The sequence below is a fragment of the Clostridioides sp. ES-S-0006-03 genome (assembly GCF_020662275.1).
Taxonomy (GTDB): domain Bacteria; phylum Bacillota; class Clostridia; order Peptostreptococcales; family Peptostreptococcaceae; genus Clostridioides.
Map to the genome: position 1 here is coordinate 115,344 of NZ_JADGMM010000005.1, position 57,671 is coordinate 173,014.

The 57,671-nt window shown below is 28.5% G+C and carries 60 protein-coding genes (2 of these 60 cut by a window edge); 55 read left to right on the forward strand and 5 right to left on the reverse strand.

Features of this window, described 5'->3' with window-relative positions; all coding sequences use genetic code 11:
• Nucleotides 1–45: the 5' portion of a tyrosine-type recombinase/integrase gene (locus IR151_RS08500; RefSeq protein WP_227434090.1), read on the reverse strand. 522 nt of this gene lie to the left of the window's left edge; 45 of the gene's 567 nt are visible here — the first part of the coding sequence; it begins with the start codon at nucleotides 43–45; the stop codon falls past the left edge of the window.
• A 268-nt stretch (nucleotides 46–313) separates the two neighbouring features.
• Complete coding sequence (locus IR151_RS08505) at nucleotides 314–1,573, reverse strand: sporulation integral membrane protein YlbJ (RefSeq protein WP_227434091.1); 1,260 nt, start codon at nucleotides 1,571–1,573, stop codon at nucleotides 314–316.
• Nucleotides 1,574–1,697: 124 nt separating this feature from the next.
• On the opposite strand from IR151_RS08505, the gene IR151_RS08510 reads away from it, so the two are divergent.
• The 5 genes from IR151_RS08510 to IR151_RS08530 all read left to right on the forward strand — a co-directional run bounded on the left by IR151_RS08510 (nucleotide 1,698) and on the right by IR151_RS08530 (nucleotide 7,244).
• Nucleotides 1,698–2,411: a FadR/GntR family transcriptional regulator gene (locus tag IR151_RS08510; protein ID WP_227434092.1), complete on the forward strand. Its 714-nt coding sequence runs from the start codon at nucleotides 1,698–1,700 to the stop codon at nucleotides 2,409–2,411.
• Nucleotides 2,412–2,528: 117 nt separating this feature from the next.
• A complete protein-coding gene (gene larA / locus IR151_RS08515; protein WP_227434093.1) occupies nucleotides 2,529–3,803 on the forward strand; it encodes a nickel-dependent lactate racemase in 1,275 nt (424 codons plus the stop codon).
• A gap of 16 nt (nucleotides 3,804–3,819) precedes the next feature.
• Nucleotides 3,820–4,608: an electron transfer flavoprotein subunit beta/FixA family protein gene (locus IR151_RS08520; protein ID WP_227434094.1), complete on the forward strand. Its 789-nt coding sequence runs from the start codon at nucleotides 3,820–3,822 to the stop codon at nucleotides 4,606–4,608.
• Nucleotides 4,609–4,621: 13 nt separating this feature from the next.
• On the forward strand, nucleotides 4,622–5,842 hold the full coding sequence (locus IR151_RS08525; RefSeq protein ID WP_227434095.1) for an FAD-binding protein: 1,221 nt from the start codon (nucleotides 4,622–4,624) through the stop codon (nucleotides 5,840–5,842).
• A gap of 10 nt (nucleotides 5,843–5,852) precedes the next feature.
• Nucleotides 5,853–7,244, forward strand: coding sequence for an FAD-binding oxidoreductase (locus IR151_RS08530; protein WP_227434096.1), 1,392 nt, complete (start codon nucleotides 5,853–5,855; stop codon nucleotides 7,242–7,244).
• 304 nt (nucleotides 7,245–7,548) lie between these two features.
• On the opposite strand, the gene IR151_RS08535 is transcribed toward IR151_RS08530, so the two are convergent.
• A complete protein-coding gene (locus IR151_RS08535; RefSeq protein WP_227434097.1) occupies nucleotides 7,549–8,829 on the reverse strand; it encodes a nucleotidyltransferase in 1,281 nt (426 codons plus the stop codon).
• Between the two features lie 454 nt (nucleotides 8,830–9,283).
• On the opposite strand from IR151_RS08535, the gene IR151_RS08540 reads away from it, so the two are divergent.
• From IR151_RS08540 to IR151_RS08720, 37 genes are all read left to right on the forward strand, one after another.
• Entirely contained in the window at nucleotides 9,284–10,480 is a 1,197-nt protein-coding gene (locus IR151_RS08540) for an acetate/propionate family kinase (RefSeq protein WP_227434098.1), read from the forward strand.
• A gap of 92 nt (nucleotides 10,481–10,572) precedes the next feature.
• The gene (locus IR151_RS08545; RefSeq protein WP_227434099.1) at nucleotides 10,573–11,097 is read left to right on the forward strand and encodes a YceD family protein; all 525 of its coding nucleotides are present in this window, start codon (nucleotides 10,573–10,575) and stop codon (nucleotides 11,095–11,097) included.
• Nucleotides 11,098–11,121: 24 nt separating this feature from the next.
• Nucleotides 11,122–11,298 (forward strand): 50S ribosomal protein L32, encoded by a 177-nt coding sequence (gene rpmF, locus IR151_RS08550; protein WP_003419113.1) that lies wholly within the window; start codon nucleotides 11,122–11,124, stop codon nucleotides 11,296–11,298.
• A gap of 200 nt (nucleotides 11,299–11,498) precedes the next feature.
• The gene (gene fapR, locus IR151_RS08555; RefSeq protein ID WP_227434100.1) at nucleotides 11,499–12,056 is read left to right on the forward strand and encodes a transcription factor FapR; all 558 of its coding nucleotides are present in this window, start codon (nucleotides 11,499–11,501) and stop codon (nucleotides 12,054–12,056) included.
• Between the two features lie 10 nt (nucleotides 12,057–12,066).
• Complete coding sequence (gene plsX / locus IR151_RS08560; RefSeq protein WP_227434101.1) at nucleotides 12,067–13,089, forward strand: phosphate acyltransferase PlsX; 1,023 nt, start codon at nucleotides 12,067–12,069, stop codon at nucleotides 13,087–13,089.
• 25 nt (nucleotides 13,090–13,114) lie between these two features.
• On the forward strand, nucleotides 13,115–14,101 hold the full coding sequence (locus IR151_RS08565; protein WP_227434102.1) for a beta-ketoacyl-ACP synthase III: 987 nt from the start codon (nucleotides 13,115–13,117) through the stop codon (nucleotides 14,099–14,101).
• Nucleotides 14,102–14,207: 106 nt separating this feature from the next.
• Nucleotides 14,208–15,137, forward strand: coding sequence for an enoyl-[acyl-carrier-protein] reductase FabK (gene fabK, locus IR151_RS08570; protein WP_227434103.1), 930 nt, complete (start codon nucleotides 14,208–14,210; stop codon nucleotides 15,135–15,137).
• Between the two features lie 15 nt (nucleotides 15,138–15,152).
• A complete protein-coding gene (gene fabD, locus IR151_RS08575) occupies nucleotides 15,153–16,103 on the forward strand; it encodes an ACP S-malonyltransferase (RefSeq protein WP_227434104.1) in 951 nt (316 codons plus the stop codon).
• The gene (gene fabG, locus IR151_RS08580) at nucleotides 16,103–16,852 is read left to right on the forward strand and encodes a 3-oxoacyl-[acyl-carrier-protein] reductase (protein WP_227434105.1); all 750 of its coding nucleotides are present in this window, start codon (nucleotides 16,103–16,105) and stop codon (nucleotides 16,850–16,852) included. Before fabD ends, fabG begins: the two co-directional genes overlap by 1 nt.
• A 76-nt stretch (nucleotides 16,853–16,928) precedes the next feature.
• On the forward strand, nucleotides 16,929–17,153 hold the full coding sequence (gene acpP, locus IR151_RS08585) for an acyl carrier protein (protein WP_227434106.1): 225 nt from the start codon (nucleotides 16,929–16,931) through the stop codon (nucleotides 17,151–17,153).
• A gap of 28 nt (nucleotides 17,154–17,181) precedes the next feature.
• The gene (gene fabF, locus IR151_RS08590) at nucleotides 17,182–18,420 is read left to right on the forward strand and encodes a beta-ketoacyl-ACP synthase II (protein WP_227434107.1); all 1,239 of its coding nucleotides are present in this window, start codon (nucleotides 17,182–17,184) and stop codon (nucleotides 18,418–18,420) included.
• A 243-nt stretch (nucleotides 18,421–18,663) separates the two neighbouring features.
• Nucleotides 18,664–20,382: a tetratricopeptide repeat-containing diguanylate cyclase gene (locus tag IR151_RS08595; protein WP_227434108.1), complete on the forward strand. Its 1,719-nt coding sequence runs from the start codon at nucleotides 18,664–18,666 to the stop codon at nucleotides 20,380–20,382.
• 30 nt (nucleotides 20,383–20,412) lie between these two features.
• The gene (locus tag IR151_RS08600) at nucleotides 20,413–22,413 is read left to right on the forward strand and encodes a sigma 54-interacting transcriptional regulator (protein WP_227434109.1); all 2,001 of its coding nucleotides are present in this window, start codon (nucleotides 20,413–20,415) and stop codon (nucleotides 22,411–22,413) included.
• 359 nt (nucleotides 22,414–22,772) lie between these two features.
• Nucleotides 22,773–23,018 carry a TIGR03905 family TSCPD domain-containing protein gene (locus IR151_RS08605; protein ID WP_227434110.1) on the forward strand — a complete coding sequence of 82 codons (246 nt, stop codon included), beginning with the start codon at nucleotides 22,773–22,775 and terminating at the stop codon, nucleotides 23,016–23,018.
• A gap of 35 nt (nucleotides 23,019–23,053) precedes the next feature.
• The gene (locus IR151_RS08610) at nucleotides 23,054–23,779 is read left to right on the forward strand and encodes a gamma-glutamyl-gamma-aminobutyrate hydrolase family protein (RefSeq protein ID WP_227434111.1); all 726 of its coding nucleotides are present in this window, start codon (nucleotides 23,054–23,056) and stop codon (nucleotides 23,777–23,779) included.
• Between the two features lie 21 nt (nucleotides 23,780–23,800).
• Nucleotides 23,801–25,114, forward strand: a complete 1,314-nt coding sequence (locus IR151_RS08615; RefSeq protein WP_227434112.1) for an APC family permease — start codon at nucleotides 23,801–23,803, stop codon at nucleotides 25,112–25,114.
• A gap of 207 nt (nucleotides 25,115–25,321) precedes the next feature.
• Entirely contained in the window at nucleotides 25,322–25,861 is a 540-nt protein-coding gene (locus IR151_RS08620; RefSeq protein WP_227434113.1) for a GNAT family N-acetyltransferase, read from the forward strand.
• A gap of 89 nt (nucleotides 25,862–25,950) precedes the next feature.
• Nucleotides 25,951–27,936, forward strand: a complete 1,986-nt coding sequence (locus IR151_RS08625) for a fructose-1,6-bisphosphatase (RefSeq protein ID WP_227434114.1) — start codon at nucleotides 25,951–25,953, stop codon at nucleotides 27,934–27,936.
• Between the two features lie 199 nt (nucleotides 27,937–28,135).
• On the forward strand, nucleotides 28,136–29,104 hold the full coding sequence (gene spoIIIAA / locus IR151_RS08630) for a stage III sporulation protein AA (protein ID WP_227434115.1): 969 nt from the start codon (nucleotides 28,136–28,138) through the stop codon (nucleotides 29,102–29,104).
• Nucleotides 29,094–29,615 carry a stage III sporulation protein AB gene (locus IR151_RS08635; RefSeq protein ID WP_227434116.1) on the forward strand — a complete coding sequence of 174 codons (522 nt, stop codon included), beginning with the start codon at nucleotides 29,094–29,096 and terminating at the stop codon, nucleotides 29,613–29,615. Before spoIIIAA ends, IR151_RS08635 begins: the two co-directional genes overlap by 11 nt.
• Before the next feature lie 16 nt (nucleotides 29,616–29,631).
• Nucleotides 29,632–29,829, forward strand: a complete 198-nt coding sequence (gene spoIIIAC, locus IR151_RS08640; protein ID WP_009888937.1) for a stage III sporulation protein AC — start codon at nucleotides 29,632–29,634, stop codon at nucleotides 29,827–29,829.
• A 24-nt stretch (nucleotides 29,830–29,853) separates the two neighbouring features.
• Nucleotides 29,854–30,231 (forward strand): stage III sporulation protein AD, encoded by a 378-nt coding sequence (spoIIIAD, locus tag IR151_RS08645; RefSeq protein WP_227434329.1) that lies wholly within the window; start codon nucleotides 29,854–29,856, stop codon nucleotides 30,229–30,231.
• Between the two features lie 100 nt (nucleotides 30,232–30,331).
• Nucleotides 30,332–31,537 (forward strand): stage III sporulation protein AE, encoded by a 1,206-nt coding sequence (spoIIIAE, locus tag IR151_RS08650; RefSeq protein WP_227434117.1) that lies wholly within the window; start codon nucleotides 30,332–30,334, stop codon nucleotides 31,535–31,537.
• Nucleotides 31,538–31,596: 59 nt separating this feature from the next.
• Nucleotides 31,597–32,208 carry a stage III sporulation protein AF gene (locus tag IR151_RS08655; protein WP_227434118.1) on the forward strand — a complete coding sequence of 204 codons (612 nt, stop codon included), beginning with the start codon at nucleotides 31,597–31,599 and terminating at the stop codon, nucleotides 32,206–32,208.
• 11 nt (nucleotides 32,209–32,219) lie between these two features.
• Nucleotides 32,220–32,774, forward strand: coding sequence for a stage III sporulation protein AG (locus IR151_RS08660; RefSeq protein ID WP_227434119.1), 555 nt, complete (start codon nucleotides 32,220–32,222; stop codon nucleotides 32,772–32,774).
• Nucleotides 32,775–32,800: 26 nt separating this feature from the next.
• Nucleotides 32,801–33,490: a SpoIIIAH-like family protein gene (locus tag IR151_RS08665; RefSeq protein WP_227434120.1), complete on the forward strand. Its 690-nt coding sequence runs from the start codon at nucleotides 32,801–32,803 to the stop codon at nucleotides 33,488–33,490.
• Nucleotides 33,491–33,599: 109 nt separating this feature from the next.
• Nucleotides 33,600–33,962 carry an Asp23/Gls24 family envelope stress response protein gene (locus IR151_RS08670; protein WP_227434121.1) on the forward strand — a complete coding sequence of 121 codons (363 nt, stop codon included), beginning with the start codon at nucleotides 33,600–33,602 and terminating at the stop codon, nucleotides 33,960–33,962.
• A gap of 84 nt (nucleotides 33,963–34,046) precedes the next feature.
• Nucleotides 34,047–34,553, forward strand: a complete 507-nt coding sequence (gene nusB, locus IR151_RS08675) for a transcription antitermination factor NusB (RefSeq protein WP_227434122.1) — start codon at nucleotides 34,047–34,049, stop codon at nucleotides 34,551–34,553.
• The gene (locus tag IR151_RS08680; protein WP_227434123.1) at nucleotides 34,537–35,649 is read left to right on the forward strand and encodes an O-sialoglycoprotein endopeptidase; all 1,113 of its coding nucleotides are present in this window, start codon (nucleotides 34,537–34,539) and stop codon (nucleotides 35,647–35,649) included. Before nusB ends, IR151_RS08680 begins: the two co-directional genes overlap by 17 nt.
• Nucleotides 35,646–36,851, forward strand: a complete 1,206-nt coding sequence (gene xseA, locus IR151_RS08685; RefSeq protein ID WP_227434124.1) for an exodeoxyribonuclease VII large subunit — start codon at nucleotides 35,646–35,648, stop codon at nucleotides 36,849–36,851. The genes IR151_RS08680 and xseA overlap by 4 nt, the downstream gene beginning before the upstream one ends.
• Nucleotide 36,852: 1 nt before the next feature.
• Entirely contained in the window at nucleotides 36,853–37,068 is a 216-nt protein-coding gene (gene xseB / locus IR151_RS08690) for an exodeoxyribonuclease VII small subunit (RefSeq protein WP_227434125.1), read from the forward strand.
• 2 nt (nucleotides 37,069–37,070) lie between these two features.
• On the forward strand, nucleotides 37,071–37,958 hold the full coding sequence (locus tag IR151_RS08695; RefSeq protein ID WP_227434126.1) for a polyprenyl synthetase family protein: 888 nt from the start codon (nucleotides 37,071–37,073) through the stop codon (nucleotides 37,956–37,958).
• A 29-nt stretch (nucleotides 37,959–37,987) separates the two neighbouring features.
• On the forward strand, nucleotides 37,988–38,425 hold the full coding sequence (locus tag IR151_RS08700; RefSeq protein WP_227434127.1) for a divergent PAP2 family protein: 438 nt from the start codon (nucleotides 37,988–37,990) through the stop codon (nucleotides 38,423–38,425).
• Nucleotides 38,426–38,459: 34 nt separating this feature from the next.
• Nucleotides 38,460–40,319 carry a 1-deoxy-D-xylulose-5-phosphate synthase gene (gene dxs, locus IR151_RS08705; RefSeq protein WP_227434128.1) on the forward strand — a complete coding sequence of 620 codons (1,860 nt, stop codon included), beginning with the start codon at nucleotides 38,460–38,462 and terminating at the stop codon, nucleotides 40,317–40,319.
• 119 nt (nucleotides 40,320–40,438) lie between these two features.
• Entirely contained in the window at nucleotides 40,439–41,251 is an 813-nt protein-coding gene (locus tag IR151_RS08710) for a TlyA family RNA methyltransferase (protein ID WP_227434129.1), read from the forward strand.
• Nucleotides 41,252–41,270: 19 nt separating this feature from the next.
• On the forward strand, nucleotides 41,271–42,950 hold the full coding sequence (gene recN, locus IR151_RS08715) for a DNA repair protein RecN (RefSeq protein WP_227434130.1): 1,680 nt from the start codon (nucleotides 41,271–41,273) through the stop codon (nucleotides 42,948–42,950).
• Between the two features lie 214 nt (nucleotides 42,951–43,164).
• Nucleotides 43,165–44,031 carry a hypothetical protein gene (locus tag IR151_RS08720; RefSeq protein WP_227434131.1) on the forward strand — a complete coding sequence of 289 codons (867 nt, stop codon included), beginning with the start codon at nucleotides 43,165–43,167 and terminating at the stop codon, nucleotides 44,029–44,031.
• A 79-nt stretch (nucleotides 44,032–44,110) separates the two neighbouring features.
• Here IR151_RS08720 and IR151_RS08725 read toward each other — a convergent pair whose 3' ends face one another.
• A complete protein-coding gene (locus IR151_RS08725) occupies nucleotides 44,111–44,590 on the reverse strand; it encodes a GNAT family N-acetyltransferase (protein WP_227434132.1) in 480 nt (159 codons plus the stop codon).
• A 72-nt stretch (nucleotides 44,591–44,662) separates the two neighbouring features.
• Nucleotides 44,663–45,103 (reverse strand): GNAT family N-acetyltransferase, encoded by a 441-nt coding sequence (locus IR151_RS08730; protein ID WP_227434133.1) that lies wholly within the window; start codon nucleotides 45,101–45,103, stop codon nucleotides 44,663–44,665.
• Nucleotides 45,104–45,263: 160 nt separating this feature from the next.
• Between IR151_RS08730 and IR151_RS08735 the strand changes: the two genes are divergently transcribed.
• The 13 genes from IR151_RS08735 to IR151_RS08795 all read left to right on the forward strand — a co-directional run.
• Nucleotides 45,264–46,325 carry a SpoIVB peptidase S55 domain-containing protein gene (locus IR151_RS08735; RefSeq protein ID WP_227434134.1) on the forward strand — a complete coding sequence of 354 codons (1,062 nt, stop codon included), beginning with the start codon at nucleotides 45,264–45,266 and terminating at the stop codon, nucleotides 46,323–46,325.
• A 141-nt stretch (nucleotides 46,326–46,466) separates the two neighbouring features.
• Nucleotides 46,467–47,291, forward strand: a complete 825-nt coding sequence (spo0A, locus tag IR151_RS08740; protein WP_003424711.1) for a sporulation transcription factor Spo0A — start codon at nucleotides 46,467–46,469, stop codon at nucleotides 47,289–47,291.
• A gap of 408 nt (nucleotides 47,292–47,699) precedes the next feature.
• Nucleotides 47,700–48,821, forward strand: a complete 1,122-nt coding sequence (steA, locus tag IR151_RS08745) for a putative cytokinetic ring protein SteA (protein WP_227434135.1) — start codon at nucleotides 47,700–47,702, stop codon at nucleotides 48,819–48,821.
• Between the two features lie 17 nt (nucleotides 48,822–48,838).
• Entirely contained in the window at nucleotides 48,839–49,714 is an 876-nt protein-coding gene (locus IR151_RS08750) for a copper transporter (RefSeq protein ID WP_227434136.1), read from the forward strand.
• 23 nt (nucleotides 49,715–49,737) lie between these two features.
• On the forward strand, nucleotides 49,738–50,430 hold the full coding sequence (locus IR151_RS08755) for a glycosyltransferase family 2 protein (protein ID WP_227434137.1): 693 nt from the start codon (nucleotides 49,738–49,740) through the stop codon (nucleotides 50,428–50,430).
• Nucleotides 50,431–50,437: 7 nt separating this feature from the next.
• Nucleotides 50,438–51,262, forward strand: coding sequence for a glycosyl transferase (locus IR151_RS08760; RefSeq protein ID WP_227434138.1), 825 nt, complete (start codon nucleotides 50,438–50,440; stop codon nucleotides 51,260–51,262).
• Nucleotides 51,263–51,266: 4 nt separating this feature from the next.
• The gene (locus IR151_RS08765; protein WP_227434139.1) at nucleotides 51,267–52,334 is read left to right on the forward strand and encodes a DUF3866 family protein; all 1,068 of its coding nucleotides are present in this window, start codon (nucleotides 51,267–51,269) and stop codon (nucleotides 52,332–52,334) included.
• A gap of 1 nt (nucleotide 52,335) precedes the next feature.
• On the forward strand, nucleotides 52,336–52,872 hold the full coding sequence (locus IR151_RS08770; RefSeq protein ID WP_227434140.1) for an NUDIX hydrolase: 537 nt from the start codon (nucleotides 52,336–52,338) through the stop codon (nucleotides 52,870–52,872).
• Nucleotides 52,873–52,940: 68 nt separating this feature from the next.
• A complete protein-coding gene (locus IR151_RS08775) occupies nucleotides 52,941–53,546 on the forward strand; it encodes a stage II sporulation protein M (protein WP_227434141.1) in 606 nt (201 codons plus the stop codon).
• Between the two features lie 11 nt (nucleotides 53,547–53,557).
• Complete coding sequence (locus IR151_RS08780; RefSeq protein WP_227434142.1) at nucleotides 53,558–54,472, forward strand: tyrosine-type recombinase/integrase; 915 nt, start codon at nucleotides 53,558–53,560, stop codon at nucleotides 54,470–54,472.
• Nucleotides 54,473–54,513: 41 nt separating this feature from the next.
• Nucleotides 54,514–55,686, forward strand: coding sequence for a phosphopentomutase (locus IR151_RS08785; RefSeq protein ID WP_227434143.1), 1,173 nt, complete (start codon nucleotides 54,514–54,516; stop codon nucleotides 55,684–55,686).
• Nucleotides 55,687–55,754: 68 nt separating this feature from the next.
• Nucleotides 55,755–56,567 (forward strand): purine-nucleoside phosphorylase, encoded by an 813-nt coding sequence (locus IR151_RS08790; RefSeq protein WP_227434144.1) that lies wholly within the window; start codon nucleotides 55,755–55,757, stop codon nucleotides 56,565–56,567.
• Between the two features lie 178 nt (nucleotides 56,568–56,745).
• Nucleotides 56,746–57,671 carry the 5' portion of a pyrimidine-nucleoside phosphorylase gene (locus IR151_RS08795; protein ID WP_227434145.1) on the forward strand. The gene runs 400 nt beyond the window's last position, so the window shows 926 of its 1,326 coding nt (coding positions 1–926); it begins with the start codon at nucleotides 56,746–56,748; its stop codon lies off the right edge, out of view.

A 57,671-nucleotide genomic window follows, 5' to 3' on the forward strand; every position in this document is an offset into this window, starting at 1 on the left:
CATTATCTTTTTATATTCGTCTATTTCTATAGGTCTTGTTGCCATTTTCAACCACTCCTCTTAGTTTGATTTGATAAGTTTAGGTCGGTATTTATTATATAATATAAATGAAATATTATATATTGGAAAAATATACCAATTACTTTATATAAGTGTGCTATATGTGATTAAGGAGAATTTTTGAAAAATATTGTTATAAAAAATTATCAAAATTGTGATGAAATAACTATGCTGATAAAGTAATTAAAAAGGTTATTAAGATTATGACAAATATAATTAGAAAATGGAAGCATTTAGTTAATTTTTATACATTTTATTTTTTTCGAAATAAGTTTTTTATAAAAAAAGTATTTTTATATCTAATTAATTTTCCACTTGTAGATAAATTTCTCATGTGTTTTTTAGCAACAAATAAAGCTGAAATTAAGTAGATTATTATTACAATTTGAAGAATAGTGTCATAATAGCTAAGATAATAGAACCAAATTAAGTTATTATATATAACATTATATGTATCAGCAAAGCTAGAAACTAATACAGTAGAGTTTGCAATAGGATAAAGTATAAAAATAAATAAACCTGCTAAAAGTCCATGTGCAAACTTACTTAATATGTATAATTTTAAGTCTATATCTGTTTTTGATAAAAATGTACAACATTGAGCTAGTATGGACAATCCGCTAAATCCTATCAGAAAACTAGCCAAAGATGCTCTTAGGATTTCTGGGGCACTTGTTATACTAGATACCTTATTACAACCAATTGTGATTTCAAATAGACCGCTTACAAATGCTTGACAGAGCTCCTTATTGACACCTAAAAGTGAAAGTGGTAAATATATAACTGATGCTATTAAAGAGATTACATTAAATAGTGATAGTATTTTAAATACTACCGAAAAAACAATTACAAATCCACCAACTGTAAGTAATGTATTTACTCCATTAAAGACAGCATTTCCAAATAGAACAAAAAAACCATTACCACTAGAACTTCTAATATTAATTATGTTTTTTATGTTTGTTTTTAAATCTAATTTTGTCTTTGGAAGATTTTCATTTCCATAATTTCTGAAAAAAAGACCAACCAATATAGTTCCCAAGTAATGGCATAAAATCATCAAGTAACCTAAATTTGAATTTTGAAACATACCTGTACCAACTGAGCCTATTATAAATAAAGGTCCTGATGTAGAACAAAAAGATACCAGTCTTTGGGCTTCATGCTTAGAAATCTGTTTATTGCTTCTAAATTCAGAAGCTAGACTTGCTCCCACTGGATAACCAGATACTGCTGATATTGCAAAAGCTAAAGCACTTTTTCCTGATACATTAAACACAAGTCTAGTTATGGGATTAATAATAAACCCTATAATATCTACTATTTTTAAATCAACAATTAGGTTTGCACCAATTATAAAAGGGAGTAGCGATGGGACTAGAACATTAGACCATATGGAAAAACCCTCTCTTGCAGATTTTATAGCTTCATTTGGGTATAAGATAATGCCTAAAACTAGAACCCCAACTATGATAGCTGGAGCGAAAAAACCAATAATTTTATTTTTTTTCATAATATCACCTGTAAATTTGAGTTATAAGATATTATATTAAAAGTAACAAAAATATATGAATGTAATGGCTTAAGATATATAATAGATATATATTATAACAACGACTACTACATGGGAGGAAAAAATGTTTAATAGTATAGCTAGTAAAAAAGTTTATGAACAAGTAATTGAGCAAATTCAATATAAAATATTAAATGGAGAGTTAAAAAAGGGTGATAAACTACTATCTGAAAGAGAATTATCTGAACAAATGAATGTAAGTAGAACCTCTATTAGAGAAGCTATCAGGGTTTTAGAAACTATGGGTGTGATAGAAAGTAAACAAGGTGAGGGTAATTTTATATGCACAAATATAGAAAAAACTTTAATAGAACCTTTATCTATGATTTTTAAACTGAATAATGGTACACTTGAAGACATACTAGAGCTTAGAATAATTTTAGAAATTGAGATTGCAAAACTTGCTTCAAAGAGAATAACTTCTTCTGAATCTATAGAATTAAAAAGTATAATAGATGAAATGAGAATAGAAACCAATAAAAAAGATAATAATCAAATTTTGGTTTTATTAGATCAAAAATTTCACAGCAAATTGGCTACAATAAGTAAAAATTATTTAATTCAAAGTCTTTTTATAACAGCCTCAAAATTGTTTGATGGATTTATAGAGGATGCAAGAGAGAAGATAATTGCAGAACCTTTAAATGAAACTATCTTGCTTAAGCAACATGAAGCTATATATAAGGCAGTTATAGAAAACAATACTGAACTTGCACATGAAAAAGCGAAAGAGCATATGAGATTTATAAGTAAAAACTACAGAAAAAATGAAAATTAAAAATTTGTTATAAAATAAATTATTCTTGCAAATAGAAGATAATGGTACTATTATATAAATGTAAAACTGGTATGACCACATACCAATTTTATAGTTTATTATAATGGGAGATTAAAGATGGTAAAGTTAAAAGTACCTTATTCAAAGCAAGGAATGATTTTAGAAATACCTAACAAACGTTTTCTTGGTGTCTTGGAATCAAAATCGGATAATTATGTAGAACATAAGACACAAGAAGAAATAGTTGAAGAATCTATGAATAATCCAATAGGCTCTTTATCATTGGAAGAGTTAGTTAAAGGAAAAAAGAATGTAGTCATAATTACAAGTGACCATACAAGACCTGTTCCAAGTAAAGTAACTATGCCAATTCTTTTAAGAAGAATTAGGAAAGCTAATCCTAAAATTGATGTGAAGATTATAGTAGCAACTGGTTTTCATAGGCCAAGTACAAGAGAAGAATTAGTTTATAAGATGGGAGAAGAAATTGTAGATAATGAAGAAATAATCATGCATATATCTACTGATGATGAAGCTATGTGCAAGGTCGGTGTATTACCTTCAGGTGGGGATTTATATATAAATAAACTTGCATATGATGCAGAACTTTTAATCGCAGAAGGTTTTATAGAACCACACTTTTTTGCAGGTTTCTCAGGAGGAAGAAAAAGTGTACTTCCAGGAATAGCCTCTGCAAAGACTATAATGTATAACCATTGTAGTGATTTTATAGATAGTGACAATTCGAGAACTGGAAAATTAAAAAATAATCCTATTCATGAAGATATGGTATATGCAGCTAAGGTTGCTAAACTAGCATTTATATTGAATGTTGTAATAGATAAAGAGAAAAAAGTAATAGCATCATTTGCTGGTGATGTCGAAAAAGCACATACCCGAGGTTGTGAATTTGTAACAGAACTCTCAAAAGTAAATTCCATAAAGTCAGATATTGTAGTGAGTACAAATGGTGGATACCCATTAGACCAAAATATTTATCAATCAGTTAAGGGGATGACAGCAGCAGAGGCTACCTGTAAAGAAGGTGGAGTAATAATAATGATTGCAGCATGTAATGATGGTCATGGAGGTCAATCCTTTTATGAAAATGTAGCAAATGCAGATTCTCCAAAACAACTTTTAGAAAAAATTAGAAGTGTTGACAGATGTGATACAATTCCAGACCAATGGGAATTTCAAATATTAGCAAGAATACTATCTAAGTATACTGTAATAATGGTAACAGATAAGTGTAGTCCTGAAATGATAAATAAAATGCATATGAAACATGCATTTAATTTTAAGGATGCTTTAGAGATGGCTACTAATATAGTCGGTGAAGATAGTAAAGTTACAGTTATACCTGATGGAGTATCAGTGATAGTTAAATAAAAAAGGGGTGTAGTTTATGGAAATTTTGACATGTATTAAACAAGTACCTGGAACAACCACAGTAGAGGTTGATGAATCCACAGGTGTATTGAAAAGAGATGGAGTAGATTCAAAAATGAATCCTTATGATTTATATGCTTTAGAAACAGCACTTAGAATAAAAAACGACATAAAAGCTAATTTAAAAGTACTTACTATGGGTCCTCCGCAAGCAAAGAAGGTAATAGAAGAGAGTTTTATGATGGGGGCAGATGAAGGAGCTTTAATAAGCGATAGAAGATTTGGAGGGGCAGATGTCTTGGCAACTTCTTACACTATATCGCAAGGTATTAAAAAAATGGGTAGAGTAGACTTAATAATTTGTGGAAAACAAACTACTGATGGTGATACAGCGCAGGTTGGACCTGAAGTAGCCGAGTTTTTAGATATACCTCATGTAACTAATGTTACAAAATTAATTGAAATCAAAGAGAAAAGCATAGTTGTTGAAATAGATATGCCAAATGATTTACAAGTATGTGAAATTGAGTATCCTTGTTTGATAACAGTAGAAAAAGATATTTTTCAACCAAGATTGCCTTCATTTAAGTTAAAGTTAGAAACTAAAGAAAGAAAAATACCTGTGTACAGTTTAGATGATTTTGAAGATAAGGACGAAGATAATTATGGATTAAATGGTTCCCCTACTCAAGTTGTAAGAATATTTCCTCCTAAGCCAAATACAGATAAAAATATTATGAGAGGAAATCCAGAAGAGTTAAGTTCTGTGCTTATAAATAAATTAGAGGAATTAAAATTAGTCTAAGGGGGAAGAAGAAATGTCAAAAATAGTTGTAAATCAAGATAAAATAACTGATTTAAAAAGAGTACTAGAAATTTGTCCTTTTGGTGCTATAGAAGAAAAATCAGGTAAGGTAGAAATAAGTGCTGGCTGTAAGATGTGCAAATTGTGTGTCAAAAGTGGACCCAAAGGTGCATTTGAATTTATAGAAAGTAATAAAGCAAAAATAAATAAGGATGAATGGAAGGGAGTGGCAGTATATGTAGAACATCATAATGGAAATATACATCCTGTAACATATGAACTTATAGGAAAAGCTCGCAAAATGGCATCAAAAATAAAGCAACCTGTATATTGTGTATTTGTAGGAAAAGATATAAAAGATAAATGTAAGAATCTTATCTCCTATGGTATTGATGAAGTATTTGTATACGATGAAGATGAATTTAAAGAATTTAGGATAGAACCATATGCAAAGGCAATAGAAAACTTTATAAATAAAATAAAACCAACAATAATGTTGGTTGGTGGAACTACATTAGGTAGGTCATTAGCTCCAAGGCTTGCTGCTAGATTTAAAACAGGGCTTACAGCAGATTGTACAATACTTGATGTGCAATCAAACACTGATTTAGACCAGATAAGACCAGCATTTGGTGGAAATATAATGGCTCACATAAATACACCCAATAATAGACCTCAATTTGCCACTGTAAGATATAAAATATTTTCAGCTCCAGAAAAGGTAGAAAATGCTACAGGAAAAATAACTTTATGTGAAATAGAAAAAAAAGAATTAAAATCTAAGATTAAAGTACTGAGTGTAAAAGAAAAAAATAAAGAAGTTGGTCTTGAAGAAGCAGAAGTAATAGTAGTTGCAAGTAGAGCAATAAAGAAACAGGAAGATATGGATATGATATATAAATTAGCTGACAAGTTAAATGCTCAAGTAGCAGGAACAAGACCGATTATAGAAGCGGGTTGGATAGATGCTAAAAAACAAATAGGTCTTAGTGGTAGAACTGTCAAGCCTAAATTAATAATAACTTGTGGTGTATCTGGAGCTGTTCAATTTGTTGCAGGAATGCAAGGAGCTGATTATATAGTAGCTATAAATAAAGATGATAAGGCACCTATACTTGATGTAGCACACTTAGCTTTAATAGGAGATATTTATGATATTATTCCTAAATTGATAAAAAAAATAGAAAATAAAAAAAATGATAAGCAAATATATGTGGCATCAGCAGCTGAATAGGGGGATAGAGATGTATAAATCAATTGATAAAAAAGATATAGATTTTTTAATAGATATTTGTGGAGATGAAAATGTAGTAGTTGGAAGTGATATAAATGAAGATTTTTCACATGATGAACTTGGAGGAATAGAAAAATATCCTGAGGTTTTAGTAAATGTGATTGAAACCGAGCAAGTATCTAAAATAATGAAATATGCATATGAAAACAATATACCAGTTACGCCAAGAGGACAAGGAACTGGTCTTGTAGGAGCTGCTGTTGCCATAAATGGTGGAATAATGATTAATCTATGTAAAATGAATAAAATACTTGAGGTTGATTATGAAAATCTAACATTGACAGTAGAACCAGGAGTTTTGCTTATGACAATAGGTCAATATGTTCAAGAGAGAGACTTATTTTATCCACCTGACCCAGGTGAGAAGAGTGCTACAATAGCAGGTAATATAAATACTAATGCAGGTGGAATGAGAGCAGTAAAATATGGTGTTACAAGAGATTATGTTAGAGGTCTTGAAGTAGTATTACCAAATGGAGAAGTTATAAATATAGGGGGAAAAGTAGTTAAAAATAGTTCTGGATATAGTATAAAAGATTTATTAATAGGTTCAGAAGGAACTTTAGGAATAGTTACAAAAGCGATATTAAAATTGCTTCCTTTACCAAAGAAAAGTGTAAGTTTACTTATACCTTTTCCTAATTTATCAATGGCAATAGAGACTGTTCCTAAAATAATAAAATCGAAATCAATACCAACAGCCATAGAATTTATGGAGAGAGATGTAATATTGGCTGCGGAAGAATTTTTAGGTAAAAAGTTTCCAGATAATACATCAGATGCTTATCTTCTACTTACGTTTGATGGAAATAGTATTGAAGAAATTGAAAAAGAATATGAAAAAGTTGCTAATCTGTGTTTAGAAAATGGAGCATTAGATGTATTTATATCAGATACGCAAGAAAGAAATGATTCCATATGGTCAGCCAGAGGTGCTTTCTTAGAAGCTATAAAGGCATCTACAACAGAAATGGATGAATGTGATGTCGTTGTACCAAGAGACAAGGTAGCAGAGTTTATAAGATATACTCATGAGCTTCAAGATGAGTTAAAAATAAGAATAAAAAGTTTTGGTCATGCAGGTGATGGAAATCTACACATATATATATTAAAAGATAGTATGGATGAACATACCTGGAAAGTAAGATTAAAAGAAGCTTTTGAGTGTATGTATAAAAAATCTAGAGAACTTAATGGTCAAGTCTCAGGTGAACATGGTATAGGATATGCAAAAAAAGAGTATTTACATGAATCAAAATCAGATGCCTATATGATGTTAATTAAAAATATAAAAATAGCTTTTGACCCTAAAAATATTTTAAATCCAGGAAAAATATATTAAATATATAAATGTTATTTTTAAACATAAAAGTTATAAAAAACAGGTTTAAATTTAATAACTTAAATTTACTTTTTAATGTTAATAGTATTTGTAAATATTAATATTATTTATAAAGATTTTAGGATGGCAATGTTTATTTAACTTTAGAAATATGAAATATTATTTAAGTTAAGTTGGTGTTACCATCCTAAAAATATGAATACACATGTGAAGCGTATTTTATCTATAAAAAATATTTGTAATTATAAATACATCTTATTAATTTAATGAGGTTATTTAAAATTGATAAGGTTATTTAAAAAACTTATTTTACATATATTGGACGAGTGTAAAAGTCCATAGGACCTTTTACTAAACCTTGATTATTTCTATAATATACTGAGTTGTATATATTTGTAGATTTTATATCATAACTTATAAGTGTTTTAAAAATAGCATCATCTAATGAAAATGATATATTTGAAAATTTATTTATTATGTCTATGTTAGATTTATTTTTTATCTCTTTTAGAACTTCTCTACCTTTGTCATTAAAAGCAAGTATTCTTATATAAGGAACAATATCTATATCTTTTACAAGGTGAATATCGCTTTTTTTTATGCCTAACAATATATTATTTAAAGTTCTCTTGATTTTAGTTAAAGTATATCTCTTAGATTTAATTGATAATTGTAATTCGTATAAAGAATTAGATGTAAAAATATCTTTGTAAATTTTATTTTCTATACCTTCATTTACTTCAAAATAATCCTTTAAATTGGATATGTCCCTAAGTATGATTGTCTTTAAAGTATCAAAAAATAATTCATCAAACATAGGAAAAAATTTATTATCTATTTTTTCGTTTAATATACTATAAGTTTTTTCTGGAATAACTTTTTTTAATTGAGAGATATTACAATTTTCCTTAAGTGAAGTTCTTATAGCAGTAGCAGAGCAAATACTATTATTAATTTCTTTAGAGTTGTACTCTGACTGAACTCTGGAAATAGTAAATGGCTTTATATTGCTGTTTAAATTGATAAGATTTTTTATATATTCTATACCAAGTATATTATTTGATGAATTTAATATTTTTAATAATTGTTCTTTTGTAGTTTTTTGAGATAAGTCGTTGTTTTCATATTGGTGTATATAATCAAAAAGTGAATTAGCTCTAGCCACTGGAAATAACATACCATCATCTAAATATTTTTTTAAAAGTAATTTAAATTCTTTTGGCTCATTTGCTAAAATCTCTGCAATACTATAAAGAATATCTGTGTTTCCCTCTTCACTACCAAAACATACAGAACTTATGCAGTTTAGAGAATTTAAAATTGTGATGGCACCATGAGAAAAAATTTCGGCACTTTGGCAAGCAAACATAGTTGGTAATTCTATAACTAAGTCTACACCATTTTCGACAGCAATTTTTGCTCTAGTATATTTATCAAATAAAGCGGGCTCACCTCTTTGAAGAAAGTTTCCACTCATGATTGCCACTGTATGTGTTGCATTTGTTTTTTCTATAGATTTAGATAAATGATAGATATGTCCATTATGAAATGGGTTATATTCAACTATTAATCCAAGTATATTCATAAAATGCTCCTTTTTCCTTTGTTTATTTTATCTATATTGTAATTTATTATAATATGTATAAAATTTAAATTTTTAATTACCTAGCTAAAAAACATAAAAAAATTTGTTAAAATGTAGAAATACTACATAATAAGAAATCAGTTAAGTGTTATTAAAATAACTTTATTAAGCCTTTATATTATATTATTATAGCAAATGGGAAAGAATAATCTACATTAAGTTAATTTGTTAATAAATTGTTATTAAAACACACAATTTGCCGTAGTAGAAATATGATATAATATAAAAAAAAGTATATACTTTTATATTAAAAGGTGATATATTATTTATGAAAATCGTTTAATGTATACAATAATATATCTATGACAAAATAATAAAATATAAGTTTTTAGACATTTATTATGAATCAAAATTGATTACATATCATTTATAAAAATCTAAGGAGGAAATAATAATGAAAATATTAGTATTAAACTGTGGGAGTTCTTCATTAAAATATCAATTAATAGATATGAGTAATGAAGAAGTTTTATGTATAGGATTAGTTGAAAGAATAGGAATCGAAGGTTCTATACTTAAACATGAAAAAGCAGGAAGAGATGATAAATACATTGTTGAACAACCAATGAAAGACCATAAAGATGCAATAGCATTAGTATTAGAAGCTGTTGCTCACCCAGAATTTGGTGCAGTTAAAGAAATGAAAGAAATAGATGCAGTAGGGCATAGAGTTGTTCATGCTGGAGAAAAATTTGCAACTTCAGTAGTAATAACTCCAGAAGTAGAAGAAGCTTTAAAAGAATGTATAGATTTAGCTCCACTTCATAATCCAGCAAACATAATGGGAATTGATGCTTGTAAGGCTATACTTCCAGGTGTACCAATGGTAGGAGTATTTGATACTGCTTTCCATCAAACAATGCCTAAATCTTCATACTTATATGGTTTACCTCATGAATTATATACTAAATATGGAGTAAGAAGATATGGGTTCCATGGAACTTCTCATAACTATGTATCTCAAAAAGCAGCAGAGATGTTAGGAAAAGATATAAAAGACTTAAAAATAGTAACTTGTCACTTAGGAAATGGTGCTTCTATAGCTGCTGTTGATGGTGGAAGATGTATAGATACATCTATGGGATTCACTCCATTAGAAGGATTAATAATGGGAACTAGATGTGGAGATATAGACCCTGCTATACTACCTTTCTTAATGAGAAAAGAAGGTTTAGATGCTGATGGATTAGATAAATTAATGAACAAGGAATCTGGAGTATATGGAATGACTGGAATTTCTAGTGATTTCAGAGATATAGAAGATGCAGCTAAAAATGGAGATGAAAGAGCTCAAGCAACATTAGAAGCTTATGTTAAAAAAGTACAAAAGTATATAGGTGCTTATGCTGCTGAAATGAATGGATTAGATGTTGTAGTATTTACTGCTGGTGTAGGTGAAAATGGAAAGGCTATAAGAGCAGACATAGCTTCTAATATGGAGTTCTTAGGAATGAAACTAGATAAGGAAGCTAATGATGTTAGAGGAAAAGAAACAGTAATATCTACTGATGACTCTAAAGTAAAAATGCTTTTAATACCAACTAACGAAGAATTAATGATAGCTAGAGATACATTAAGATTAGTAAAATAATTTAATTAAACTTATGCCTATCAAGTAAAAATACTTGACAAACAAATGCTAGATTTGTATAATAAATTTGGTGATATGTTGAGGTGAACTTAATGAAAGTTAGCATAGAAAAAATAAATAGAAAAGAAACTGACAAAATAGACTTGAATTTTTGTGAAAAAATTGATACTATTAGTTATTGTGATGAGATTTACAAATTAGTATCACCTGTAAATTTAAAAGGTAAAGTATCAAAGACTAATAAAGGTTTGTATCTAGATATAGATGTTAATTTTACAATTGTTGACAATTGTTCAAGATGTCTTAAAGAAGTAGAAATACCATTAGAGTATTCTATACAAGGTTTTTTAGTAAAAGAAGAAGATTATGATGAAGATGAATTTGAGGAGTTTGATCCTTTTATATTCGATGGTGAAGAAATCGACCTTATTGATATAATAGAACAGACATTAGATTTTAATGTGCCTCATAAAGTTCTTTGTAGTGAAAACTGTAAAGGTCTTTGTCAAGGATGCGGAGCAAACTTAAATAAAGAAGAATGTTCTTGCAGTGAAATTACAAACGATGAGGAATACATAGATCCTCGTTTTGCTAAATTAAAAGATTTATTTAATTAAATTTTGACTAAGGAGGTGGCGTAAATGGCAGTACCAAAGCGTAAAACGTCTAAATCAAACACAAAAATGAGAAGAGCAGCTAACTCAAAGATGGAAGCAACAGGATTTGTAAGTTGCCCACAATGTCATGAGCCAAAATTACCACATAGAGTGTGTCCAGACTGTGGATATTATAAAGGTAAAGAAGTTGTATCTAAGTAATAGCTTCTAAAAAACATGTAGAGTGTACTCTACATGTTTTTTTGTACATATAAAAAAGATGATTTACTAGAGAAATAAATGGATTTTATGCATATTAAAAATTAGAAAAATAATAATATAAGTATTGAAAATTTTTGTGTGTTACTATATACTACTATTAGTAGCTGGTACTAATTACAGCTATAAAATTTGGAGGGAACATGAAAAAGAAGAGTAAAGCCCAAAGACAACAAGAGCTTATAGATATGCTAAAGACTGATCCTTTTTATACTGATGAAGAATTATCAAGTTTGTTTAATGTTAGTATACAGACAATAAGATTAGATAGAATGAGTCTAAACATACCAGAGCTAAGAGAAAGAGTCAAATCAATAGCAGAAACTCAGAGTTCAAAAGTAAAGACTTTAGGAGTAAAGGAAATTACAGGCGAAATCATTGATTTATCTGTAGGGCAATTAGGTATATCTATGTTAGAAGTTACAGAGGACATGATTTACTCTAAAACTAATACTTTGAAAGATACGTATATATTTTCTCTAGCAGATTCATTAGCAATGGCTATAATAGATGCACCTAAAGTTATTATGAGAGTTGCAAATGTAAAATGTTTTAAGTTGATAGAACAACAAGACAGACTTATAGCAAAAGCAGAAGTGTATAGAAATATAGACAAAAAGCATTATGTAAAAGTTGTTATCAACAATAAAGCCCAAGAGCAAATATTTAGAGGGAAGTTTATCTTTGAAGAGTTAGATTAGGAGGAAAATCATGAAAATAGTAATAGATGGAATGGGTGGAGATAATGCACCAAAATCTAATGTAGAAGGCGCAGTAAATGCTATAAAAGAATATCAAGTAGATTTAATAATCACAGGAGATAAAGATTTATTAGAAAAGGAATTTTCAAATTATGAATTTGATAAAAATAAACTAGAAATAGTTCATACTACTGAGATTATAGGAAATGAAGATAAACCAGTTAAGGCTATAAGAAGCAAAAAAGATTCATCTATGGTAGTAGCATTAAACCTCGTAAAAGAAGGTAAGGCAGATGCTATAATATCAGCTGGAAACACAGGAGCTTTACTTGCTGGTGGATTATTTGTAGTCGGTAGAATAAAAGGAATTGATAGACCTTGCTTATGCTCAGCAATACCAAATGTAAAGCGAGGAATGACACTTATAGCAGACTGTGGTGCGAATGCAGATTGTAAATCTAAGAATCTAGTTGAATTTGCAGCTATGAGTAATATTTACTCAAGAAAAGTGTTGGGACTTGAAAATCCTAAAGTGGCACTAGCAAATGTTGGACTAGAAGAAGGTAAAGGCAATGATTTAGTTAAAAAATCATATGAGGAAATTAAAAAATTAGATTTAAATTTTATAGGGAATGTAGAAGCTAGAGAGGTTATAAATGCATATACAGATATAATTATTTGTGATGGATTTACAGGTAATATATTACTTAAATCTGCTGAAGGGGTAGCCCTTTCAGTTATGAGTCTTATAAAGGAAACTTTTATGGCTAGTACAAAAAGCAAAATAGGAGCATTACTTATAAAAGATGATTTAAAAAAATTAAAGAGTTTTATAGATTATTCTGAGTATGGTGGAGCTCCACTTCTAGGATTAAATGGAGGAGTTATAAAGGCTCATGGTAGCTCTGATGCTAAAGCTATAAAAAATGCTATAAATCAAGGTATAAAATTTACAAAAGGAAAAGTTGTTGAGGATATCAATCAATTTATAAGTAAATATAATGAAGAAAATAAAAATAACGAAGATGAATAAACTCGTTTTGGAGGTTTAATATATAATGAATACAAAGGCTGGAATATTAGGTGTGGGAAGTTATCTACCTGAGAAATCATATGATAATTTTCACTTCGAAAAAATAATGGATACATCAGATGAGTGGATAAGCACTAGAACTGGTATTAAGGAAAGAAGATTTGTAGAAGATAATGAAGCGACTTCTGACCTAGCATCTAAGGCTGCTTTAAAAGCTATAGAGTGTGCAAAGTTAAATGTAGAGGACATAGAGTTGATTATTTTGGCAACAATTACTCCTGATATGTCTTTGCCTTCAACTGCATGTATAGTACAAGAAGCAATAGGAGCAGTGAATGCTACTGCATTTGATATATCAGCAGCTTGTTCTGGATTTGTATATGGAGTAACTATTGCAAAGCAATTTGTGGAAACTGGTTGTTATAAAAATGTACTTGTAATAGGAGCAGAAACTTGCTCAAAGTTTCTAAACTACAATGATAGGTCAACAGCAGTATTATTTGGAGATGGTGCTGGAGCAGCTGTTATTGGACCTGTAAGTGAAGGCGGAATCCTATCTACACATATGGGTTCTGATGGTAGGGGAAAAGATTGTTTAAAGATACCTGCTGGAGGTTCAAGACTTAGAGCAAGTAAAGATACTGTAGAAGCTAATCTACATACAATAGAGATGGCAGGTAGCGATGTATTTAAGTTTGCAGTTAGAAAGATGGCAGAAACATCTTTAACAGCTCTTGAAAAAGCAAATTTAAATACAACTGATATAGACTATCTAATACCACATCAAGCTAATATAAGAATAATACAAGCTTCTTCTAAGAGATTAGGGCTTGATATGAATAAGGTTTATGTAAATATAAATAAGTATGGAAATATGTCTGCTGCATCTATACCTGTTGCGCTAGATGAAGCATATAAAGAAGGAAAAATCAAAAAAGGTGATAATGTAGTTTTAGTTGGCTTTGGTGGAGGTTTAACTTGGGGAGCTTCAGTTGTTAAGTGGACTTTATAGTACAAAACATCTAAAATTCTTTAATTAACAAAATTAGCTTTATCTAAAAATTAAAGTTAATTTACAATAAAAAGTTTACTTTTGATTTTAAGTGAAGGAGAATGATATGAATAAAATTTGCAAACTGTTAAATATAAAATACCCAGTTATCCAAGGGGGAATGGCATGGGTAGCTACTGCATCATTAGCAAGTGCTGTATCTAATGCAGGTGGACTTGGAATAATAGCAGCAGGAAATGCACCAAAAGAAGCTATAAAGGAAGAAATTGTTAAATGTAAAGAATTAACAGATAAACCTTTTGGTGTAAATGTAATGCTTATGTCACCATTTGTAGATGATATAATAGATTTAATTATAGAAGAGAAGGTTCAAGTTATTACTACTGGTGCTGGAAATCCTGCAAAGTATATGGACAGATTAAAAGAAGCTGGAACAAAAGTTATACCTGTAGTACCAACAATAGCTTTAGCGCAAAGAATGGAAAAGTTAGGAGCTACAGCAGTAATTGCTGAAGGGACAGAAGGTGGAGGACACATAGGAGAACTTACTACTATGGTTTTAGTTCCACAAGTTGCTGATGCTGTTAATATACCTGTAATAGCAGCAGGAGGTATTGTAGATGGTAGAGGTATTGTTGCTTCATTTGCACTGGGTGCGAATGCAGTTCAAGTAGGAACTAGATTTATTTGTAGTGAAGAGTGTTCTGTACATTTAAACTACAAAGAATTAGTGTTAAAAGCAAAAGATAGAGATGCAATTGTTACAGGAAGAAGCACAGGTCATCCAGTAAGAACATTAAAAAATAAATTATCAAAAGAATTCTTAAAGATGGAACAAAATGGAGCTACTCCTGAAGAATTAGACCAAAAAGGTACAGGTGCTTTAAGATTTGCAACAGTAGATGGAGATATAGAAAAAGGTTCATTTATGGCAGGTCAAAGTGCTGCTATGGTAAAAAAAATAACACCTTGTAAAGAAATTATAGAAACTATGGTAAATCAAGCAAAAGAGATTATGCCAGGCATAGAACTGTAAATCAGGAGGAGCATGATGGGAAAAGTTGCACTAGTATTTCCTGGTCAAGGAGCCCAGTATGTAGGGATGGCTAAGGATTTATATGAAAATAACGAGGTTGCCAAAAATGTGATAGACGAGGCTTGTAGTGCCTTAAATATAGATTTAAAAAAGCTTATGTTTGAGGGTAGTGAAGAAGAACTTTCTAAAACTGAAAATACTCAACCAGCTATGGTTACACATAGTGTAGCTGTACTAAAAGCGATACAATCAAAAATAGATTTAAAATATGATGCATGTTTAGGTTTATCTTTAGGAGAATATAGTGCATTAGTTGCAGCAGATGCAATTGATTTTAAAGATGCTGTATGCCTAGTTAAAAAAAGAGGTAAATTTATGCAGGAAACAGTCCCAACAGGGGTTGGAGCCATGGCAGCGATTTTAGGTTTAGATAGAGAAATATTAGGAAGTGTTGTAAAAGACATACAAGGAGGGATTGTAGAAGTAGCAAATTACAATTCTCCTGGTCAGATAGTTATATCTGGTGAAAATGAAAAGATAGAAGAAGCAATGGTAAAATGTAAAGAGGCAGGAGCAAAAAGAGCTGTTAAATTAAATGTAAGTGGGCCTTTCCACTCATCAATGTTAAGAGAAGCTGGAGTAAAACTAGCTAGTGAATTAGACAAAGTTAATATAACTAAGCCTAAAGTTGATGTAGTAGCAAATGTAAATGCAGATTACTATGAAAATGAAGGTAAAGACTTGCTTATAAAACAAGTAAGTTCTTCTGTACTTTGGGAAGATTCTATAGAAAGATTATTAAATGATGGGTATGATACTTTTATAGAAATGGGACCAGGAAAAACTTTAAAAGCATTTATTAAGAAGATAGCCTCTAATAAAAAAGCAAGTGTGAATATTTACAATATAGATGGTATAGATTCTTTAAATGAATTTGTACAAGATTATGGAAATGGAGAGATATAATGATAAATCTTACAGGACAAGTAGCAATTGTTACTGGTGGCTCTAGAGGTATAGGGAGAGAAATAGCAAAGAAACTAGCATCTCTTGGAGCTGATATAGTAATCAATTATACTTCTAAAGAGGATGAAGCCCTAAAAACTAAAAGTGAAATAGAAGGTATGGGTGTAAAATGTACTTCTATAAAATGTGATGTATCTAAATCTGATGAAGTAAATCAAATGATGGACTCTATTATAAAAGAGTTTGGAAAAATTGATATATTAGTTAATAATGCAGGTATAACTAAAGATGCATTACTTATGAGAATGAAAGAAGAAGATTTTGATAGAGTTATAGATATAAATTTAAAAGGTGTATTTAATTGTACAAAAGCAGTTATTAAACCTATGATGAAAAAGAAATATGGTAGAATAATAAATATGACTTCAGTAGTTGGAATCATGGGAAATGCAGGTCAAACTAATTACTGTGCATCAAAAGCTGGCGTGATTGGATTTACAAAATCTTCTGCAAGAGAATTAGCATCAAGAAATATAAATATAAATGCAGTGGCACCAGGATTTATAGAAACAGATATGACTAAAGTACTAAGTGATGAGGTAAAAGAATCAACACTATCAAATATACCAAAAAAATCTTATGGTAAACCAGAAGATGTAGCCAATGCTGTAGCATTTTTAGTTAGTGATATGTCAAGTTATATAACAGGACAAGTGTTAAATGTAGATGGTGGAATGGTAATGCAATAATAAAAAATAATACTTTAAAAAGTAGAGAAATCTATTTAAAATAAAAATTAAAATAAAAAATCTTAGGAGGAACACAATGTTTAATAAAGTTGTAGAAATAATAATAGAACAATTAGGAGTAGAAGATAAAGAAATAACTATGGAAACATCATTAATGAAAGATTTAGAAGCAGATTCATTAGATGCAGTAGAAATAATAATGGCACTTGAAGATGAATTTGGTATAGAAATACCAGATACAGAAGCAGAAAACTTCAAATCTATAGGGGACATAGTTAACTATATAGAAGCTAACAAATAGTCGAGCTTTAAAAAAGTGGAGGTATCAGATGAATAAAAGAGTAGTAATAACGGGACTTGGATGTGTTACACCATTGGGAACAGGAAAAGAAGAGTTCTGGAACAATATAAAATCTGGAGTATCTGGTATAGATAAAATAACTAATTTTGATGCTAGCACATATCAAACTCAAATAGCAGGAGAAGTTAAGAATTTTCATCCAGAGGAATATATAAGCAAAAAAGAATTAAAGAGATTAGATAAATTTGCTCAATTTGCAATAGTTTCTGCAAAATTAGCAGTTGAAGATGCAAATCTTGATTTAGATAAAGTTGATAGAGAACGTGTTGGAGTTATAATAGGCTCTGGTATAGGTGGGGTTGAAGCAATAGAAACTCAACATAAAATTCTTTTAGAAAAAGGAAACAAAAGAGTAAGTTCACTATTTGTACCTATGATGATAGGAAACATGGCAGCAGGTCAAGTTTCAATATTTTTAGGAGCAAAAGGACCTAATACTAATGTATGTACAGCTTGTGCATCAGGAACTCATTCAATAGGTGATGCCTTTAAGGTTATACAAAGAGGAGATGCAGATATTATGGTAGCAGGAGGCTCTGAAGCTGCTGTAACAGGACTTGCATTTGCTGGATTCTGTAATATGAAGGCTATGTCAACTAGAAATGATGACCCTAAAACTGCATCACGCCCATTTGACAAGGACAGAGATGGATTTGTAATGGGAGAAGGAGCAGGTATTGTTATATTAGAAGACTTAGAACATGCTTTAGCAAGGGGTGCAAAAATATATGCAGAAGTAGTAGGATATGGTTTAACTGCTGATGCATATCATATGACAACTCCAGCTGAAAATGGAGAAGGAGCAGCTAGGTCTATGAATATGGCTTTAAAAGATGGAAATGTTCCACTAGAAGAAGTAGATTATATAAATGCTCATGGAACTTCAACTTATTATAATGACCTATATGAAACTATGGCTATAAAAACTGTATTTGGAGAAAATGCATATAATTTATGTGTATCATCGACAAAATCTATGACTGGTCATTTATTAGGAGCATCAGGTGCAATAGAAGCAGTTGTTTGTGCAATGAGTATAGAAGATAATTTTGTACCTCCAACTATAAATATACAAGAAGTTGGCGAAGATTTAGATTTAGATTATGTTCCAAATAAAGGTAAAGAAAAAGATATTAGATATGCACTATCAAATTCTTTAGGTTTTGGTGGGCATAATGCTACAATTGTACTAAAAAAATATGTATAAATAAATGACAAATATTAAAAATAACATTAAAAAACAAGCACTTGTTTTTGACCTTATAAATTTATATTAACTAAATTAAAAGTCCCCTAAATTAGAATAAATGTCTAATTTAGGGGACTTTTTTATTAAATTTTAATTCTAGCACATGTTGTAAATCATTTTGATATATTGTATCATAAATTATTGAGAGGTTATATATATGCAATTTTTCATTCTACAATATACAGAAGGAGGGCTAAAATTTTGAATTTTAGACTACCAAAGAAAAGTTTACCCAAAAAGATAATTTTTATAGCTATAATACTTATTAGTATTATTTTGTTTATAGGGTATGATCAAAATGGACTTAAAGAAAGAGAAATTATAAATAAGGGAAAATATATGTCTGAAAGTCTTGTGTCGGATAAGAAGTATGATGAAGCAAAAAAAATGGTCAAAACTTCTTTTGAATCTATCCCAGAAAAAAAATACAATAAAGTATATAATGAAGTTTGGGATATGTTAAAGACTATTTCATATGTCCCAGATGGAACGAAGATAATTATTGATTCGTTAGAAAAGATGAGAACATCAGATGTAAAATTATCTGATGAATGTAGATTTGGTATAGAGAAAAGACTAGCATCAGTGTACATAATGGATAATAATTATTCTAGCGCAGTAGATTTAACTGTAAAGTCTATAAAATTAGCTGAGAAATTAGGGGATAATTATGAAAAAGCAAGACTAGATGTTGATTTGGCGAGCATACTTTTAAAGGTAGGTGGATATGAAACAGGAGAAAAATTAATAAAGGATTCTTTTAAGATAGATGTTGATGAAGATGAAAAAAATGGAATGGTTAGATTATATGCTCTTATAAATTTAGCAGAAATATATGTAGAGTTGGGAGAATATGATAAAGCCATTGAAACATGTAGCAATGTAAAAGACTATAAAAAGTTTGTAAACATAGATGATTACAATGATTTTGAAATAATGGCTTCTATAATGCAGGCAAATGCACATGTAGGAAAAAATGAGATATCAAAGGCAAAGACTCTTTTAGAAAGAGCTGATTATCTTATAAAATATGATAAATCAATTCATATATTAGATAAAGGTATGTATTACTATATGGCAATGGGAAATTTGGAATATAAAAGTAAAAACTATGATTCTGCAATAGATAACTATAAAAAAAGCCTAGAGATATCTACTAAAAGAAAGTTAACTCAAGAGAAAATAAAAACCTTAAATGAAATATTGAATATATATGAGAAACAAGGGAATGTAAACTCTGTAAATAAGTACCAGAAGATATTAATAAATGAATATAAAGAGAGCAAAAGTATAAGAGATTCGGAAATTAGTTTTTATATAATTGATAAGGTATCACGTGAAAGTGAGTTTTTTGAAAAAAGTAAAAAAGAAATTAAGTCTTATAAAATATTATTTAGTGTAATTTTAATTATTACATTAGGTTCTACTTTTTTATATAATAGATTGAAGTACTTTAAAGCACAAAATTTACATGATGGACTTACAAATGTTTATAATAGGAAAAGTTTTGATATTATGTATAATAAGTACAGAGAAAAAGATGATAACTTTGCACTTGTAATGATAGATATAGATAATTTTAAACTTATAAATGATAATTATGGACATAAATTTGGAGACGTTGTCATAAAGGGTATAGTAAATACTATTTGTGTTATGCTTGAGCAAGAAGATAAAGTATTTAGATATGGTGGAGAAGAGTTTTCTGTATTGATAAGAGATAAATCTGGTGAAGAAGTGTTTGATATAATTGACAATATAAGAAATGCAATTGAAAATAAAAAATGGGGTGAAGATGTGACTGTAACTATAAGTGCAGGTATAGCCCATGTCTCTGATAGTAAAAATATATTAGAAGAAGCTGATAAAAATCTATATAAAGCAAAACAGCTTGGAAGAAATAAAGTAGTGTACAAATAATTGTATATTATATAGATATGAGGTATAAATATGAAGCAGTCAATAGCTATAGTAACAGATAAGATAACTAAACTATCATCTTTCTTGGAAGAAAATATACGATTAGTTTTAGAAAATTATCTTGATATAAATCATTATTATTTAGAAAATTTAAAAGATGATGATAAAATACAAGGTGATTTTGTTTTAGTAATGAATGATGACAGATTAAATAGCATGAGAAAGCATTTAGTACAAGATAGTAAAATTATAGTTGTGAGAAGAACTCTTAAAGAAAAAGAAATATATGGATTGTTTTCAATACCATATGGAACAGAAGTATTAGTTGTAAATGACACAAAAGAAACTACTTTAGAAACAATAAGTCTGTTTTATAAGATAGGAGTAAAAAATTTAAAGCTTACTCCATATATTGAAGGACAAACCTATGAAAATATAGATATAGCCATAACACCTGGAGTAACCCAAAAAGTACCAAATTATATAAATAAGGTAATTGATTTAGGAAATAGATACATTGATATATCTACTTTTATAGAGATAATAAATGGGCTTAAAATTGATGTGAAGGAAATAAGAAAAAATCTGATGGTATATTCTGAACGTCTAATAAGCTTAGATAATGGTGTCAAAGACAATTATAGACAATTATTTCTAAAAATAGAAGAACAAGATGTTATATTAAATTTGTCAAAGGATGGAATAATATTTACTTCAATAGATGGTGTTGTAAATACATTTAATAAAGAAGTATTAAAAATTTTAGGTATAGACAGAAATATACGAGGAAAAAACATAAAAGATATTATCTCTAAAGATTTGGATATTTTACTTGAAGATAAAGAAATTGCTGATGAAGTTGTATTTACAAATAAGAAATATATAAATGTAAATAAAAAAAATATATTTTCTATGGGTAATAAAGCTGGTATATACTACAATTTACAAGAAATAACCTATATAAAAAAATTAGAACAAAATCTTACCAATAAATTAAGAGAGCAAGGTCAAATAGCAAAGTACACATTCAAAGATATAAAAACTAAGAATAAGAGGATGACAAAGTGTATAGAGTTAGCTAAAAAAATATCTAAATCAGACCTTTCTGTTTTAATAATAGGAGAGAGTGGAACTGGTAAAGAATTATTATCCCAATCAATTCACAATAACTCTAATAGAAGTAATCAGCCTTTTATAGCAGTTAATTGCGCTGCAGTTCCAGATAGCTTATTAGAAAGTCAGTTATTTGGCTATGAAAAAGGCTCTTTTACAGGAGCATTAAGAGAAGGGAAAAAAGGTCTATTTGAACTTGCAAACAATGGAACTATATTTTTAGATGAGATTGGAGATATGCCTCCATTATTACAGACAAAATTACTTAGAGTACTTCAAGAAAAACAAGTTATGCCTATAGGCTCCCACAATGTTATAAATATAGATGTTAGAATTATAGCTGCGACAAATAAAAATTTACCTAAAATGATTAGAGAAGGTAAATTTAGAGAAGATTTGTATTATAGATTGAATGTACTACCAATAGACATACCATCATTGAGGGAGAGAAAAGAAGATATAATAACTCTCATGAATTTCTTTTTGGAAAAGGACATAAAAATTTCTCCTGAAGTTGAGGTTATTTTAGAAAAATACAATTGGCCAGGAAATATAAGAGAGTTGCAAAATGTTGCTTCTTATGTAAGTTTAATGTGTGAAAGTATGGTTTTTAAAGATGACCTTCCACCTTATATAAAGACAGAATATATTAGTAGCTTTGATGATGGGGTTAGTTATACAAAAAAAGAATTTGAGTATATACTTAGAATACTATATGAAAGAAAAGATTTAACTTCTGGAGTTGGAAGAGGTTTTATAATAGAAAAACTTACAGAGGAGGGTATTGAAATATCTGAAAGTAAAGTAAGAAAAGTATTGTCTTATTTGAGTGAGTGTGGATACATATCATCTAAATCTGGAAGATGTGGAAGTCAAATAACACAAGAAGGTATAAAGTTTTACAATAATATGAATTAGGTATATTAAAGTAAAAGATTCTAAATAGAAATATCTTAGAACTTGGAAAGATATATATAAAAGTTAAACCATCTTATGCTCAAATTAACATTTAATACTATATATTAAAAGCATATAAAAATAAATTAAATATAAATAGGTTTAGACAATAGGTTTAGATAGGTAATAGGTTATAAGTAAATAACCCATTACCTATTTTTATTTGCAAAAAAATTTGTATTTATATCTAAAAATAAAAAAATATTTGATGGAAGCATTGTGAATACTTGATAAATAATAAATAAACGTAAAGTATAAATTTTGGCATATATATTGCTAACTATATAGATAAGACAACAAAATAATTGGGAGGTTTAATTATGAAATACAAAACAACAGGGACTTGTGCTACAGAAATTGAATTTGAGGTAAAAGATGACAAAGTTACAAATGTAAATTTTGTTGGTGGATGTGATGGAAATTTAAAAGGATTAAAAGTATTGGTTGAAGGTATGAATATAGAAAATGTAATTCAAAAACTAAAAGGAATAGAGTGTAAAACAAAACCAACATCTTGTCCAGACCAACTTTCTCTAGCATTAGAGAATTATATAAATAAAAAATAAGTACATAAAACAATCAACTAGTTAGGAGTTTAATTATGAAACCAATAATAGGTATTTTAGGAAATCTGATAATAATGGAAAATGGAATGTTTCCTGGGCTTGAAAGATCCTATGTAAATAATGATTATATAAACGCAGTATTGAAGGGAGGAGGTAGCCCAGTTATTATTCCAGTAAATACAGATAGAGAAGTTATAAAGAGACAGATTGAGATGGTTGATGGAGTTTTAATATCTGGAGGATGGGATGTTAATCCTCAATTATATGGTGAAGAAACAAGAGAAGAAACAACGTTTATATATCCCGAAGTAGATGAATTTGATTTAATTGCTATAAGTATAGCTTTAGAACTTAAAAAGCCAATACTAGGTATATGCAGAGGGCTACAAATATTAAATGTAAGCCTAGGTGGAACTTTATATCAAGATAATAGTCTTGTTAAAGGAAGTTACATAAAACATACACAATCTTCTAAAAGACATGTAGCTACTCATAAGGTAGATGTTCAAGACGGGAGTATTTTAGAAGGTATTTTAGGAAAACAATTACTTACAAATAGTTATCATCATCAAAGTATTAAACAACTTGGTGAAGGATTAAAAGCCATAGCATACTCAAAAGATGGTATAATAGAAGCTATTGAAAAAGAGGATGAAAATTTTGTAGTAGGAATACAGTGGCATCCAGAAATGATGGTAGATTATTGTAATAAAATGGAAAAGTTATTTAAATATTTCGTAAATATTTGTTCAACTTTATAATATACCTTGGGGGGATTAAACATGAACGAAAAAAATAAAATGGGATTAATAAGTATTATACTTTTAGGTATTAATGCGGTTGTAGGAGCAGGAGTTTTCCTATTACCAGGAAACGCAATGAAGGCATTTGGTGTTGCGAGTATATTTGTATATATGTTTGATATGCTATTAGTTTTATCTATGGCGTTTTGTTTTGCTGAAGTGGCAGGTAAATTTAATAAAAATGGTGCTGCATATGTGTACACCAAAGAAGCATTTGGAGATTTTTTTGGATTTGAAGTAGGTCTTATGAAATGGGTAATAGGATGTATTTCTTGGGGAGCGTTAATAGTAGGTTTTCCTACATCTTTATCAGCAGTATGGGCTCCTGCAGGTGACCCACATATACAAAAAATTATAATAGTAGCTATGATAGTTGGACTTACAATTATAAATTTATTAGGAGTATCTTTATCAAAAATTGTACAAAATGTTATAACAGTAGGTAAGCTAATTCCATTAGTATTATTTATAGTAATAGGTGTATTTTTTATAAAAGGAGCTAATTTTACTAATTCAACGATGGTACCACCAGGAGCAGGAGTTACAGAATTTGGAGCAGCAGCACTTTTAATGTTTTATTCATTTACAGGGTTTGAATCTATAGCAGTAGCAGCAGAAGATATGGAGAATCCTCAAAAAAATATACCTATAGCAATTATAAGTGTAATAGTAATTGCATCAATAATATATATATTAAATCAAGTTGTGTGTGTTGGTATTTTAGGAGATAAATTATCCAGTACAGCTACTCCTGTTGCAGATGCGGCGAGAATATGTTTTGGAAATATGGGTGCAGGATTAGTTACTTTTGGGACATTAGTTTCTGTTGGTGGAATTTGTATGTGTGGTGCTTTTGTAAATCCAAGAAGCTGTGTAGCTTTAGCTGATGACAAAATGTTACCAAGAATGTTTGCAAGGAAAGATAAAAATGGTACACCATATGTAGCAATAATAGCAACTATGATAATTACTATACCAATAGCTTTGTCTGGAAGTTTTGCTGAATTAGCAGCAATAAGTGCAGTTGCTAGATTTATACAATATATACCTACTTCTCTATCAGTGTTAGTATTTAGAAAGAAAAGACCAGAATTAGTAGGGACTTTTAGAACTCCATTTGGAGCAGTAATTCCTTTAATTGCAGTGTGTGTTGGTACATGGTTATTATTCCAGGCGTCTATGCACCAATTAGTTATGGGATTAGGAGCATTAGCAGTTGGAGTACCACTATACTTTATAATGAAGTCTTATAACAGAAAAGTTTATGGAGAAGATTTAAAGAAAGTTGTTTAAATTATATTGTAAATACTATTTAACTAGCAGAGGAATATTATCAAAAAATTGAATATAAATAAATATATATAAGGTTATATTAAAATATTATTAAATTTTTATTTTAGTATAACCTTATATTGTTATTAATACATGAAAAATATTGTAATAGATGTAAAATAATAGTATTATGTTTATTAGATAAAAAACTTGTTAGGAGGTAAATTTATGTCAGAAATAACTTTAAAGAATGGTATAGAAGTATCTATTAGAGAAGGCGTAAAAGAAGATGCCCAAGCTATTATAGATTTTTATAATGAAGTAGGTGGGGAAACTCATTTTCTTTCATTTGGGAAAGATGAATATAAAATATCTTTAGAAGACCAAGAAAATTCTATAGAGTCAGCAAAAGCATCTGATAACTCAATAAAATTAATTGCATTTATAGATAGAGAGATAGCTGGTATTGCTACAATTGATTCCAATCAAAAAGCAAAAGGAAAGCATGTTGGAGTTTTAGGAATTGTTGTTAAAGAAAAATACTGGGGAGCTGGATTAGGTAAAAGACTTATGTTAGACCTTATAGAATGGTGTAAATCAAATGGAATAACTAAGAAAATAACTCTTGTTACTAATGAAGAAAATCATAATGCTATAGAATTATACAAAAGAGTCGGATTTGAAGTAGAAAGTATATTAAAGAAAGAATGTTATTACAATGGTGTTTATACTGATTTGATAGGGATGTCACTTTTATTAGGAATATAATTAGTGTACATTTTATCTCGAAAAAATCATATTAAGTATGGTATAATTAAAAAAAGAATATAACTTAATATAATTTTGGAGGACGAATTATGAAAAATCTGTGTAAAATATCAGATGAATATTTAAATAGTAAACTTAAATATTTAAAGTTATTATCAAAACAATATCCAAGCATATCGAAAGCAAGTACAGAAATAATAAATTTAGAGGCTATATTAAATCTTCCAAAGGGAACTGAACATTTTATAACAGATGTACATGGCGAATATGAGCCATTTGTACATGTTTTAAAAAATGGTTCTGGTGTAATAAAGAGAAAAATAGAAGAATTATTTTCAAATACAATAAGAGATAGTGAAAAAAAGATGCTAGCAACTCTTGTATACTATCCTGAACAAAAACTAGACTTAATAATTAAACAAGAGGAAAATATAGATGATTTTTATAGAATAAATATCTATAGACTTATAGAACTTTGTAAGTATGCTTCCAGCAAATACACTAGGTCAAAAGTTAGAAAACTTTTACCAGAAAATTTTAAATACATAATAGAAGAACTTTTACATGAACATATTAAAAGTGAACATAAAGAAGAATACTATAAAAGTATAGTTGAGACAATAGTTGATATAGGTATAGCTAAAGAGTTTATAATTGCAATTTCCACGGTTATACAAAAGTTAGTTGTTGACAGACTACATGTAATAGGTGATATTTATGATAGAGGTCCAAGACCAGATATAATTGTAGATAAGCTTATTGAACATCATTGTGTAGATATTCAATGGGGAAATCATGACATACTATGGATGGGTGCAGCATCAGGTGAAAAAACTTGTATAGCAAATGCACTTAGAATTTCGGCTAGATATGCAAACCTAGATATCGTAGAAGATATATATGGGATAAATCTATTACCTTTAGCTACTTTTGCAATAGAAATGTATAAAGATGACCCATGTAAAGAATTTATTCCTAAGATTAATGACCAAAGTGTGACAACAACAGAAAAGTCTTTAATGGCAAAAATGCATAAGGCAATAAGTATAATTCAATTTAAACTTGAAGGTGAAGTGATAAAGAGAAGACCTGAGTTTGAAATGGAGCATAGGCTTTTGCTTAACATGATAAATTATGAAGAAGGAATAATTACTTTAAAAGGAAAAACATATAAACTAAAAGATACTTATTTGCCTACAATAGACAAAAAAGACCCATATAAATTGAGTATTGAAGAAAAAAATGTTATTGAAAAATTAGTGTCTTCATTTAGAGGTAGCGAAAAATTACAAAAGCATGTTTCATTTTTATTTTCTAAAGGAAGTATATATTTAAAGGCAAACTCAAATTTATTAATTCATGGATGTGTCCCATTGAATGAAGATGGAAGCTTTATGTCTATGAATATAATGGGAAAAGAGTATAAAGGTAAAATCCTTATGGATAAGATGGAATCTCTAGCAAGAGAAGGTTTTTTCTTTAAAGATAAAGCAGAAGAAAAATTATATGGTATGGATATTATGTGGTATTTGTGGACTGGAAAATGTTCATCATTATTTGGAAAAGACGATATGACTACATTTGAAAGATATTTTATAGCAGAAAAAGAGACTCATAAAGAAAATAAGAATCCATATTTTAAGCTTAGAGAAAGTGATGTTGCTTGTGAAAGAATATTTGAAGAATTTGATTTAGAACTTGATGAATCACATATAATAAATGGGCATGTTCCTGTAGAAAGTAAAAATGGAGAGAGTCCAATAAAAGCTAATGGAAAAATTCTTGTTATAGATGGTGGTTTTTCTAGAGCCTATCAAAAAACTACTGGTATAGCTGGATACACTTTGATATATAATTCAAGAACTTTACAACTAGTATCACATGAACCCTTTAATTCTGCTGAAGAGGCTATTGCAAATGAAAGCGATATCTTATCGACAACTGTTGTAGTAGAGCATAAGGCAAAGAGAAAAATGGTGAGAGATACTGATGAGGGTGTAAAAATACAAGAAGAAATAGAAGACTTAAAATTGCTTTTAATGGCCTATAAAAAAGGGCTAATAAAAGAAATGTAGATAATAAAAAACTAAGATAACTCTATACTTGAGAGTGGTCTTAGTTTTTATTTTTATAATAATTTACTTATTAAGTGAATCCTAAACAATAGGATTCATTTTTTTATAGATAAATATTATTAAAAAAATTATATAGGTTTTGGTAATATTCCTTGTCCTTTATAAATAGAATTATATAAACAAAGGAGGAGGACAAGAAATGAATAAACTTTCAGATGAAATAATAAACTCTCTTTCTACAAACATAAGAGAGAAGGTAGAAAAAATCTCAGACAATAATCTAAACATAGAAGAAATTAGATTACGTTCACAAAAACCATTGATACTAAATGCAAACTCTAAAGATTATTTTTATAATCAAAAAACTATGGAACTTGATTTAAATCAGCACAATTCATATATAGTGACAAGGGAAGATATAGAGCAAACTTTTCAAATAATATGTAAATACTCAATACATTCATTTATGGATGATATAAAAAAAGGGTTTATAACTTTGAGAGGAGGCCATAGAGTAGGGTTAGTTGGAAAAGTAATAGTAGAAGATGGACAAGTCAAAAATATAAAACACATATCATCTTTAAATATAAGAGTATCAAGAGAAGTCATAGGATGTTCAAATAAGATTTTAAGTCATATCATAAAAGGTAAAAATCAAATTAATAATACTTTGATAATATCGCCACCTCAATGTGGAAAGACAACTTTAATTAGAGATATAGTAAGAAATTTAAGTAATGGTAATGAAGAATATGGATTTAAAGGATTGAAGGTAGCACTAGTAGATGAACGTAATGAGATAGCAGGAGCTTACTTAGGTGCTCCACAGATGGATGTTGGAATAAGGACTGATATAATAGAAACTTGCCCAAAAGAGTTGGGTATTACAATGCTTTTAAGGTCAATGTCGCCAAATGTTATTGTGACAGATGAAATTGGAAGTGAGAAAGAAATAAAGGCATTATATACAGCATTAAATGGAGGTATTGGATTAATAACTACTGTACATGGAGATTCAATGGAAGATATACAAAATAGAAAAGAGTTAAACAGACTCTTAGACAAAGAATTGTTTAAAAAAGTTATAATTCTTTCTGCTAAGAAAGGTGCAGGGACAATTGAAAAAATTTATGATTTAGAAGAAAAGAGATGGTACTTTGCAAATTAAGATAATTATTATAGCACTCCTAATAGGAAGTAGTTATTTGATAGGTGAACATATATACAAAACCTATACACGAAGACACAAACAACTAAATGATTTAATAAGAGTTTTAGAAATATTAAGGATGGATTTATCTTTTGGGCTTTATACATTAGAAGAAATTTTTAGAAGGATAGGATGCAATAAAGACTTTTGTTTTTGGAATTTTTTCTATCAAATTTCAGAAGAACTTCACAATGAACAAAGCAAAACTTTAGAAGAAATAATATCAGAGAATACTGAAATTTTAGTTAAAGAAACTTATCTTGGAAGTAAAGAAATTGAGGAATTAAAAAATCTAATTCTTACATTGGGAAAAAGTGATATAGAGTCCCAACAAAGAATGATAGATTTATCTATAGAAAATCTGAAAAAACAAACCTATGAAACAAAAGAAGACATAAGTAAAAAAGGGTTGCTATATAAAAAATTAGTAACCTTTATAGGCATAGGTATATGTATTATATTGATTTAATATGGGGAGGTTTATTATGGAGATATCATTGATATTAAAGGTTGCAGGTGTAGGTATTCTAATATCAGTATTAAATATGATATTGGAAAAAACAGACAGAAAAGATTGGGCAGGGCTTACTACTTTGGCAGGTGTAATAATCGTGTTGGGGATGGTAATAACAGAAATAAGTGATTTATTCAATACTGTAAGAACAATGTTTCAACTTTACTAAAGAGGAGGGAGTAATTTGGAAATAATGCAATTAATAGGAATTGCAATCATTTCAACTACACTCTGTTTAGTAATAAAAAAAGATAGACCAGAAATAGCAAATTTCATAGCAATAATAACTGGAGTAACAATATTATTATCAGTTATGTTTAAGCTAAATTTTATAATAGATAGTATACAAGATTTAGCTAATAAAGCTAATATTCCAACTATGTATATATCTTTAATAATAAAATTAATAGGAATAGCATATTTAATGGAATTTGCAATACAACTTTGTAAAGATTGTGGGGAAGGAAACATTGCTTCAAAACTAGAGTTTGGAGGAAAAATAATAGTTATGTCAATGTCTTTCCCTATACTTTTATCCATTGTAGAAATGGTGGTGAATATAATTCCATAGTTATTTATATTAAGGTAGATAGCTATAGATATATTAGTTGTTATTTAAAGGATATTTTGTTGTATTGAGGTTTATAGAGTGAAGAGAGGCATGGTTGCTTATGAAAAAAAGATTTTTACCAATGATTATGGGATTTGTATTGACTTTCTTTTTTGTAAATATCTTTGCCATTATAATATTTGCTAATGAGGTTCCAAGTAGCGAAGATAAAGAATATGGTGAAGCTAAGAGTAGCATAGATAAATATATTGATGGTCAGTTAGACAAGTTAGATATAAATGAAATTCAAGATTATATAAATAAAGAAATAGTTATTAATGATGTTAATTTAAAATCGTTTGTAAAAGACCTAATTAGTGGAGAAAAAAATATTTTAGATTTATTTAATAAAGATGGACTGAAGATATTGATGTTTGATGAGTTTAAAGCAAGTTTAAAGGTAGTAGCAGTAATTTTAGTATTAGCTTTATTGTCATCTATTTTAAAAAGTTTAGAGAATTCTTTTTCATCAGGTGCAGTTAGTCAAATAGCAACGTATATAATATTTATTACAATGGTATCGCTCACTTTAATTGGATTTAAAGATGTACTACAAATTTGTTATGATGCAATAGACCATACTGTAGGTCTTATGCAAGTTATAATGCCAATACTAATAACATTTTTACTTTTAATTGGATTTCCAATAACATCTACTACTTTGAATCCTATTTTTATAGGAGGAGTGACATTTATAAATGTATTTTTCAAGAAATTTTTATTTGTATCAGTAACTGTTGCATTTGGAATTCTAATAATAAACAATTTATCAAAAAACATAAGGCTAAAAAGATTTTTTTCTTTTGTCAAACAAATAAATTATGTTTCTATTGGGGCTATGTTTACTGTATATTTAGGACTTGTATCTATACAAGGCTTATATGTAACTAGTTTTGATAAATTCAGTGTAAAAACTGCGAAGTTTGCTATAGGTAACTTTATACCAGTTGTTGGTGGATTTGTATCAGATTCTGTGGATATTTTACTATCTTCATCTCAACTTATAAAAAATATATTTGGTGGAATAGGGCTTATCTTACTCATTGGGATTTGTTTGCTTCCAGTGATAAAAATTTTATCCGTCATAGTGGTATATAAATTGGCAGCAATAATTGTAGAGCCTGTTGGAGAAGATGGAATATCAAATTTTTTAAATGAAGTTGCAAATCTAATGATAATAATGTTAGCATCAGTAATTGCTATAACAATAATGTTCTTTGTGACTGTAGCTATTTTGACCTCGATAAGTGTTGTAAGTCAAGGATAATGTATAGATTAATAAAGAGTAATTACTTTTAATCTAAATATTTTAGAGAGGAGGATGCTATGTTAGAGGGCATAAAGGCATGGATAGTTAGTATTTTAATAGGAGCATTTATAGTAAATATAGTTGATATGATTTTACCTAGTTCCAAGATAAAGCCGTATGTGAACTTGGTGTTAAATTTTATATTCGTATTTATTGTAATAACTCCAGTGGTAGGATTTTTTTCAAAAGACATGAGCTTAGAAGATAGAATTTTAAAATCTATGGGAAATTACAATAAGGAATATGTAGATAGTACAAATGCTTTAGCAGAAGAGACTGGAAATACTAGCTTATCTAAGGGCTATGAAGATGGTTTGAAAGAAGTGCTTAAGCTAAAGCTTGATGAATATGGTTATGATTTAGAAGATATAGAGCTTAATGGTGCAAATATAAATAATATAAAAATAAAAGAAAAAAATAATATGTCAAAGAGCAATAGTGATGAAGAAAATGAAAATAATAGTACTAAAGGAGATGAAGATAGCATAAACTCTAATGACAAAGAAAATTCTAAACAAGTTTTTAAAAAAGGTACAGAGTATGGACTGAATCTAAATGAAGACAAACTAAAAAATGACCTAATAAAAGTGCTTGATGTTTCTATAGAAACTATACAAATTGATAAATAGGAGTTGGAAGAATGTTTAAAAACTTAAACGACAAAGATAAGAGAAAGGTATATTCACTAATAACTATAGCTGGAATATGTGTGGTATCATTAGTACTATTATCTTGTTTTCCAAGTAGCAAAACTGATGAAAAAGTTGGAAAAACAGATGCTGACAAAAAGACTGAAAAACAAGTTGCTAAGGAACATGAAAAAGACGATTTAGAATCAAAATTAACAACAATACTATCTAAAATTGATGGAGCAGGAGATGTTGATGTAATGATTACATTTGAGTCAAGTGAAGAAATACAACCTGCTTTTAACTCAAACCAAACAACAGAAACAACAGAGGAGAAAGATGCACAAGGTGGAGAAAGAACAGTTACAACTTCAAGTGAAAATAAAACAATGATAACTTCAAATTCAAGTGACCCTGTAGTTATAAAAACTACAGAGCCAAAGATAAAAGGAGTGATAGTAGTAGCAAGTGGAGCTAGTAATCCAAATGTCAAAGAAACACTTTATAGTGCAGTTCAAACATCATTACAAGTAGCAGGTCATCAAGTAGAAATATATTCTAAATAAATACATATAACCGGGGGGATAAATGAATGAAGTTTAATTATAAGGGAAGAGGATTTGTAATAATAACTTTAACTGCAATGTTAGTAATAGTAGGAACAGTAAATTATCAACTTAGTAAGAAATCTTTACTAGAAACATCAAAAGAATTTAAAGCATATGAAGAAGCTCAATTACAGAAGAATACTACTGATGATAGTGATAGTAGCAATAAAGAAGACTCAGATGCTACAGATAAACAAAATAGCAAAGAGAGTGCTGACATTGATATAGTTGATAGTAAGGCTAGTAAGGTTAAGGAAAAAGTAACTGAAACAAGTAAAGAAATAAAAGCTCAATTATCATCTGAAAAGAATATGAAAAAAGCATCTTATATTTTAGATATGAAAATGAACAGAGAAAAACAAAGAAATGAATTAGTTCAGGATTTAAATGAAATGATAAATAATCCATCTACAACAGAGGAATCTAGAAAAGAAGCTTCTAATATGAAATTAAATATAGTTAAAACTCAAGAAAAGGAGCTTCAAATAGAAAATCTTTTGAGTACAAAGGGATATGAAGAAGCATTAGTTTATATAAGTGATAGCAAAGTCAATGTTGTTGTAAATGAAGCTAAATTAGATAAGAAAGATGCAGCAAAAATATTTGATTTGGTTGCAGAACAGGCTAATGTAAAGTATGAAAATATTAAACTTACAAATAATAATACTAAGTAAAATATAAACCTCAGAATTAACTGAGGTTATTTTCTTGCAAAGTAGAGTTGTATTTGGTATTATTATACTTATAAAAATAGTTCCTTAAAATCAGGAGGTAAGTTTTAATATGGAAGATAATAAATTTGGACAAGTAAAAATATCTAATGATGTAATAGCTACAATAGCTGGTTTAGCAGCATTAGAAGTTGAGGGCATAGAAACTACAGCAACATTAACAGATAAGTTGTTAAAAAATAATGGAGTAAAGATACAAATAGAAGAAGAGGATGTTAATTTAGACGTAATGGTTATGATAAAATATGGCATGTCAATACCAGATACAGCTTTTAAAGTTCAAGAAAATGTAAAAAATACTGTTGAGACAATGACAGGACTGAAGGTTTCTCAAGTAAATATACACATTCAAGGAATCAGCTTTAAGAAAGATAAAGTTGATAAAGAAGAAGTAAAAGCAACTAAGAAAAATTAATATTAGCCCTCTGAAAAGTCAGAGGGTTTTTTGTTGGCATTTGATTTTATATAGATAATTAAACTTAAAGGAGAATTTTAATTGATGAAAAAAGATAGGGCACAAAAAAGTACAACAAGGGAATATATAATGAAACTTATATACCAAATAAATATTAATAAAGAGGAGTTTGAAGGTTTAGACTATAAAGTGGATTCTTTCTTAAAAGATAATTCAGAACATATTATAAATAGATATGAAGAACTTACACTTAAGTACTCAAATAATGCAAAATTAAAATTAGAAGATACTAAACTTGAAGATATAGTAGATAGAGAATATATAAATACAGTATGTAAAGCACTAAGAGAGAATCATGATGAGATAGATGAATTAATAAATAAGCATGCTAAAAATTGGACAGTAGATAGAATGCCAAAGGTAGATGTGTCTATACTTAGATTATCCGTGTGTGAAATAGTTTATTTAGAGACTCCTAATAAAGTATCAATAAATGAAGCTGTGGAACTTGCAAAGATATATTGTGATGATAAATCTCCTAAATTTATAAATGGAATATTAGGAAGTGTTGTTGATGAAATTGAACAATAATATAATAATTGGAATTGATACTAGCTGCTATACTACTTCTATAGCAGCTATCTCTTTAGATAAAAAAGTTATTTTTAATGAAAAAATAATGCTAGAAGTAAAGGAAAATTCAAAAGGATTGAGACAAAGTGAAGCTGTGTTTCAACACATAAATAATTTAGGATTACTTAGTGATAGGATAAAATCATTTGGGGACAAATTTGTCATAGAGGGAGTTTGTTCATCTATTAAGCCTAGACCAGTTGAAAATTCATACATGCCTGTATTTAATGTTGGGTACAATTTTGGAAAGTTATTATCAAGTATACATGGATGTAAATTTTATGAAACGACTCATCAGGAAAATCATATTGAGGCTAGTTTATTAAATAGTAAATTAAAAAATAATAACAAATTTATTTCTGTTCATATGTCAGGTGGCACTACAGAGATACTTTTAATAACTAAGCATGATAATAATTATGATGCAAATAACAAAGATTTAGATGTAATAACTAAAATAAGCAATAAAAAAAACTTAGATGCAATAGCTAAAATAAATACTAAAAAAGATGATAAAAGTAAGTTATACAATAATTTTGGATATAATATAGATATAATTGGAGGAAGTAAAGATATTAGCTTTGGGCAACTTATAGATAGAATAGGTGTCAAGCTAGGATATAAATTTCCTTCAGGAAAATATCTAGATGAAAATGCTTTAAATTGTAATCTTAAAATAGAAAGTGGTCTAAAAACTTCTGTAAGAGAGGGATATATGAATTTATCTGGATTAGAAAATCAGGTGAATAAAATTATAGATGACAATAGAGATAATATTAGTAAAAATAAAAAAGAATATATATCTAAATTAGTACTGGATTCAGTAGTTAGAAACATGTTTAAATCTTTAATATATTTATGTGAAGCTTACAATGTAGAAGAAGTAGTTTTTGCAGGTGGAGTTTCTGCAAGTAAGTATATCCTCAAAGAATTAAGTTTAAAACTAAGTAAAAATTGTATAAAAGCTCATTTTACAGAGCCACAATATTCAACTGATAATGCTGTTGGGTGTGCTATAATAGGATTGAATAACTTTTTAGGAGAAAAAATATGAAACTAAGAGCTTTAGATATAAGTGAAGCAAATTCATATATTAAAAGAATTTTAATAAATGACCCAATACTTTCTAATCTTAAAGTTAAGGGAGAAATTTCTAATTTTAAAATACATAGCAGTGGAAATGTTTATTTATCGTTAAAGGATGAAACTTCAAAGCTAAACTGTGTAATTTTTAAAAGTAATTTTAATCGTAATCTAAAATTAGACAATGGAGTAAAGGTTGTAGCTAGTGGATATATATCAGTTTATGAAAGAGATGGTGCATATCAATTATATATTAATGAAATTGAAATAGAGGGAATTGGGAATTTACACATAGAATTTAACAAATTAAAAGAAAAACTTAATAAAGAAGGTTTGTTTGATTCCAAATACAAAATATCTATCCCTAGAATGCCAAATTCAATTGGAGTTATAACATCTCCAACAGGAGCTGTTATAAGAGATATAATAAATGTAATAAAAAGAAGATATCCAAAGGTCAATATAAAGCTTTATCCAGTAACTGTTCAAGGAGATAGGTCAGCAGAAGAAATATGTGAAGCAATTAGATTTTTTAATCATATGAAGAATGTGGATACAATTATAGTTGGTAGAGGTGGGGGTTCAATAGAAGAACTTTGGTCTTTTAATGATGAAATGGTAGCAAGAGAAGTTTTTAACTCTCAAATTCCAATAATATCAGCAGTTGGTCATGAAACTGATTTTACTATTTGTGATTTTGTGTCTGATATGAGAGCACCAACACCATCAGCAGCAGCTGAGATTGCAACTCCATCATTAGATGACATAAAATATAAACTTGGGAATATAAAAAGCAGACTTAACAAGTCTCTTATAAACCAAGTTGAATTAGACCAATACAAGTTAGAATCAGTGTTTAATAAAATAAATAACTATTTAGATTCTTACATAATAAAAGATAAAGTTATACAATTGGATAAAATATATGATAAAATAATTTTTGGAATAGAAAATAATTTAAAATTAGAAGATGAAAAATTAATAAAGGTTGGAGCATTACTTCATAACCTAAGTCCATTAGCCACTATGGACAGAGGTTATAGTATAGTTCAAAAAAACGGAAAAGTAATAAATAGTATAAAAAGATTGAAAACTGAAGATAACATAGATATAGTATTAAAAGATGGAAATTTAGAATGTATAATAGATAAAATTGAAAATAAAGAGGTATAATATGAACTTAACCTATGAAGAAGCTTACAAAAGATTGGAGAGCATTTTAAATGAGTTAGAATCTAAAAATGCTAGCTTAGATGAATCTTTAAGCTTATATGAAGAAGGAATTAGTCTTTATAAACATTGTAATAAGCTTTTGGATGATGCAAAATTAAAAATAAGTAAATTTAATCAATTAGGAATAGAAGAGGATTTTAGAATAGAGGAGGAATAAAAGTGGAATTTAAACAACATTTAAAAGAAAAAGCAAGTTTTATAGAAGATATACTTAAAGAATATATGCCAAAAGAAGAAGGTTATCAAAAAACTGTTATTGAGGCTATGAACTACAGCTTGAGCGCTGGAGGTAAGAGATTAAGACCAATACTTACACTAGAAGCCTGTAAGGTAGTTGGAGGAAATGAAGAAGAAGCTATACCTTTTGCTATTGCAATTGAAATGATACATACATACTCACTTATACATGATGACTTACCAGCTCTTGACAATGATGATTTAAGAAGAGGAAGACCAACAAACCATAAAGTATATGGAGAGGCAATGGGAATTTTAGCAGGAGATGCTTTACTGAACTATGCTTTTGAAGTTATGCTTGCAGGTTCAATAAATAAAGAAAATCCAGAAAAATATCTAAAAGCTATAAATGAAATTGCTAAAGGTGCTGGAATATATGGAATGATAGGTGGGCAAGTGGTAGATGTAGAAAGTGAAAATAAACAAATTGAAAAAGAAAAATTAGATTATATACATATGAATAAAACTGCTGCAATGATGGTTGGATGTATGAGAGCAGGAGCAACTATAGGTGGAGCAAATTCAGAACAAATGGAAGAAATAACTAAATATGCAAAAAATATCGGATTATCATTCCAGATAGTAGATGATATACTAGATATAGTGGGAGATGAAATAAAATTAGGGAAAAAAGTTGGCAGTGATATAGAGAATCATAAATCAACATATCCATCTCTTTTAGGATTAGATAAATCTAAAGAAATTGCACATAATTTAATAGATGAGGCAAAGAAGAGTATAGAAAAATTATCTGACAATGTAGATTTTTTAAAGGGATTGGCTGAATATATAATAGATAGAGAATATTAAAATATACAGCTAAAATCGAGGAGGGAAAAATGAACTTTTTTTCGGAGATTTTTAACAATGGGGCTTTGGGAATAAGTCTTATTGCTTGTTTCTTAGCACAATTTATAAAGATATTTACTGGGAAGGGAAAGAGAATTGAGTTTTCAAGAATACTCATTTCAGGAGGTATGCCTAGTTCTCATAGTTCTTTTGTTACAAGTTTAGCTACAGTGGTAGGCATTGAAAAAGGGTTTAATTCTACTGATTTTGCTATAATTACTGTGCTTGCACTGATTATAATGTATGATGCAGCAGGTGTTAGACGTGCTGTTGGGAAACAAGCTACTATATTGAATCAGATGGTAGCAGACCTTCAACATGGAAAGCATATAGAGCAGAAGAAATTAAAAGAATTAATAGGTCACACACCACTAGAGGTTTGGTTTGGAGCTTTACTTGGTATAGTAACAGCTTTAATATTGATGTAAATTTAAAATTTACAAAATAAAAGGTGAGGATAATATGTATAAATATTTAGATAAAGTAAATTCTCCAAAAGATATAAAAAATATGAGCATAGAAGAAATGGATTTACTTGCAAAGGATATAAGAAAGTTTTTAGTAAAATCTGTTTCCAAGACAGGAGGACACTTAGCTTCTAACTTAGGTGTAGTTGAGTTAACATTAGCACTTCATAAAGTGTTTGACAGCCCTAAAGATAAATTTGTATGGGATGTAGGACATCAGTCTTATGTTCACAAAATGGTTACTGGAAGAAAAGATTGTTTTGTATCTTTAAGACAATTCAACGGACTAAGTGGTTTTCCAAAGGAGAGTGAAAGTCCTCATGATATTTTCGACACAGGACATAGCAGTACATCTATTTCTGTGGCAACAGGTATTGCCTGTGCTAGAGATATAAAAAAAGAAAGCTATAGTGTTATATCTGTAATTGGAGATGGTTCTATAACTGGAGGTATGGCACTTGAAGCTTTAAATCAATTGGGATATATAAATACTAATATGATAGTAATTCTTAATGATAATGAGATGTCTATAGATAAAAATGTTGGCGGAATGTCTAAATATCTATCAAGTATTATAAGAAATTCAACAGTTGTTAAAATGACAGATGAAGTTGATAAGATTTTAAATGTTACATCAACAGGTGAAATTTTATCTAAGACTGCACATAGATTTAAGGACAAATTAATATATAGTTTTTCTCCTCAAGATTGTTCATTTTTTGATTCATTAGGTATAAAATATTATGGTCCTATAGATGGTCATAATACTAAAGAATTAATAGAAACACTTAGAAAAGCTAAACATAAAAAAGGCCCTGTGCTTTTACATGTTATTACAAAAAAAGGAAAAGGATATAAATTTGCAGAGGAACAACCTGATAAATATCATGGAGTATCAAAGTTTGATATAAAGACAGGTGTAACATCTTCTAAAGTTAAGTCTATGTCGGTTAGTGTTGGTGAAAAATTGGTTGAGATGGCTAGCAAAAACGAAGAAATAGTAGCTATAACAGCTGCAATGCCATCTGGAACAGGATTAAACTTATTTGAAAGTGCTTACCCAAAAAGATATTATGATGTTGGTATAGCTGAACAACATGCAACAGGGTTTGCGGCAGGTCTTGCAAAAAATGGTATGAAGCCTTATTTTGCTGTATATTCATCATTTTTACAAAGAGCATATGACCAAGTTATTCATGATGTATGTATAACAAAAAAACCAGTTACTTTTCTTATAGATAGAGCTGGTCTAGTTGGAAATGATGGTGAAACTCATCATGGTATGTTTGATTTAAGTTACTTAAATTCTATTCCAAATATTGTAGTGATGGCTCCAAAAGATACAAGAGAAATGGAACTTATGATGGATTTATCATTAAAATTGGATTCTCCATTGGCAATTAGATATCCAAGAGGAAATAGTTATTACCTAAATAAAGGAGAATACAAAGAAATTAAGTTAGGAAAATATGAGATATTAGATGATGGACAAGATACAGTCATACTTTCTATTGGGAATATGGTGAAACATGCTCTAGAAGCTAAAGAAATATTGTTAGAAGAAGGTATAAATCCAACAATAGTTAATGCTAGATTTTTAAAGCCTATGGATGAAGATATGTTGCATACTTTATTTAAGAATCATAAAAATGTAGTTACAGTAGAAGATAATGTTATTACTGGCGGATTTGGAAGTAGAATAAGTAAATTTATTATAGATAATGGATATAAAGTAAATATACTTAATATAGCAATACCAGAAGAGTTTATAAAACATGGCAATGCAGATGAACTATATAATTTTGTAGGATTATCGCCAAAGTGCATTGCTGATAAAGTAAGAGAGTTAATATAAATAATATGGATTAGATTTAATATAAAATTTAAAATTTGTCACTTAGAATAAATATCGAGTGTGTTACTTCAAGCTACTTTAGTCAATATTAAAGTAGCTTTTAACAGAAAGGTAATTTTATGAAGAAAAGAATAGATTTATTGTTAGTAGAGCAAGGGCATTTTGAAAGTAGAGAAAGAGCTAAAAAAGCAATAATGGCTGGATTAGTTTTTGTTGATAATCAAAGATGTGATAAGGCAGGTACAGAAGTAAAAGAGGATTGTGCTATAGAAGTAAAAGGAAACCCAATACCATATGTTAGTAGGGGTGGATTAAAGCTTGAAAAAGCAATGAAGAACTTCGACTTAACTATTGATGGAAAAGTATGTATGGATATAGGAGCATCTACGGGTGGTTTTACAGACTGTATGCTAAAAAATGGAGCTATAAAAGTATTTTCCATAGATGTTGGTTATGGTCAGCTTGCGTGGAAATTGAGACAAGATGATAGAGTTGTGTGTATGGAAAGAACAAACATAAGGAATGTAACAATAGAAGATACAAAGCAATTTGCAGATTTTGCATCAATTGATGTATCTTTTATATCATTGAAACTAGTACTTCCAAAAGCAAAAGAATTAGTTATTAATAATGGAGAAATTGTAGCCTTGATAAAACCTCAATTTGAAGCAGGAAGAGAAAAGGTAGGTAAAAAAGGTGTAGTTAGAGAAAAATCTACACATATAGAAGTTATAAAAATGATTTCTGATTTTTCAGTGCAAAATGGATTTGAAATTTTAGGATTAGATTTTTCTCCAATTAAGGGTCCAGAAGGAAATATAGAATATCTAATTCATTTAAAGAATGGAAATGAAGGATATGAATTTGATAGTGATATGTATGACAAAAAAATAGTGGAAGTCGTTGAGGCTTCTCATAATTTAGATAAATAGAATAAAAGGGGGCTTAGACTTGATCCTCGAATTATATATGAAAAATTGTGCCTTAGTTGAAGAACTAAGGCTGGGTATTGATAAAAACTTAAATATACTTACGGGAGAAACTGGTTCAGGAAAATCTATAATAATAGATGCGCTTGGACTTTGTCTAGGTGAGAAATATGACAGGTCTTTTCTAAGAAAAGGTACAGATAAGGGACTTGTTGAAGCTATATTTTTCTCAGATAACGTGTATCTAAAAAAGATATTAGATGAAAATGATATAAGTATAGAAGATGATAATTTATTGGTTATAACTAGATTGATATATTCAGATGGGAAAAGTACTGCTAGAGTAAATGGAAGGACTGTTAAAGTATCTTTTCTAAAGGAAATTGCATCTACACTTATAGATATACATGGTCAACATCAAAATCAAGCTTTATTCAATAAGGATACACACTTAAAATTTTTAGACTTATTTGGAGAAAATGAACTAGATAAGTTTAAAGATGATTATAGAAAAATTTATTACAAATACAGCGAAGTAAAGAGAGCTTTGAACTCTTTAACAGAAAATAAAGATGATATGCAGATTCAACGAGAAATAGATTTATTAAGGTTTCAAATAAATGAAATTGAGGCTGCAAATTTAAATAAAAATGAATATGAAGATTTATTAAAACAAAGAGATGTCTATAGAAATAGTGAAAAGATATATAATAATTTAAACTTAAGTTACAGTAAATTACATAATGGTGAATATAATGTTATTGACTTGATAGGTATTGCATCTAAAGAGCTTAATGATATATCTAAATATGACAGTGTTTTAAGTGAATATAGTGAAACTATAGAAAGAATAATGTATGAACTACAAGATATATCTAGTGATATAAGAAATTACAAAGATAATATAGATTTTGAACCTTATGAATTAGAACAGATTGAACTTAGAATTGATGAGATTAATAACTTAAGAAGAAAATATGGAGATAGTATAGAAGCTATATTTGAATATTATGAAAAGACAAAAGATAGACTAGATGAGATATTAAATAGAGATGAAAGAGTTGAACAATTAAAAAATCAATTAATAAAAATAGAAGAAGAGCTAAAAGTAAAAGCTAGCAAACTGACTAAAGCAAGAAATAAAGTGGCAATTCAATTAGAGGAAGTACTTCTTGATGAATTAAAGAGTCTAAATATGAAAAATGTAATGTTCAAAGTCAATTTTGAAGAAAGTTCATTTACTTTAAATGGAATAGATGATATTGAATTTATGATATCTTTTAATTTAGGAGAAGATATCAAACCTATATATAAAGTTGCATCAGGTGGTGAAATGTCTAGATTTATGTTGGCATTTAAGACTATATTAGCTGATATAGATGATATAGATACTTTAGTATTTGATGAAATAGATACAGGGATAAGTGGCATAGCTGCACAAATTGTTGGTGAGAAATTGAGTGATATAGCAAAGAAAAAACAAATAATATGTATAACTCATTTACCTCAAATTGCTGCAAATGCAGATACCCATTATTGTATAGAAAAAGATACTTCAAATAATAGAACATTTACAAATGTTAAGAAATTAAACCAATCTCAAAGAAAAAATGAAATTGCAAGACTTATAGCAGGTAATAATATAACAGAAAAAACTATAGAACATGCAAGCGAAATTATTGAAATGGCTAAAAAGTGTTAGTGAAAGAGCTTATTTTAAATAGATGTAGAGAATATTTAATCTAGATACTTTACATCTATTTTTTATGATGAAAATATTTTAAAATATTTTATCTGGATATCAAAAATAAATAAAAATTATAATTTAAATAAATCTTGTATAGACTTGTAACTGTAAAAAATTTAAGTTTTTGAGTATAATATTATGTATTAAAGTAGTAGTGGGGGGGTATTAAATGAATAAAAAAAATACTATGCACTTAATTTTTATAATCATAGTTATTATAGTATTAGGGTATATTTTATTAACTATTAATAGTATCAAGAATAATCTTGACACTTCTAATGATAAATTAGATTATTTATCACAAGAAATTATGAATACTAAGTCAGATATTAGCAATATAATTAATGAAGAAATGTCAAAAAGTTATATAACAAAAAGTATTGATTTAAAAGTTAAAAAATTAGAAAAAGACGAATGTGTAATTGATGTAGATACACAATTGAGCAAACTTGGCAAGGATGGAAAAGTAATCTTTATGTATAAAGCAGATAGTGATAAATGGAATGAGACTGAGATGACAAAGCATGGGGAATTATCATATACTTGTGAAATAAAAATAACTACAGGTAGTGAATATGATTATAAAGTAGTTACAAGTGGTACAATATCTGAAAGTTCAGATGTTCAAAAATTGACTAAGTCTGATTATATGCCTGAACCACCTGTATTTAATTATGGAATAAGGGACAATAAGGAATACTTTATTGAAATATTGGAAAACAGCAATTTATTTAATCATGAAAGTGAAAAATCAAAAAATAAAGTTTATGATGATATAAAGTTAGAAAATGTAGATATTATTGTAAATGAAGGTAAAGGTGATACTGTATATAAAGCTAAGTCTGCTAAATTATCAAATGGTAGTAAAGATGATAATATAGATAGAGAGCAAGTAAATTATGAGGCTAATTTTCCTAAAAAGGATATTAATGATATAATTTATATCAAAGCAAAGCTTACATACAATAATGGAATAGAATATATAAAAGATATAACTGAAGATATAAGTGTTGGTTTGGAAGATTTAGAGAAATAAATATATTTAAAATAATTTAATCAATAAAATAGAGTATAAATAAAACATCTATAATTTTATTTATACTCTATTTTTTTATTTATAATTTTAGCTCCATATATCTAGCCCCTTCAATTGGATTATAAGTATAAGGATTTATATCATAAAAACCAATTTTTTCGTATAAACCTTGAGCGCTTTTCATGCTTGGAAGAGTATCTAGTCTCATATATGTATATCCAATCTTTTTGGCTTCTTTTACGATTTCTTCTAATAATATTTTTCCTATTTTAAGTCCTCTAAATTTATCTCTTACATATAACCTTTTTAATTCACATACATCATCTTCAAGTTTTTTTAATGCAACACAACCTGCTAAATTTTCATCAACAAATGCTAGTATTAATGAGCCTGAAGGTTTTTTATACTTTCCTGGAAGTGTTTTTAATTCATTATTAAAGTCCTGGAAACATAAATCTATATTCAATGAATTTGAGTATTCAGTGAATAAAATCTTTACATTTTCAAGATTTTCTAAATCATTTGCTTCAACAAATTTTAAAATTACATTTTGAGTCATTTTATTTATCATTATATAAATATATTTATATAATGATTTCACCTCCTTGATAGATATATATTTTTATTAATATCAATTAGATTTTAATACCATGACCTTTTCTCCACCATAGTCAAGTTCTCCATTAAACTCAAATCCAAAGCTTTTGTAAAGTCCAATAGCCATTTTGTTGTTATCGAATATACTAAGGTATAACTCATTGCAATTATATTCATTTTTAAGATGATTTATAAGGAAATCTAAGGATGCTTTTCCATATCCTTTACCTTGATACTTTGAGTCAATCATGAATCTATCAAGCCAAACTCTGTCATCTTCTAGGCGACCGTACATAGCAAATCCTATCAGTATATTGTCATCATATATTCCAACAGGTATCCAAGCTGTTATAAACTTAGACTCAGCAATAGAAAGTGCATTGCTTTCTATATAATCTAATTGATTTTTATCTACAGACAAATTAACTAAATCATGCCAATTATTTATATCTGCAATTCTTACATTTAATTTCAAAATATTACCGCCCTTCAAACTTTTTACCACAATATAATACTACCATATTATAGGATAAAAAGCACTTAGTAAGATATACAACGAGGTTTTTAAATGAATAAATTTTTACGAAAAAGGAATTATAAATACATAATAATACAGCATAGGAGTAGATGAATATATGAACAAAATAAATAAGAATTTCAAAAATATTTGGATAATATTAGGAGCTGTATCGATTTTTATGATGGTTATAATTTTTCAAAATAAAAATTGTAATATGAATAAGGAGACCCCAATAGAAACTTTTACAATTAAGAATCATGATAAAAAATATGTATATCCACTTGGAAATATAATTGGAGTGAAAGCAAATACAGATGGTGTATTGGTTTTAGGATATGAGGAAGAGGATGTAGATTATATTGGAGGCATACAGATTGGCGACAATATAGTAAAAATAGATAATAAAAAAATAAAAGATAGTCAGGATGTATCAAAAATTTTAAATGAAGCTAAAAAAAGTAAAGTAGAAGTGACTTTTGAAAGAAAAAATAAATATAAAACAGAGACAATAGAAACTAAAAAAGAAAATGGTAATTATAAACTTGGATTATGGGTGAGAGATAAGATATCTGGAATTGGAACTATGACTTTTTATGACCCTAATATGGAAAAATTTAAAGCAATTGGTCATGCTATAAAAGATTCGGACACTAATGAACTATTAAAGATTAAGCAAGGGTATATATATAAACCAGAAAAACTAAAAATATTAAAAGCTAGTAATGAAAAAGTAGGCAGAATAAAAGGTGATTTTAATGATAGTAATCTGATGGGAAATTTTTCGAATAACTCAAAATTAGGTATAAGTGGTAATATTACAGAAAAACAAAATAAAGAATTTAATTTAGCAAATAAAGAATTACAATTAATCGAAGTTGGAAGACCTCAAGATGTAAAAATAGGGGATGCAATAATTCTTTTTGAAGACAAAAACAAAAATATAACAAGCTATGATATAAAAATAGAAAGTATAGTATATGATAAAGGAAATTATAGAGATATGGTAATAAAAGTTGTAGATGATAAGTTATTGGAATACACAGGGGGGATTGTACAAGGGATGAGTGGGGCTCCAATAATACAAAATAATAAAATTATTGGTGCAATAACTCATGTTTTTAGAGATAATCCGAAAAAAGGATATGGTATTTTTATAGATGAAATGATAAAATTGTAGGTGAGGCATTAAAAAAATTTATTATTTTATCACTTATCTAGGAGGAATATAATTTTGAAGTGTCGAATATGCTTTAGAGTAGATAATTAGGAACAATTTGTGTAAAAAGTTTAGTTTTCTGTAATAAGAAGATGTTTTTTAATGGGGGGATTTTTAGTGGAAAAAATCAAAATAGTTTTAGCAGATGACAATAAGGATTTTTGTCAGGTATTAAAAGAGTATTTGTCTAATGAGGATGATATCGATATATTAGGCATAGCTAAAGATGGGATTGAAGCATTAGATTTAGTAAAAAAGACACAACCAGATTTATTAATATTAGACGTAATAATGCCACATCTGGATGGATTAGGTGTAATTGAAAAATTAAATACTATGGATATACCTAAAATGCCAAAAATAATAGTACTATCAGCAGTAGGTCAAGATAAGATAACTCAAAGCGCAATAAATCTAGGAGCAGATTACTACATAGTAAAGCCGTTTGATTTTGTTGTGTTTATAAACAGAATTAGAGAACTAGTTTCTAATAGAGTTACTCAAGTAGAGCCAAAGCCTAGACCAGTTCAAGAAACTCAAATGACAAGAAGTGATTTCGTTAAAAATGTAGGTAATATAGAAACAGAAATCACAAATATAATACACGAAATAGGAGTACCAGCTCATATAAAAGGGTATTTATATCTAAGAGAAGCTATAAAAATGGTCATTGATAATGTTGAACTTTTAGGTGCAGTAACAAAAGAGTTATATCCAAGTATAGCTAAAAAATTCAATACAACACCAAGTAGAGTTGAGAGAGCAATAAGACATGCCATAGAAGTTGCATGGAGTAGAGGCAAAGTTGACACAATAAATCAATTATTTGGATATACGGTACACAATACTAAAGGAAAACCAACTAATTCAGAATTTATAGCAATGATTGCTGATAAATTAAGATTAGAACATAGTATGGTTAAATAAATAGACAGAAAAAGTAAGACCTTTTAATGAAGGTATTGGCAATAAATATGCATTACAAACAGCAAAACGGTATAACCAATAGGGTTATACCGTTTTGCTGTTTTAATATATAATAAAAGCTTTATTTTTTCTTTATTATTTATTTAATATAATTTTATTATAATATGGCCATATTATGTACCTTTGTCAGTTGTAGATTAATGTTGATTTGTTTTTTAATATAAAAATATACTTTAACAAGTCGAAACATTAATTTTTAAAGTATATTACAAAAAGTATTAAATAAAAAAATCATAAAATATAGTGTTATAATGATTAAAGATGTAAGACCAACTTAAAACATTTATTTTATTCTTAAGTAATGCTATAATATAATGTGATTTTAATAATGATAGTGGAGGTTTAAAAATGAGAGTCGAGGCCCCTATAAAAGTAGATCGAAAAACTAAAAAGCTTGCTAAAAGAGTTGAAAGTGGGGAAATAGCAGTTATAAATCATATAGACATAGATGAAGTTGCTGCAAACTCTTTGGTAGAAGCCAAAATAAAACTTGTCATAAATGCGGCTCCTTCTATAAGTGGTAGATATCCTAATAAAGGTCCAGGAATATTGACTGAGAATAATATCTTGATAATTGATAATATTGGAGAAGAATTATTTGAAGAATTAAAAGAAGGACAGACTATAGAAGTTATAGATGGAAAGATATATAGAGAAGGAGAATTTTTAGGTGCAGGTGAAGTTTTAGATAAGTATGAAGTTTCATATCAAATAAAGGCTGCTTATGAAAACTTAGCCGTAGAATTAGATAGATTTATAGACAATACTATAGATTATGCTAAAAAAGAAAAAGGATTTATACTTGGTGAAGTAGAAATTCCAAAAGTACAAACTAATTATGCAAATAAGCATGTATTAATAGTTGTAAGAGGTCAGGACTATAAAGAGGATTTAAGTACAATGCTTTCATACATAGAAGAGGTAAAACCTGTTCTAGTTGGTGTTGATGGAGGCGCAGATGCTTTAATTGAGTTTGGATATACTCCAGATGTAATTGTGGGAGATATGGATAGTGTAAGCGATGAAGCTTTAAAAAAAGCTAGTGAAATAGTAGTACATGCTTATACAGATGGTAGAGCACCAGGTCTTAAGAGAGTTCAAGAACTAGGTTTGGATGCAGTTGTATTTCCTGCACCAGGAACTAGTGAAGATATAGCTATGCTTATTGCGTATGAGTATAAAGCAGAGTTAATAGTAGCAGTGGGGACACATTCAAATATGATTGATTTCCTTGAAAAAGGAAGAAAGGGAATGGCAAGTACTTTTTTAGTTAGACTAAAGATAGGTTCTAAGCTTATAGATGCTAAAGGAGTTAACTTGTTATATAGAAGTAAGCTAAAGATAAAGTACATATGGGCGTTAATAGCAACAGCATTATTTCCTGTGTTGGTAGTTGCATCATTGTCACCAGGAGTTCAACAATTTATACAGTTAATGCAATTGAAATTTAAGGTATTATTACAGATGTAAATTTTAGGAGGATAAATATGCATATTAATATGAAATATTATATAGTCACTATTGGGGCTATATTTATAGCTTTGGGTATAGGCATGTTAGTAGGATTTAATTTAAATAATAATCAACAATTAAGCGAGCAGCAAGCAAATATAATAAATGACTTGGATGATAAATTTAATATTTTAAAAGAAAAAAATGATAAACTTGATGTAGATTTAGCAAAGGTAAATAAAGATTATGAAGAAGCAATTAATTTTATAAATAAAAATGTGGACAAGGTTTTAATTGGTTCATTAAGTGGAAAAAGTATAGGAATAATATCAGCTAATGAAAATGATGATTATACAAAAAATATAGAAGATATAATAAACAAATCTAATGGTAGTGTTGCATTTAACATAGTGTTAAAAGAAAATATAACAAATCCAGAAAAATTAAAAGAAATCTCAAGTAAATTAGGTACAGAAATTAAAAATACAAATGATGCAGTTAATTATATAATTGATACCTTGAAAAAGGAAGATGCAAGTGACATTTTGACATATCTTCAAGAACTAGATGTAATAAAATTTAACTCTATTGGTGACACATATCTAAAATATGAATCTGTTGTAATAGCTGGTGGAAATGATGCAAAAGATAATACAAAACAATTTGACAAAATAGAAAAATTTGTAGTTTCAAAAATAAAATCAGAAAATAAATATTTAGTAGAAGTTCAAAATACAGGAGTTAAAACTTCTTATGTAGAATTATATTCTAAAAATAAAGTTGCAACTATAGATAATATTGATGAAGGTGTAGGAAGTGTATCTCTAGCTATGCTTTTACAACAAGGTAATATAGTTGGTAATTTTGGTAGATTAGATACTGCAACTTCATTGTTGCCATCTATAAAATAGAAATAATTTTAAGGAGAGAAAAAATGGATTCTTATATAAGTATAATAATACCAGCTTATAATGAAGAAAGTAGAATAAACTATACATTAGAAAGTATAGTTGGAATTAAAGAAATAAATGAAATAGTAGTTGTAGATGATGGTTCAACAGATAATACTGCTAAGGTTGTATCTGAATTAAAGAATGAAAAAATTAAATTTTTTAAGTTAGATAAAAACAGAGGTAAAGGATATGCTTTAAACTATGGGCTTAAAGTATCAATGAAAAGCGCAAATATTATAGGATTTTTGGATGGAGATCTAGGTAGTTCGGCTAAAGAAATTGAAAAATTAATTGTACCAATATTAAATGGTGAAGCTGATGTTACTATAGCAAAGTTTCCTCCTGCAAAGAAAAAAGGAGGTCTGGGATTTGTAAAAGGTTTAGCTAAAAATTCTGTTTTTGAGATGACAGGAGTTGAACTAGATGCAACTCTGTCAGGTCAAAGAATATTTAAAAGAGAAGTTTTAGAAAAATTTGATGAAATACCTTTTGGATATGGTGTTGAAGTTGGAATGACGATTGATATACTAAAGTATGGTTTTAAAATTAAAGAAGTATTAGTAAACATGACTCATAATGAAACTGGCAGAAATTTAAAAGGATTTATTCATAGAGGCAAGCAGTATTATCATATAAAAAAGGTTTTAGGACAAAAAAAGAAAGAATGGAGGTAGTATCTTAGTGAAAGATTATATACTTTATACCATTTTATTATTAACAGGATTATTTGGAACCTATGCTGCAATACCACTATTTAAAAATTTATTGATAAATGGAAATATACTTAGACCAAACTACAAAAAAGATATGATACCAGTAAGTATGGGAATTGTATTTTTACCTATGCTTGTGATTAATGGAATAATACTTGCATTTTTTACTACAGAATATAGAGATTTAGCATATATATTTATGTTTATGTTTGGTATGATATCCATGTTTTTTGCAGGAATACTAGACGATATTATTGGAAATAGAAATGTAAGTGGTCTAAAAGGTCACTTTAAAAGTTTATTTAAAGGAAGTCTTACAACTGGAGGCTTTAAGGCGTTGTTTGGTGGATTTGTAGGACTTATAGTTTCTGTGTCTATATCAAAAGACATAATAGATATAATAGTAAATACATTAATAATAGCTCTATCAACCAATTTAATGAATCTTTTAGATTTAAGACCAGGAAGAGCAATAAAAGCATATTTATTTATAATGGTGATTGTATTTTTAACATTGACAGGATTTGTTCAAGTTCTTCCACTGCTTATAGTTCCAAATGTACTTGCATACTTTAATTATGATTTAAAGGCAAGAGCAATGATGGGAGATACTGGTTCAAATGTTCTTGGAATGTCTATTGGAATTCTAATTTCTTTTGGATATCCATTTAATATCAGACTGGGATGGTTAATATTTGTAGTTATTATGCATATATTTACCGAAAAATACTCATTGACTAAAATAATAGAAAAAAATAAATTATTAAATTTTATAGATAAGTTGGGAAGGTAGCATTATGATAAGCAAAAGAGTGGGGATTGTTGAGTCAATTGTAAGTCAAACTGAAACGTTGGATGATATAAGAGTAAATATAAATGGAGAAATACAAAGAGCATACAATTATCCAAAACTGTCTGGAGTAGTAGATATAGGGGATGAAGTAGTTTTAAATACAACAGCAGTAGAACTAAGTCTAGGAACTGGTGGATACCATTTTGTAATAACTAATTTAAATAATTTGGAATCTAGTTTAATTGAAGGTGGTCATATAATGAAACTTAGATATACACCACTTCAAATAAAGGTAGACGCTGTTGAGGAACAAGAAAGCATTTATCATGATAAATTTGATGATTTTACAGAGTTAGAAGGCCTTCCTGTTGTAGTAGGAACTCTTCATAGTATGTTAACTCCATTTGTAGCTTCATTTAAAAGAAATAACCCTAATAAGAAACTAGTATATATAATGACTGATGGAGCATCTCTTCCAATTTATTTAAGTAAAAATGTAGATACTTTAAAAGAAAAAAAATTAATAGATAGTACAATAACTATAGGAAATGCATTTGGGGGAGACTATGAGTGTATAAATATATACACTGCATTGATTACAGCAAAAGAAATATTAAAAGCCGATGTAGTATTTGTAAGTATGGGACCAGGAATTGCTGGTACAGGTACTAAATATGGATTTACAGGAATTGAACAAGGTCCAATTCTTGATGCTGTAATAAAGCTTGGAGGACAAGCAATAGCAATTCCAAGAATTAGTTTTGCTGACAAACGAGAAAGGCATCAAGGTATTTCACATCACAGTATGACTGTATTTGAAGAAATTGTAAATGTAAATATAGATATACCAATAACTATATATGATGATGAAAAATTAAAATTTATAAAAGAACAAGTTAAAACTAGTGGTTTAGATAAAAAGCATAATATAATTTATATAGATAATAATAAAACGAAAGAGGATTTAGACTATTTTAATCTAAAAGTAAAAAGTATGGGAAGAAATTATGAGCAAGATGAGGCATTTTTCAAAGCTGCAAGTACAGCAGCATATTACTTAATGGAGGTTTAAGATGGTATTAGAAGAAAAAACTATTAGTAGTGATAGAGTTTATACAGGTAAGGTAATTACTTTAAAGGTCGATACTGTTGAAATTCCAGGACAAGGATATCAAAAGAGGGAATTAGTAGAAGTTGGTGGTGCAGTAGGAATAGTTGCAATTACAGATGATAATAAAGTTGTATTAGTGAAGCAATTTAGAAAACCTATAGAAAAACCAATTTTTGAAATTCCAGCTGGTAAGCTAGAAAAAAATGAAAGTCCTAAAGAATGTGCTGAGAGGGAGCTAAAAGAAGAAACTGGTTATAGTGCAAAAAATATTAAGCTAATACATAAATTTTTCACTTCAGCAGGTTTTTCTAATGAGATAATGTTTGTATATTTGGCAACAGGTCTTACTCCAGGAGAAAATAATCTAGATGCAGATGAATTTTTAGATGTTTACGAAGTTGAACTTGAAGAAGCCTATAATATGGTATTAAAAAATGATGTTGAAGATGCAAAAACTTCTATTGGATTATTATTAGTAAAAGATATGTTTAAAAATTAATATTTATAAAAATGAATAACCCCTTGTCCTACAGCATATTATTTTATAAAGGACAAGGGGGAATAAAATTGAGAAAAACATATAGAAAAAATGATTTTAGAGAATTAAATAGACAAATAATTATTATAGGATTGTTGTTTATGATGTCTATTGTTATTGGGTCCTATATAAATAAAATATTACCAGGTTCTAATGATAATATATTAAACAATATAAATCCTGCTGTAGAGTATTATAATCTGAATATAAATGTAAAAGATACCGTTCTACAAAATTTAAAGTCAGATACAATCTTTATGGGCTCGATAGCTCTATTAAGTCTATTTGTAGTAACAATTCCAGCAGTATTAGTAATTTTTGTATTAAAGGGAATGTCAATTGGATATACAATAAATAGTTTTATATTGGCATTAAAATTTAAGAGTGCAAAAATGATTTTGATAATATTATTTAAAAATTTGATTATTATTCCATGTGCAATCATATTAACATTAATTAGTTTAAGCTATTTTAAAGAGATGGTTTATGAATTTAAAAAGAAAAATAGAAGAAATATGCAGTTTTTAATTAAGAGGTACATACTAAATATTATAATTATAATAGCACTATCATTGGGGTTGCAATTAATATTAAATACTGTAAGTATTGGTATTATTAAGTTCCTAGTTAAATAAAGGAGTTTATAATGGATATTATAGAGGGATATATAGATTACATAAAAGATAAAAAAAAATTATCAGAGAACACAGTGGCATCATACTTTATGGATATAAAAAAATATATGGAATATATAAATCAAAAAAGCATTAAACTAGTAGATATAGTAGAAAATGATATTATAAGTTATTTAATAAAGTTGGAAAAAGATAATGTATCAATAGCTACAATAGCAAGGATGATATCATCTATAAAATCTTTTCATGATTATTTATTTTTAAATCATGTATGTACAAATAATCCTGCAAAGGATATAAAAAAACCTAAGGTAAAAAAAGAAAATATAAATATACTTACAGAAGAAGAAATTGAAAGATTATTAAATTTTCCTAAGTTAACAACACCTAAATTAATTAGGGACAAGGCTATTTTTGAAGTATTATATGGTACAGGTATAAAAGTATCAGAGCTAGTAGATATGAATGTAGACGATGTTGACTTGGATATTGACTATATATATTGTAGTTCATGCTGTAAAAGCCAAAGAGTGATACCTCTTTGTGATATTACAAAACTTTATTTAGAGAAATATTTAAAAGAAGCAAGACCTAAAATAGCTGTAGAAGGTGAAAAGTCATTATTTGTAAGTTCATTAGGACAAAGATTCACACGACAAGGTCTTTGGAAAGTTATAAAAAAATATTCTAATTTAGCTAATATAGATAAAAACATAAATCCTACAATGCTTAGACATTCATTTGCTATTCATCTTTTGAATGAAGGTGCTAACATTGCTGTTGTAAGTAAAATCTTAGGAAATGTTAATTTGTCTAGTTTACAAGTATATTTAAACCACATAGATAAAAACGTGAGAAGAGAAATAAAAGAAAAACATCCTAGAAATGATATTGATATAGAGTTACAAAAAGTAGAAGCTAAATAGACTATATAGCAAATTTTATAATTTAAAAGGAGCATATTTATATGAGCAGAGTAATTTGGATTGTAATTGATAGTGTTGGAATAGGAGCATTACCTGATGCTGAAAATTTTGGAGACAGTAAGGATGTAAGTACTCTTGGAAATATATTTAAAGAATATCCAGAAATACAAATTCCTAATATGAGAAAATTAGGTATAGGAAATATAGATGGTGTAGATTTTTTTGAAGATGAAAAAGAGCCAATAGGATGCTTTGGAAAATGTAAAGAAATGTCTCAAGGAAAAGATACTACTACTGGTCACTGGGAAATGACTGGGATAATAGTTGATAAACCTTTTAAAACATTTGAACATGGATTTTCAAAAGAAATTATAGAAGAGTTTGAGAAAAAAACTGGAAGAAAAGTAGTAGGAAATAAGCCAGCTTCAGGGACTGTGATAATTGATGAATATGGAGAACATCAAATAAAAACTGGAGATGTAATAGTATATACTTCAGCTGATAGTGTATTTCAAATAGCAGCTAATGAAGAGGTGATTCCACTAGAAGAGTTGTATAGTATGTGTAAAATAGCTAGAGAAATAATGATGGGTGATAATGCAGTGGCTAGAGTAATTGCCAGACCATTTATAGGTAAAAAAACAGGTGAATTTGTTAGAACTTCAAATAGAAGAGATTATTCACTGGACCCATTTGAACCAACTGTACTTGATAATATAAAAGAATCAGGTCTTGAAGTATTAGCTGTTGGAAAAATAGAAGATATTTTTAATGGTAAAGGAATTACAGAAGCTATTCATACTAAAAGTAATATGGATGGAGTAGATGAAACTTTAAAATATATGAAACAAGATAATAAAGGCTTGATATATTCAAACCTTGTTGATTTTGATTCAAAATATGGTCATAGAAGAGACCCAGAAGGATATAAGAAAGCACTTGAAGAGTTTGATAATAGGCTTCCTGAGATAATGAGCAATATGAGGGAAGATGATATTCTTATAATTAATGCAGACCATGGAAATGACCCAACATATAAAGGTACAGACCATACAAGAGAATATATTCCAGTAATGATTTATGGTAGTAAGATTAAAAAAGGATTTAATTTAGGAATAAAAGATACTTTTGCTGATATTGGAGCAACTGTTGCAGATATATTGGATGTAAAACTGCCTAAACATGGAACGAGTTTTAAAAAAGATTTATTTTAAATATTAAATAGAAGATAAATATATAAGCTAATAAAAATTATCTTAATAGAATGAATGGAGGGATTGGAATGTTTGAAAAGATAGAACAAAGTAGTAAATTTATAAATTCTAAAATTAATATAAAGCCTAAAGTTGGTCTAATATTAGGTTCTGGGCTTGGTGATTTAGCAAATGATATAGAAGATTCTGTCATAATTAAATATAGCGAAATTCCAAATTTCCCTGTTTCAACAGTAGAAGGACATGCTGGGCAACTTGTTATTGGAAAGCTTGCAGGAAAAGAAGTAATTGCTATGCAAGGAAGATTTCATTACTATGAAGGTTATTCTCAAAAAGAAGCCACTTTTCCAGTTAGAGTTATGAAAGCTCTTGGAGTCGAAATTATTGTAGTAACTAATGCTGCTGGTGGTGTAAATAAGCAATTTAAACCAGGGGATTTGATGATTATAAGAGACCATATAAATTTTAGTGGTAGTAATCCATTAGTAGGAAAAAATGATGATAGACTTGGAGATAGATTTCCAGATATGTCAGATGCATATTCATGTAAATATATAGATATAGTTAAAGAGTGTGCTAAAGAATACAATATAGATGTAAAAGAAGGTGTATATATGTTCTTTAGTGGACCCAATTATGAAACACCAGCAGAAGTAAGAATGGCTCAAATATTGGGGGCTGATGCAGTTGGAATGTCAACAGTTCCAGAAGTTATAGTAGCAGCACATTCTAATATTGATGTTATTGGTATATCTTGTATAACTAATATGGCTGCTGGTATCTTAAATCAACCATTAAGTCATGAAGAAGTTATACAAACTACTCAAAAAGTCAAATCAGAGTTTTTGAACTTAGTTAAGAGTACAGTTAAGAATTTATAGAGGATTTAAGTAAATTTATTATAAAATAGATAATGTACAATTTGAAAATAATTAATAAGGAGCTGTCTTGATATAGAAAAGTATTTCTAATAAGAGACAGTTTTTTATAATATTATAATATATAAATATGTTTATAAATTTATTTACATTATTACAGGTTAGAATGGAGATTTCAAGTATGAGAATGTATGATATTATAAAAAAAAAGAGAGATAATTTAGAACTTAGCAAAGAAGAGATAAATTACTTTATAGAAAACTATTCTAAAGGAGATATACCTGACTATCAAGCTTCTGCACTATTAATGTCTATTTATTTAAATAAGATGAATAGACAAGAAACTGTATATCTTACAGAGGCAATGATGCACTCTGGTGATATGATAGAGCTTTCAGATATCGAGGGTATAAAAGTAGATAAACACAGTACAGGTGGTGTCGGAGATAAGACTACAATAGCTCTTATTCCTTTAGTTGCTTCATGTGGAGCACCAGTTGCAAAAATGTCTGGAAGAGGTCTCGGACATACTGGAGGAACTATTGATAAATTGGAAGCTATACCAGGTTTTTCTACAGAAATGGATATAAATAAATTTATTGATTCTGTAAACAAGCATAAAATAGCAGTTTGTGGTCAAAGTGCAAAGGTAGCAATTGCAGATAAAAAAATCTATGCTCTTAGGGATGTTACAGCAACTGTAGACAATATATCATTGATAGCATCTAGTGTAATGTCTAAAAAGCTAGCTTCCGGAGCTGATGCAATCGTATTAGATGTGAAAACTGGAAATGGGGCATTTATGAAGACTTTAGAGGAGTCTTTTGAATTGGCAAAAGCTATGGTTGATATAGGTGTTGGTATGAATAAAGATACCATAGGAATTGTGACAGATATGGATGAACCTCTAGGCTTTGCTGTTGGGAACTCTTTAGAGGTTATAGAAGCAATTGAAACCTTAAAAGGAAATGGACCAAAAGACCTTGTTGAATTATGTGAAGTTTTAGGAGCATATATGCTGGTTTTAGCAAAAGTTGCATGTAACTTTAATGATGGTATTGAAAAGATACAAGAATCAATAAAATCTGGTAGAGCTATAGATAAACT

Bases quoted from the DNA above. Each gene is read 5' to 3' on its own strand.
- fabK (WP_227434103.1), top strand. From the start codon at position 14,208: ATGAATAAAATTTGCAAACTGTTAAATATAAAATACCCAGTTATCCAA.
- IR151_RS08610 (WP_227434111.1), top strand. From the start codon at position 23,054: ATGAAACCAATAATAGGTATTTTAGGAAATCTGATAATAATGGAAAAT.
- IR151_RS08605 (WP_227434110.1), top strand. From the start codon at position 22,773: ATGAAATACAAAACAACAGGGACTTGTGCTACAGAAATTGAATTTGAG.
- fapR (WP_227434100.1), top strand. From the start codon at position 11,499: ATGAAAAAGAAGAGTAAAGCCCAAAGACAACAAGAGCTTATAGATATG.
- IR151_RS08655 (WP_227434118.1), top strand. From the start codon at position 31,597: ATGTTAGAGGGCATAAAGGCATGGATAGTTAGTATTTTAATAGGAGCA.
- IR151_RS08670 (WP_227434121.1), top strand. From the start codon at position 33,600: ATGGAAGATAATAAATTTGGACAAGTAAAAATATCTAATGATGTAATA.
- IR151_RS08680 (WP_227434123.1), top strand. From the start codon at position 34,537: ATGAAATTGAACAATAATATAATAATTGGAATTGATACTAGCTGCTAT.
- fabF (WP_227434107.1), top strand. From the start codon at position 17,182: ATGAATAAAAGAGTAGTAATAACGGGACTTGGATGTGTTACACCATTG.
- IR151_RS08750 (WP_227434136.1), top strand. From the start codon at position 48,839: ATGCATATTAATATGAAATATTATATAGTCACTATTGGGGCTATATTT.
- spoIIIAD (WP_227434329.1), top strand. From the start codon at position 29,854: ATGCAATTAATAGGAATTGCAATCATTTCAACTACACTCTGTTTAGTA.
- steA (WP_227434135.1), top strand. From the start codon at position 47,700: ATGAGAGTCGAGGCCCCTATAAAAGTAGATCGAAAAACTAAAAAGCTT.
- IR151_RS08540 (WP_227434098.1), top strand. From the start codon at position 9,284: ATGAAAATATTAGTATTAAACTGTGGGAGTTCTTCATTAAAATATCAA.
- IR151_RS08615 (WP_227434112.1), top strand. From the start codon at position 23,801: ATGAACGAAAAAAATAAAATGGGATTAATAAGTATTATACTTTTAGGT.
- fabD (WP_227434104.1), top strand. From the start codon at position 15,153: ATGGGAAAAGTTGCACTAGTATTTCCTGGTCAAGGAGCCCAGTATGTA.
- IR151_RS08535 (WP_227434097.1), bottom strand. From the start codon at position 8,829: ATGAATATACTTGGATTAATAGTTGAATATAACCCATTTCATAATGGA.
- IR151_RS08545 (WP_227434099.1), top strand. From the start codon at position 10,573: ATGAAAGTTAGCATAGAAAAAATAAATAGAAAAGAAACTGACAAAATA.
- IR151_RS08525 (WP_227434095.1), top strand. From the start codon at position 4,622: ATGTCAAAAATAGTTGTAAATCAAGATAAAATAACTGATTTAAAAAGA.
- IR151_RS08720 (WP_227434131.1), top strand. From the start codon at position 43,165: ATGAATAAAAAAAATACTATGCACTTAATTTTTATAATCATAGTTATT.
- nusB (WP_227434122.1), top strand. From the start codon at position 34,047: ATGAAAAAAGATAGGGCACAAAAAAGTACAACAAGGGAATATATAATG.
- plsX (WP_227434101.1), top strand. From the start codon at position 12,067: ATGAAAATAGTAATAGATGGAATGGGTGGAGATAATGCACCAAAATCT.
- IR151_RS08665 (WP_227434120.1), top strand. From the start codon at position 32,801: ATGAAGTTTAATTATAAGGGAAGAGGATTTGTAATAATAACTTTAACT.
- IR151_RS08620 (WP_227434113.1), top strand. From the start codon at position 25,322: ATGTCAGAAATAACTTTAAAGAATGGTATAGAAGTATCTATTAGAGAA.
- IR151_RS08770 (WP_227434140.1), top strand. From the start codon at position 52,336: ATGGTATTAGAAGAAAAAACTATTAGTAGTGATAGAGTTTATACAGGT.
- acpP (WP_227434106.1), top strand. From the start codon at position 16,929: ATGTTTAATAAAGTTGTAGAAATAATAATAGAACAATTAGGAGTAGAA.
- IR151_RS08600 (WP_227434109.1), top strand. From the start codon at position 20,413: ATGAAGCAGTCAATAGCTATAGTAACAGATAAGATAACTAAACTATCA.
- IR151_RS08625 (WP_227434114.1), top strand. From the start codon at position 25,951: ATGAAAAATCTGTGTAAAATATCAGATGAATATTTAAATAGTAAACTT.
- xseB (WP_227434125.1), top strand. From the start codon at position 36,853: ATGAACTTAACCTATGAAGAAGCTTACAAAAGATTGGAGAGCATTTTA.
- spoIIIAE (WP_227434117.1), top strand. From the start codon at position 30,332: ATGAAAAAAAGATTTTTACCAATGATTATGGGATTTGTATTGACTTTC.
- IR151_RS08755 (WP_227434137.1), top strand. From the start codon at position 49,738: ATGGATTCTTATATAAGTATAATAATACCAGCTTATAATGAAGAAAGT.
- IR151_RS08520 (WP_227434094.1), top strand. From the start codon at position 3,820: ATGGAAATTTTGACATGTATTAAACAAGTACCTGGAACAACCACAGTA.
- IR151_RS08710 (WP_227434129.1), top strand. From the start codon at position 40,439: ATGAAGAAAAGAATAGATTTATTGTTAGTAGAGCAAGGGCATTTTGAA.
- larA (WP_227434093.1), top strand. From the start codon at position 2,529: ATGGTAAAGTTAAAAGTACCTTATTCAAAGCAAGGAATGATTTTAGAA.
- spoIIIAC (WP_009888937.1), top strand. From the start codon at position 29,632: ATGGAGATATCATTGATATTAAAGGTTGCAGGTGTAGGTATTCTAATA.
- IR151_RS08700 (WP_227434127.1), top strand. From the start codon at position 37,988: ATGAACTTTTTTTCGGAGATTTTTAACAATGGGGCTTTGGGAATAAGT.
- IR151_RS08735 (WP_227434134.1), top strand. From the start codon at position 45,264: ATGAACAAAATAAATAAGAATTTCAAAAATATTTGGATAATATTAGGA.
- IR151_RS08565 (WP_227434102.1), top strand. From the start codon at position 13,115: ATGAATACAAAGGCTGGAATATTAGGTGTGGGAAGTTATCTACCTGAG.
- spoIIIAA (WP_227434115.1), top strand. From the start codon at position 28,136: ATGAATAAACTTTCAGATGAAATAATAAACTCTCTTTCTACAAACATA.
- dxs (WP_227434128.1), top strand. From the start codon at position 38,460: ATGTATAAATATTTAGATAAAGTAAATTCTCCAAAAGATATAAAAAAT.
- IR151_RS08790 (WP_227434144.1), top strand. From the start codon at position 55,755: ATGTTTGAAAAGATAGAACAAAGTAGTAAATTTATAAATTCTAAAATT.
- IR151_RS08785 (WP_227434143.1), top strand. From the start codon at position 54,514: ATGAGCAGAGTAATTTGGATTGTAATTGATAGTGTTGGAATAGGAGCA.
- IR151_RS08505 (WP_227434091.1), bottom strand. From the start codon at position 1,573: ATGAAAAAAAATAAAATTATTGGTTTTTTCGCTCCAGCTATCATAGTT.
- IR151_RS08765 (WP_227434139.1), top strand. From the start codon at position 51,267: ATGATAAGCAAAAGAGTGGGGATTGTTGAGTCAATTGTAAGTCAAACT.
- IR151_RS08530 (WP_227434096.1), top strand. From the start codon at position 5,853: ATGTATAAATCAATTGATAAAAAAGATATAGATTTTTTAATAGATATT.
- rpmF (WP_003419113.1), top strand. From the start codon at position 11,122: ATGGCAGTACCAAAGCGTAAAACGTCTAAATCAAACACAAAAATGAGA.
- spo0A (WP_003424711.1), top strand. From the start codon at position 46,467: ATGGGGGGATTTTTAGTGGAAAAAATCAAAATAGTTTTAGCAGATGAC.
- xseA (WP_227434124.1), top strand. From the start codon at position 35,646: ATGAAACTAAGAGCTTTAGATATAAGTGAAGCAAATTCATATATTAAA.
- IR151_RS08780 (WP_227434142.1), top strand. From the start codon at position 53,558: ATGGATATTATAGAGGGATATATAGATTACATAAAAGATAAAAAAAAA.
- IR151_RS08660 (WP_227434119.1), top strand. From the start codon at position 32,220: ATGTTTAAAAACTTAAACGACAAAGATAAGAGAAAGGTATATTCACTA.
- fabG (WP_227434105.1), top strand. From the start codon at position 16,103: ATGATAAATCTTACAGGACAAGTAGCAATTGTTACTGGTGGCTCTAGA.
- IR151_RS08725 (WP_227434132.1), bottom strand. From the start codon at position 44,590: ATGACTCAAAATGTAATTTTAAAATTTGTTGAAGCAAATGATTTAGAA.
- IR151_RS08510 (WP_227434092.1), top strand. From the start codon at position 1,698: ATGTTTAATAGTATAGCTAGTAAAAAAGTTTATGAACAAGTAATTGAG.